This window comes from Streptomyces sp. NPDC023723, assembly GCF_040639815.1.
Lineage (GTDB): Bacteria > Actinomycetota > Actinomycetes > Streptomycetales > Streptomycetaceae > Streptomyces.
Window position 1 is genome coordinate 502,261 of the sequence record NZ_JBFAAP010000001.1, and the last position, 56,073, is coordinate 558,333.

General features: G+C 71.2%; 50 protein-coding genes, 1 tRNA gene and 3 pseudogenes (1 of these 54 only partly in view). 26 read left to right on the forward strand and 28 right to left on the reverse strand.

Going from position 1 to position 56,073, the window contains the following annotated elements; genetic code table 11:
* Nucleotides 1–96: 96 nt before the first annotated feature.
* A complete protein-coding gene (locus AB0G32_RS02400) occupies nucleotides 97–2,616 on the reverse strand; it encodes an FtsX-like permease family protein (RefSeq protein ID WP_361156946.1) in 2,520 nt (839 codons plus the stop codon).
* A gap of 97 nt (nucleotides 2,617–2,713) precedes the next feature.
* Nucleotides 2,714–3,484: an ABC transporter ATP-binding protein gene (locus AB0G32_RS02405; protein WP_361156948.1), complete on the reverse strand. Its 771-nt coding sequence runs from the start codon at nucleotides 3,482–3,484 to the stop codon at nucleotides 2,714–2,716.
* A 407-nt stretch (nucleotides 3,485–3,891) separates the two neighbouring features.
* On the opposite strand from AB0G32_RS02405, the gene AB0G32_RS02410 reads away from it, so the two are divergent.
* The 3 genes from AB0G32_RS02410 (at nucleotide 3,892) to AB0G32_RS02420 (ending at nucleotide 6,357) form a co-directional block, all read left to right on the forward strand.
* Nucleotides 3,892–3,975, forward strand: a tRNA-Leu gene (locus tag AB0G32_RS02410).
* 174 nt (nucleotides 3,976–4,149) lie between these two features.
* Entirely contained in the window at nucleotides 4,150–5,322 is a 1,173-nt protein-coding gene (locus AB0G32_RS02415) for a 4-hydroxybenzoate 3-monooxygenase (RefSeq protein WP_361156951.1), read from the forward strand.
* A gap of 147 nt (nucleotides 5,323–5,469) precedes the next feature.
* Entirely contained in the window at nucleotides 5,470–6,357 is an 888-nt protein-coding gene (locus AB0G32_RS02420) for a Bax inhibitor-1/YccA family protein (protein WP_361156954.1), read from the forward strand.
* A gap of 79 nt (nucleotides 6,358–6,436) precedes the next feature.
* On the opposite strand, the gene AB0G32_RS02425 is transcribed toward AB0G32_RS02420, so the two are convergent.
* Nucleotides 6,437–6,667 (reverse strand): DUF4287 domain-containing protein, encoded by a 231-nt coding sequence (locus AB0G32_RS02425; protein ID WP_361156956.1) that lies wholly within the window; start codon nucleotides 6,665–6,667, stop codon nucleotides 6,437–6,439.
* Between the two features lie 102 nt (nucleotides 6,668–6,769).
* Here AB0G32_RS02425 and AB0G32_RS02430 point away from each other — a divergent pair, with 102 nt between their 5' ends.
* Complete coding sequence (locus AB0G32_RS02430) at nucleotides 6,770–7,081, forward strand: hypothetical protein (protein ID WP_361156958.1); 312 nt, start codon at nucleotides 6,770–6,772, stop codon at nucleotides 7,079–7,081.
* A gap of 25 nt (nucleotides 7,082–7,106) precedes the next feature.
* On the opposite strand, the gene AB0G32_RS02435 is transcribed toward AB0G32_RS02430, so the two are convergent.
* The 3 genes from AB0G32_RS02435 to AB0G32_RS02445 all read right to left on the reverse strand — a co-directional run bounded on the left by AB0G32_RS02435 (nucleotide 7,107) and on the right by AB0G32_RS02445 (nucleotide 10,613).
* Entirely contained in the window at nucleotides 7,107–7,907 is an 801-nt protein-coding gene (locus tag AB0G32_RS02435; RefSeq protein WP_361156961.1) for a hypothetical protein, read from the reverse strand.
* A gap of 270 nt (nucleotides 7,908–8,177) precedes the next feature.
* Entirely contained in the window at nucleotides 8,178–9,398 is a 1,221-nt protein-coding gene (locus tag AB0G32_RS02440) for an acetyl-CoA C-acetyltransferase (RefSeq protein ID WP_361156963.1), read from the reverse strand.
* Nucleotides 9,399–9,587: 189 nt separating this feature from the next.
* Nucleotides 9,588–10,613 (reverse strand): SGNH/GDSL hydrolase family protein, encoded by a 1,026-nt coding sequence (locus AB0G32_RS02445; protein ID WP_361156965.1) that lies wholly within the window; start codon nucleotides 10,611–10,613, stop codon nucleotides 9,588–9,590.
* A 164-nt stretch (nucleotides 10,614–10,777) separates the two neighbouring features.
* Here AB0G32_RS02445 and AB0G32_RS02450 point away from each other — a divergent pair, with 164 nt between their 5' ends.
* Nucleotides 10,778–12,166 carry a cystathionine beta-synthase gene (locus AB0G32_RS02450; RefSeq protein ID WP_361156967.1) on the forward strand — a complete coding sequence of 463 codons (1,389 nt, stop codon included), beginning with the start codon at nucleotides 10,778–10,780 and terminating at the stop codon, nucleotides 12,164–12,166.
* A gap of 439 nt (nucleotides 12,167–12,605) precedes the next feature.
* Here AB0G32_RS02450 and AB0G32_RS02455 read toward each other — a convergent pair whose 3' ends face one another.
* Entirely contained in the window at nucleotides 12,606–13,010 is a 405-nt protein-coding gene (locus tag AB0G32_RS02455; RefSeq protein ID WP_361157166.1) for a hypothetical protein, read from the reverse strand.
* A 19-nt stretch (nucleotides 13,011–13,029) separates the two neighbouring features.
* Nucleotides 13,030–14,445, reverse strand: a complete 1,416-nt coding sequence (locus tag AB0G32_RS02460) for a cytosine permease (RefSeq protein ID WP_361156969.1) — start codon at nucleotides 14,443–14,445, stop codon at nucleotides 13,030–13,032.
* Nucleotides 14,446–14,601: 156 nt separating this feature from the next.
* On the opposite strand from AB0G32_RS02460, the gene AB0G32_RS02465 reads away from it, so the two are divergent.
* A complete protein-coding gene (locus AB0G32_RS02465; protein WP_361156972.1) occupies nucleotides 14,602–15,474 on the forward strand; it encodes a MurR/RpiR family transcriptional regulator in 873 nt (290 codons plus the stop codon).
* Nucleotides 15,475–15,576: 102 nt separating this feature from the next.
* Entirely contained in the window at nucleotides 15,577–16,161 is a 585-nt protein-coding gene (locus AB0G32_RS02470) for a hypothetical protein (protein WP_361156974.1), read from the forward strand.
* A gap of 138 nt (nucleotides 16,162–16,299) precedes the next feature.
* Here AB0G32_RS02470 and AB0G32_RS02475 read toward each other — a convergent pair whose 3' ends face one another.
* Nucleotides 16,300–17,679 (reverse strand): diaminopimelate decarboxylase, encoded by a 1,380-nt coding sequence (locus AB0G32_RS02475; RefSeq protein ID WP_361156976.1) that lies wholly within the window; start codon nucleotides 17,677–17,679, stop codon nucleotides 16,300–16,302.
* Between the two features lie 130 nt (nucleotides 17,680–17,809).
* Between AB0G32_RS02475 and hutU the strand changes: the two genes are divergently transcribed.
* The 4 genes from hutU to hutI are packed head-to-tail and all read left to right on the forward strand — an operon-like array spanning nucleotide 17,810 to nucleotide 23,356.
* Nucleotides 17,810–19,546 (forward strand): urocanate hydratase, encoded by a 1,737-nt coding sequence (hutU, locus tag AB0G32_RS02480; RefSeq protein ID WP_361156978.1) that lies wholly within the window; start codon nucleotides 17,810–17,812, stop codon nucleotides 19,544–19,546.
* Nucleotides 19,543–20,760 carry an allantoate amidohydrolase gene (locus tag AB0G32_RS02485; protein WP_361156980.1) on the forward strand — a complete coding sequence of 406 codons (1,218 nt, stop codon included), beginning with the start codon at nucleotides 19,543–19,545 and terminating at the stop codon, nucleotides 20,758–20,760. The genes hutU and AB0G32_RS02485 overlap by 4 nt, the downstream gene beginning before the upstream one ends.
* Nucleotides 20,751–22,100, forward strand: coding sequence for a formimidoylglutamate deiminase (locus AB0G32_RS02490; RefSeq protein WP_361156983.1), 1,350 nt, complete (start codon nucleotides 20,751–20,753; stop codon nucleotides 22,098–22,100). The genes AB0G32_RS02485 and AB0G32_RS02490 overlap by 10 nt, the downstream gene beginning before the upstream one ends.
* A gap of 23 nt (nucleotides 22,101–22,123) precedes the next feature.
* Entirely contained in the window at nucleotides 22,124–23,356 is a 1,233-nt protein-coding gene (gene hutI / locus AB0G32_RS02495) for an imidazolonepropionase (protein ID WP_361156986.1), read from the forward strand.
* Between the two features lie 57 nt (nucleotides 23,357–23,413).
* On the opposite strand, the gene AB0G32_RS02500 is transcribed toward hutI, so the two are convergent.
* On the reverse strand, nucleotides 23,414–24,328 hold the full coding sequence (locus AB0G32_RS02500) for an RNA polymerase sigma factor SigF (protein ID WP_361156989.1): 915 nt from the start codon (nucleotides 24,326–24,328) through the stop codon (nucleotides 23,414–23,416).
* A 253-nt stretch (nucleotides 24,329–24,581) separates the two neighbouring features.
* On the opposite strand from AB0G32_RS02500, the gene AB0G32_RS02505 reads away from it, so the two are divergent.
* Both AB0G32_RS02505 and AB0G32_RS02510 read left to right on the forward strand, forming a co-directional pair.
* Nucleotides 24,582–24,959, forward strand: a complete 378-nt coding sequence (locus tag AB0G32_RS02505) for an STAS domain-containing protein (protein WP_361156991.1) — start codon at nucleotides 24,582–24,584, stop codon at nucleotides 24,957–24,959.
* A gap of 193 nt (nucleotides 24,960–25,152) precedes the next feature.
* Nucleotides 25,153–25,698 (forward strand): ATP-binding protein, encoded by a 546-nt coding sequence (locus tag AB0G32_RS02510; RefSeq protein WP_361156993.1) that lies wholly within the window; start codon nucleotides 25,153–25,155, stop codon nucleotides 25,696–25,698.
* A gap of 1,151 nt (nucleotides 25,699–26,849) precedes the next feature.
* Here AB0G32_RS02510 and AB0G32_RS02515 read toward each other — a convergent pair.
* Nucleotides 26,850–28,346 (reverse strand): oligopeptide:H+ symporter, encoded by a 1,497-nt coding sequence (locus AB0G32_RS02515; protein WP_361156996.1) that lies wholly within the window; start codon nucleotides 28,344–28,346, stop codon nucleotides 26,850–26,852.
* Nucleotides 28,347–28,852: 506 nt separating this feature from the next.
* Between AB0G32_RS02515 and AB0G32_RS02520 the strand changes: the two genes are divergently transcribed.
* Together AB0G32_RS02520 and AB0G32_RS02525 are read left to right on the forward strand one after the other, a co-directional pair.
* Nucleotides 28,853–29,530 carry a response regulator transcription factor gene (locus AB0G32_RS02520; protein WP_361156999.1) on the forward strand — a complete coding sequence of 226 codons (678 nt, stop codon included), beginning with the start codon at nucleotides 28,853–28,855 and terminating at the stop codon, nucleotides 29,528–29,530.
* Nucleotides 29,531–29,569: 39 nt separating this feature from the next.
* A complete protein-coding gene (locus tag AB0G32_RS02525; protein ID WP_361157002.1) occupies nucleotides 29,570–30,844 on the forward strand; it encodes an ATP-binding protein in 1,275 nt (424 codons plus the stop codon).
* Nucleotides 30,845–30,854: 10 nt separating this feature from the next.
* Here AB0G32_RS02525 and AB0G32_RS02530 read toward each other — a convergent pair whose 3' ends face one another.
* A complete protein-coding gene (locus AB0G32_RS02530; RefSeq protein WP_361157168.1) occupies nucleotides 30,855–31,406 on the reverse strand; it encodes a GtrA family protein in 552 nt (183 codons plus the stop codon).
* Between the two features lie 176 nt (nucleotides 31,407–31,582).
* Here AB0G32_RS02530 and AB0G32_RS02535 point away from each other — a divergent pair, with 176 nt between their 5' ends.
* From AB0G32_RS02535 to AB0G32_RS02550, 4 genes are all read left to right on the forward strand, one after another.
* Nucleotides 31,583–32,725 (forward strand): 5-(carboxyamino)imidazole ribonucleotide synthase, encoded by a 1,143-nt coding sequence (locus AB0G32_RS02535; protein WP_361157004.1) that lies wholly within the window; start codon nucleotides 31,583–31,585, stop codon nucleotides 32,723–32,725.
* Complete coding sequence (purE, locus tag AB0G32_RS02540) at nucleotides 32,722–33,255, forward strand: 5-(carboxyamino)imidazole ribonucleotide mutase (RefSeq protein WP_361157006.1); 534 nt, start codon at nucleotides 32,722–32,724, stop codon at nucleotides 33,253–33,255. Before AB0G32_RS02535 ends, purE begins: the two co-directional genes overlap by 4 nt.
* 6 nt (nucleotides 33,256–33,261) lie before the next feature.
* The gene (locus AB0G32_RS02545; RefSeq protein WP_361157009.1) at nucleotides 33,262–34,440 is read left to right on the forward strand and encodes a dipeptidase; all 1,179 of its coding nucleotides are present in this window, start codon (nucleotides 33,262–33,264) and stop codon (nucleotides 34,438–34,440) included.
* A gap of 327 nt (nucleotides 34,441–34,767) precedes the next feature.
* Nucleotides 34,768–35,907 (forward strand): dipeptidase, encoded by a 1,140-nt coding sequence (locus AB0G32_RS02550; protein ID WP_361157011.1) that lies wholly within the window; start codon nucleotides 34,768–34,770, stop codon nucleotides 35,905–35,907.
* Nucleotides 35,908–35,919: 12 nt separating this feature from the next.
* Here the strand turns inward: AB0G32_RS02550 and AB0G32_RS02555 are convergent, their stop codons facing one another.
* From AB0G32_RS02555 to AB0G32_RS02565, 3 genes are all read right to left on the reverse strand, one after another.
* Nucleotides 35,920–36,312, reverse strand: coding sequence for a VOC family protein (locus AB0G32_RS02555; protein WP_361157013.1), 393 nt, complete (start codon nucleotides 36,310–36,312; stop codon nucleotides 35,920–35,922).
* A gap of 17 nt (nucleotides 36,313–36,329) precedes the next feature.
* Nucleotides 36,330–36,689 carry a VOC family protein gene (locus AB0G32_RS02560; protein WP_361157016.1) on the reverse strand — a complete coding sequence of 120 codons (360 nt, stop codon included), beginning with the start codon at nucleotides 36,687–36,689 and terminating at the stop codon, nucleotides 36,330–36,332.
* Nucleotides 36,690–36,911: 222 nt separating this feature from the next.
* Nucleotides 36,912–38,255, reverse strand: coding sequence for a UDP-glucose/GDP-mannose dehydrogenase family protein (locus tag AB0G32_RS02565; protein WP_361157018.1), 1,344 nt, complete (start codon nucleotides 38,253–38,255; stop codon nucleotides 36,912–36,914).
* A 187-nt stretch (nucleotides 38,256–38,442) separates the two neighbouring features.
* Here AB0G32_RS02565 and AB0G32_RS02570 point away from each other — a divergent pair, with 187 nt between their 5' ends.
* Together AB0G32_RS02570 and AB0G32_RS02575 are read left to right on the forward strand one after the other, a co-directional pair.
* Nucleotides 38,443–39,600, forward strand: a complete 1,158-nt coding sequence (locus AB0G32_RS02570; RefSeq protein WP_361157171.1) for an acyl-CoA dehydrogenase — start codon at nucleotides 38,443–38,445, stop codon at nucleotides 39,598–39,600.
* 263 nt (nucleotides 39,601–39,863) lie between these two features.
* On the forward strand, nucleotides 39,864–40,379 hold the full coding sequence (locus AB0G32_RS02575; protein WP_361157020.1) for a DUF6879 family protein: 516 nt from the start codon (nucleotides 39,864–39,866) through the stop codon (nucleotides 40,377–40,379).
* A gap of 40 nt (nucleotides 40,380–40,419) precedes the next feature.
* Here AB0G32_RS02575 and AB0G32_RS02580 read toward each other — a convergent pair whose 3' ends face one another.
* Complete coding sequence (locus tag AB0G32_RS02580) at nucleotides 40,420–40,548, reverse strand: hypothetical protein (protein ID WP_361157022.1); 129 nt, start codon at nucleotides 40,546–40,548, stop codon at nucleotides 40,420–40,422.
* Between AB0G32_RS02580 and AB0G32_RS02585 the strand changes: the two are divergent.
* A pseudogene (locus tag AB0G32_RS02585) lies at nucleotides 40,493–41,050 on the forward strand (Scr1 family TA system antitoxin-like transcriptional regulator); the annotation flags it as partial. The gene AB0G32_RS02580 and the pseudogene AB0G32_RS02585 sit on opposite strands and share 56 nt — an antisense overlap.
* 1 nt (nucleotide 41,051) lies before the next feature.
* Here AB0G32_RS02585 and AB0G32_RS02590 read toward each other — a convergent pair.
* The 3 genes and pseudogenes from AB0G32_RS02590 to AB0G32_RS02600 all read right to left on the reverse strand — a co-directional run.
* Nucleotides 41,052–41,234, reverse strand: a pseudogene (locus AB0G32_RS02590) (DUF6879 family protein); the annotation flags it as partial.
* 17 nt (nucleotides 41,235–41,251) lie between these two features.
* Nucleotides 41,252–41,434 (reverse strand): DUF397 domain-containing protein, encoded by a 183-nt coding sequence (locus AB0G32_RS02595; RefSeq protein WP_361157025.1) that lies wholly within the window; start codon nucleotides 41,432–41,434, stop codon nucleotides 41,252–41,254.
* Nucleotides 41,435–41,446: 12 nt separating this feature from the next.
* On the reverse strand, nucleotides 41,447–42,301 hold the full coding sequence (locus AB0G32_RS02600; RefSeq protein WP_361157028.1) for a helix-turn-helix transcriptional regulator: 855 nt from the start codon (nucleotides 42,299–42,301) through the stop codon (nucleotides 41,447–41,449).
* Between the two features lie 229 nt (nucleotides 42,302–42,530).
* On the opposite strand from AB0G32_RS02600, the gene AB0G32_RS02605 reads away from it, so the two are divergent.
* Entirely contained in the window at nucleotides 42,531–42,986 is a 456-nt protein-coding gene (locus tag AB0G32_RS02605) for an ATP-binding protein (RefSeq protein WP_361157030.1), read from the forward strand.
* A 52-nt stretch (nucleotides 42,987–43,038) separates the two neighbouring features.
* On the opposite strand, the gene AB0G32_RS02610 is transcribed toward AB0G32_RS02605, so the two are convergent.
* Complete coding sequence (locus tag AB0G32_RS02610) at nucleotides 43,039–43,605, reverse strand: acyl-CoA thioesterase (protein ID WP_361157032.1); 567 nt, start codon at nucleotides 43,603–43,605, stop codon at nucleotides 43,039–43,041.
* A 119-nt stretch (nucleotides 43,606–43,724) separates the two neighbouring features.
* Here AB0G32_RS02610 and AB0G32_RS02615 point away from each other — a divergent pair, with 119 nt between their 5' ends.
* On the forward strand, nucleotides 43,725–44,999 hold the full coding sequence (locus AB0G32_RS02615; protein WP_361157034.1) for an LCP family protein: 1,275 nt from the start codon (nucleotides 43,725–43,727) through the stop codon (nucleotides 44,997–44,999).
* A 10-nt stretch (nucleotides 45,000–45,009) separates the two neighbouring features.
* Here the strand turns inward: AB0G32_RS02615 and AB0G32_RS02620 are convergent, their stop codons facing one another.
* Nucleotides 45,010–46,386 carry an LCP family protein gene (locus AB0G32_RS02620; protein ID WP_361157174.1) on the reverse strand — a complete coding sequence of 459 codons (1,377 nt, stop codon included), beginning with the start codon at nucleotides 46,384–46,386 and terminating at the stop codon, nucleotides 45,010–45,012.
* 279 nt (nucleotides 46,387–46,665) lie between these two features.
* On the opposite strand from AB0G32_RS02620, the pseudogene AB0G32_RS02625 reads away from it, so the two are divergent.
* Nucleotides 46,666–47,705: pseudogene (locus AB0G32_RS02625) on the forward strand (glycosyltransferase family 2 protein).
* A 50-nt stretch (nucleotides 47,706–47,755) separates the two neighbouring features.
* Here AB0G32_RS02625 and AB0G32_RS02630 read toward each other — a convergent pair.
* From AB0G32_RS02630 to AB0G32_RS02660, 7 genes are all read right to left on the reverse strand, one after another.
* Nucleotides 47,756–48,199 carry a hypothetical protein gene (locus AB0G32_RS02630; protein WP_361157036.1) on the reverse strand — a complete coding sequence of 148 codons (444 nt, stop codon included), beginning with the start codon at nucleotides 48,197–48,199 and terminating at the stop codon, nucleotides 47,756–47,758.
* A 164-nt stretch (nucleotides 48,200–48,363) separates the two neighbouring features.
* A complete protein-coding gene (locus AB0G32_RS02635) occupies nucleotides 48,364–48,783 on the reverse strand; it encodes a spore-associated protein A (protein WP_361157038.1) in 420 nt (139 codons plus the stop codon).
* Between the two features lie 64 nt (nucleotides 48,784–48,847).
* Nucleotides 48,848–49,294, reverse strand: coding sequence for a hypothetical protein (locus AB0G32_RS02640; RefSeq protein ID WP_361157041.1), 447 nt, complete (start codon nucleotides 49,292–49,294; stop codon nucleotides 48,848–48,850).
* Nucleotides 49,295–49,318: 24 nt separating this feature from the next.
* Entirely contained in the window at nucleotides 49,319–49,762 is a 444-nt protein-coding gene (locus AB0G32_RS02645; protein ID WP_361157044.1) for a hypothetical protein, read from the reverse strand.
* 155 nt (nucleotides 49,763–49,917) lie between these two features.
* Nucleotides 49,918–51,402, reverse strand: a complete 1,485-nt coding sequence (locus tag AB0G32_RS02650; RefSeq protein ID WP_361157176.1) for an LCP family protein — start codon at nucleotides 51,400–51,402, stop codon at nucleotides 49,918–49,920.
* A gap of 195 nt (nucleotides 51,403–51,597) precedes the next feature.
* On the reverse strand, nucleotides 51,598–53,328 hold the full coding sequence (locus tag AB0G32_RS02655) for an LCP family protein (RefSeq protein WP_361157047.1): 1,731 nt from the start codon (nucleotides 53,326–53,328) through the stop codon (nucleotides 51,598–51,600).
* 227 nt (nucleotides 53,329–53,555) lie between these two features.
* On the reverse strand, nucleotides 53,556–54,908 hold the full coding sequence (locus tag AB0G32_RS02660; RefSeq protein ID WP_361157049.1) for an LCP family protein: 1,353 nt from the start codon (nucleotides 54,906–54,908) through the stop codon (nucleotides 53,556–53,558).
* A gap of 341 nt (nucleotides 54,909–55,249) precedes the next feature.
* Between AB0G32_RS02660 and AB0G32_RS02665 the strand changes: the two genes are divergently transcribed.
* Nucleotides 55,250–56,073 carry the 5' portion of a tyrosine-type recombinase/integrase gene (locus AB0G32_RS02665; RefSeq protein WP_361157052.1) on the forward strand. Its footprint extends 244 nt past the window's final position, so only the first 824 of its 1,068 coding nucleotides appear in the window; it begins with the start codon at nucleotides 55,250–55,252; its stop codon lies beyond the right edge, outside the window.

Genomic DNA, 56,073 nt, shown 5'->3' on the forward strand with positions numbered 1-56,073 from the left:
TTCCCGTTGGGGGCCCGCACCTGTACCGCCCCCCCCCGGCACTTGGCCGATGGGCCCCCTCCCCGCCCGGGGAGGGGGCCCATCGGCATCGTCCGGCTACTCCGTCTTGATGGCGGTGAGCAGGTTGAGGCGGGCCGCGCGGCGGGCCGGCCACAGGGCGGCCAGGACGCCGACCGTCGCGGCCAGCAGCAGGAAGACCGCGATCCGGCCCCACGGCAGCACCAGCTCGTAGGTGGCCAGCTCGGTGCCGACCAGCTCGCCCGCCGCCCAGCCGAAGAACACGCCCAGGCCGATGCCGAGGACCGCGCCGAACAGGGAGATGACCAGGGACTCCAGCCGGACCATCCGCTTGATGCCCTTGCGGTCCAGGCCGATCGCGCGGAGCATGCCGATCTCCTGGGAGCGCTCGAACACCGACATGGCCAGGGTGTTGACGACGCCGAGGACCGCCACGATCACCGCCATCGCCAGCAGCCCGTACAGCATGTTCAGCATCAGCGTGACCATCTGGGCGATCTCATCGGAGATGTCCTGCTTGTCCTGTACGGAGATGGCGGGGCTGTCGCCGAGCGCCGCGCGCAGGCCGTCCTTGGCCGCGTCGGACGCGCCGCCGTCCATCTTCACCAGGACCTGCATGTCGGCCGGGTCGTCGAGGTGCGGGGTCAGCGTCGGGAGGTCGACCATGATCCCGCGGAACATCTCGTTGCCCCGGTAGATCCCGGCGACCGTGAGCCGCTGCCGCTTGTCGTCGTCGTAGGTGGTGGTGAACGTGGACCCGGCGTGCCAGCCGTGCGACTTCGCGGTGTCCTCGTCCACCACGACCCGGGTGCCGCCGATCCGGAAGGCGCCGTCCGCGACCGGGAGGTCGGCCAGCTCGCCGAACGCGGTGCCGCTGACGCCGGTCAGGTACTCGTCCGCGCCGTCGATCTCGGAGTAGGAGTTGCGCATCGGACTGCTGGCGGCGACCCCGGCGGTGCCGGCCAGCTTCTCGGCGACGTCCGGGGAGAGGTAGCTGCCGTTGGCCATCGACACCACGTAGTCGGCCGCGATCGAGTCCGAGGCCATCTTGCCGATCGCCTGCTGCACGCCGGTCGCCGCCACCGTCATGCCGGTGATCAGGGTGAGCCCGATCATCAGGGCCGAGGCGGTGGCCGCCGTACGGCGCGGGTTGCGGACCGCGTTCTGCCGGGCCAGCTTGCCGGACACCCCGAAGATCCGCAGCACCGGCGCGGCGGCCGCGATCAGCGGACGGGACAGCAGCGGGGTGAGGACGAACACGCCGATGATGATCAGCGCCGCGCCGAGCCCCATCGGGGCCTGCGCGTCGCCCGCGTCGCCCATCGTGGTCGCGGCCAGCACGACGGCGACGCCCGCCGCGGTGAACAGGGCGCCGATCGTGTTCCGCAGCACCAGCGACCTGGTGGTCGGCGTGGCGTGCAGGCTGTTCATCGCCGCCACCGGCGGGATCTTCGCGGCGCGCCGGCCGGGCAGCCACGCGGCCAGCATGGTGATCAGGATGCCGACGGCGAGCGCGGCCACCACGGTGCCCGGGGAGACGATCAGCGGCCCGTCCGGGAAGTCGGCGCCGAGCGACCCCATCAGGGCCCGCAGCCCGGCGCCGATGCCGATACCGGCCAGCAGCCCGGTCACCGCGGCGACCGCGCCGACGATGAACGCCTCGAACAGCACGGACCGGGTGACCTGGCGGCGCGAGGCGCCCACCGCCCGCATCAGGGCCAGTTCCCTGGTGCGCTGGGCGACCAGCATGGTGAAGGTGTTGGCGATCAGGAACGTACCGACGAACAGCGCGATGCCCGCGGCGACCAGCAGCGTCTGCTTCAGGCTGGTCAGCGACGAGGCGATCGCCTTGGCCTGCTGGTCGGCGAGTTCCCGGCCGGTCGTCAGCTCGACGGTGTCCTTCGGCAGGCTCTTGCCGAGCGCGGCCAGCAGCGCCGACTGGCTGACACCCGCGTCCGCCTTCACCTGGATCTCGTCGTACGTGCCCGCCGTGCCGAAGAGCCGCTGCGCGGTGGCGGTGTCGAACAGGGTGAGGCTGCCGCCCGCCGCGACCGCGCCGTCGTCCGTGCGGAAGATCCCGGCGACGGTGGCGGTGAGCACCGGGCCGTCCACCGACATCCGGACCTTGTCGCCGACCCGGTACCCGGTCCGCTCGGCGGTCGCCGAGTCGATGACGACCTCGCCGGCGCCGCGCGGCGCGTGTCCCTCGGTGATCGGGTAGCGGGGGTCGTCGGTGCCCCAGTAGTTGCCGCCCCGCACCTGCCAGCCGTCGCCGACCGGGTCGCCGTTCTTGCCGGCGAGGGCGGTGAAGCCGGAGACGCTGCCGAGGGCGGAGGCCGCGCCGTCGGTGGCCGCGGCCCGCTTCAGCAGCGCCGGGGTCAGCTCGGCCGCCTTGTCGTCGTCCTTCCCCGCGGACGGTTCGACGGAGACGTCGACCTGGTCGAAGCCCTTGGCGGAGGACTTCTCGTACGCCGCGGAGACGGTGTTGGTGAAGACCAGGGTGCCCGACACGAAGGCCACGCCGAGCAGTACGGCGAGCACGGTCATCAGCAGCCTGGCCTTGTGCGCGAGGACGTTGCGCAAGGCGGTACGGAGCATGGGGGTTTCTCAGTCCAGACGTGAGGGGGACGGGATCTTTCGGTGCGCCGTGCGCCGTGCGCCGTGCGCCGGTGCGGCCGGTACGCCGGTACGGCCGTCAGCTGGTCCGGCCCTTGGCGTCGAACTGCTTCATCCGGTCCAGCACCTTGTCGGCGCTCGGCCCGTACACCTCGTCGACGATCCGCCCGTCCGCCAGGAAGACCACCCGGTCCGCGTAGGCCGCGGCGACCGGGTCGTGGGTCACCATCACCACGGTCTGCCCCAGCTCCCGCACCGAGTTGCGCAGGAAGCCCAGGACCTCGGCGCCGGACCGGGAGTCGAGGTTGCCGGTCGGCTCGTCGCCGAAGATGATCTCCGGCCGGGAGGCCAGCGCCCGGGCCACGGCGACCCGCTGCTGCTGCCCGCCGGACAGTTGCGTGGGCCGGTGCCCGAGCCGGTCCGACAGCCCCACCATCGCGATCACGGTCTCCAGCCACTGCTTGTCCGGCTTGCGGCCCGCGATGTCCATGGGCAGCGTGATGTTCTCCAGGGCGGTCAGGGTCGGCAGCAGGTTGAACGCCTGGAAGATGAACCCGATCTTGTCCCGGCGCAACTTGGTGAGCTGCTTGTCCTTGAGCGAGCCCAGCTCGGTCTCGCCGATCCGCACCGACCCCGAGGAGAAGGTGTCCAGCCCGGCGACGCAGTGCATCAGCGTGGACTTGCCGGAGCCGGACGGCCCCATGATCGCGGTGAACTCGGCCTGCCGGAAGTCGACGGAGACCCGGTCCAGGGCGACCACCTGGGTCTCGCCCTGCCCGTAGATCTTCGACAGCTCAGCCGCGCGGGCGGCCACGGCGGTCGACCGGTCGATGGACGGTGCGGTGGTCACGGAGGCGCTCCTGTGGGGACGACGACGGGGGGACCGGATGGCTCGGTGCTCGATCCTGATCCATCGTCGCGGCCGCGGACCGCCGTGTAGTCAGCCGCTGTTCCCGTTCCGGGGGGCGACTTCGGTCGGACACCGACAGCCCGTGTCATACCTGCGGATGACGCCGCACCCCGAGGCGGCGGGCCGGTCGAGAACCGGTGGAGCGACCTCGTTCGGACGGTGAAATTCCGTCATTCCGCATGCGCGGCGGACAGTCGCGCGCGAGGCTATTGGCAAGTGCGGATGGCCTGTTCGGCTGTCTGATGCCCCCTCAGGCATCAATAAAATAAGACAACATCGCCCCACCCTGCCGCTGTTCGGGGGAGCCGCCCCGATAGGGTCGATCCTCGACGCGGAGCCCACGGCCTGCCCGGATGGTGGAATGCAGACACGGCGAGCTTAAACCTCGCTGCCCCTTCGCGGGCGTGCCGGTTCGAGTCCGGCTCCGGGCACTATTTCCCTGGTGCGGCGTTCGTGAGCCGCTTGTGCCTCGCTCCGTCTTCCGTGGCGCCCACCCGTTGACATCAGTCGTCCCCCGGCGGAAACTCACTGCGATTGGTGAACAAAATTTCACCACGCGAACACGCACCGATTTCGGCAATGACGCCAATCGAAGGGAACGACCGATGCGCACCACCGTCGGCATCATCGGGGCCGGCCCGGCCGGGCTCCTGCTCGCCCGGCTGCTCCACAACGCCGGGATCGACTCGGTCGTCCTGGAGAGCCGGGACCGGGACTACGTCGAACGGCGGCAGCGGGCCGGGATCCTGGAGCAGGGCACGGTGGACGTGCTGCGCGCGGCCGGCGCGGCCGACCGCATGGACCGGGAGGGGCTGCGGCACGACGGCATCGAACTGCGGTTCGACAAGCAGCGACACCGGGTCGACTTCCCGGCGCTGACCGGCGGGCGGTCGGTCATGGTGTACGCGCAGACCGAGGTCTGCAAGGACCTCATCGCCCTCCAGCTCGTGGACGGCGGCCCGCTGCTGTTCGAGACCGAGGCGCTGGCCGTGGAGGGAGCCGGGAGCGAGCGCCCGCGGGTGCGGTTCCGGCGGGACGGGGTGGAGGACGTGCTGGAGTGCGAGTACGTCGTCGGCTGCGACGGGTTCTGGGGGGTCGCCCGCAAGGCGATACCCGAGCGAATAGCGCGCACGTTCGAGCGTACGTATCCGTTCGGCTGGCTCGGCATCCTCGCCGACGTCGCCCCCTCGCACGACGAACTGGTCTACGCCCGGCACGAGCGCGGATTCGCCCTGCTGTCCATGCGCTCCCCGTCCGTCTCCCGCCTCTACCTCCAGGTGCCCGAGGGCACGGACGCCGGGAAGTGGGCGGACGACGAGATCTGGGACGAACTGGAGCGGCGGTTCGAGACCGCCGACAACTGGCGGCTGGAGCGCGGGCCGATCACCCAGAAGTCCGTCACCCCCATGCGGTCGTACGTCCATGAGCCCATGCGGCACGGGCGCCTCTTCCTGGCCGGCGACGCCGCCCACATCGTGCCGCCGACCGGCGCCAAGGGCCTGAACCTCGCCGTCGGCGACGTCGTCACCTTCGCGCGGGCCCTCACCCACCGGCGCGCCACCGGCTCCGACGAACTGCTCGACGCCTACTCCGCCACCTGTCTGGGCCGGGTGTGGCAGGCCGAGCGGTTCTCCTACGACATGACGACGCTGCTGCACCGCGCCCCCGACGCCACCGGCTTCGACGGCCGCCTCCAGCTGGCCCGGCTGGAGCGGATCGCTGGCTCCCGGGCCGCCGAGCGGGACCTCGCCGAGGCGTACACCGGCTTCCCCTTCTGAGCGGCGGCCAGTGAGGGGAATCACCTGAACGGACAGCGTGTTCTCCCGCAGGACGAGGGAAAGATCCTCCCCAAGCACTAGGGTCATTCCTTTGCCGTTCTATTACTCTTGAGCCAAGGCCACGCACGGTGGCCATGGAGGAGTGAAATGAGGAGCAGAAACCCGGTCTTCTCGCGACGGGGGTTCAGCCGCGACAACGGCTACGCGGGCTTCAACACCGCGCCGCAGGCCGGGGGACCCGCCGTCGCCACGCAGGCCAACCCGTACGCCCAGCCGACCGGCAACCCGTACGCGCAGAACCCGTACGCCCAGACCGACCTCGGCGCTCCGCCGCAGGCACCGGCCGCCACCGGCCGGATGACCATCGACGACGTGGTCCTGCGCACCGGCTCCACGCTCGGCGTGCTCATCGTCACCGCCGCGCTCTCCTGGGCGCTGCTGCCGGTCGACGACGCCAACATCGGCAAGTCCTACGGCATCGCCATCGGCGCCGCCCTGATCGGCATGGTGCTGGCGCTGGTCCAGTCCTTCAAGCGGACGCCCACGCCGGCGCTGATCCTGGCCTACGCGGCGTTCGAGGGCGTGTTCCTCGGCGTCGTCTCCAGCGTCGTCGACAACCGCATCGCCGACGGCGCGGCCATGCAGGCGGTGATCGGCACGATGGCGACCTTCGCCGCCGTGCTGGTGGCCTACAAGGCCGGCTGGATCCGCGTCAACCGCCGCTTCGTCGGCTTCGTGCTGGCGGCCTCGCTCGGCTTCGTGGTGCTGATGATGGTGAACATGCTGTTCGCCGTGTTCGGCGGCGGTGACGGCCTCGGCTTCCGCAGCGGCGGCCTCGGCATCCTCTTCGGTGTCATCGGCGTCATCCTCGGCGCCTGCTTCCTCGCCCTGGACTTCAAGCAGGTCGAGGACGGCATCGCCTACGGCGCTCCGCGCAACGAGGCCTGGTTCGCGGCCTTCGGCCTCACCCTGACGCTGGTGTGGCTGTACTTGGAGTTCCTGCGGCTCATCGCGATCCTCAACAGCAGCGACTGACCCACGGTTGACGGAAAGGGCCCCGGACGCGCGTCGTCCGGGGCCCTTCGCCTGTGCGGGCAAGCGGGTCCAGGCCCCTTCAGAGCAGCTTGCGCGCGGCCCTTCTGAGGTCGTACTCGTGGACGATCGCCTTGGCGTGGCCGTAGGCGAGGTTGTGCTCGTGCCTCAGCCAGCTGACCTTCTCCTCGAAGCGGAAGAGGGCCGGGCCTTCCTCGACGGTGCGCAGCCAGTCGGCGACCTCACGACCGGTGCAGTGGGGGATGCGGGCGAGCAGGTTGCGATGGGTCTCCTCGGAGAGGACATGGGACATCGGCGCCTCCGGACGCAGGGGATGAAAGCCGGTCCTTCAGGTCACCGTGCCTGAGCGTTCGCCCGTTGGCAACAGTCCCGGAAGGCCGCGTACCCTCACGCCGTGGCTGATACGACACCTCTGACCGGTGCGCTGGAGCACTTCGCCGACCGGCTGCGGGCCGCCCCGCAGAGCAGGCTGCAACGGGGCGCCGCGGCCGAGGCGCTGGAGCTGGCCAGGGAGCTGTCCCGGCGGGCCCAGCTGGCCGAGGACCCGGCCGCCGAGCCCCGGGTGATGCCGGACGCCGGCATGTTCGCCGCCGCCGACCAGATCACCGTCGCCGGGCACGACCTGGCACTCGTACTGGAGAGCGAGGCGGAGGTGGCGGAGGCAGTGCGGCTGGTGGCCGAGGCGCAGAAACGCGCCGGGGTGTGAGCCCCGGCGCCAGGATCGGGATCGGCTAGAGGGACGCGATGACCCGGTCGGCCAGTACGTACACGCTCTCCTCGCCGCAGGCGAAGGTCAGCGCGTAGGCGCCGGAGACGCCGGAGCCGCCGAGCAGCACCGGGGTGTGGCCCGCGCGCAGGGCGGCGGCCAGGCGTTCCGCGGTCTCGCGGTGGCCCGGGGTCATGCACAGCGTGGTCCCGTCGGCGAAGACGTACACGTCGAGGGTGCCCAGCGGGCCCGGGCGGACGTCCGCCAGCTCGACCCGGCCGGCCGCCAGCTCCTCCAGGGCGGTGACGGTGCGCTCGTGGTCGTTGACCACGGGGGACGGGTTCGGCACGAAGTCCGGGTGCGAGGGGTGCCGGCGGCGGGCCGCGGCCAGCTCGGCGGAGTCGACCGGCTCGGCGGCCGGCTCGTCGGCGTCGGTGCCCGGTTCCGGCACCGGCTCCAGGTCGGCGAGGGCGGCCAGGTCGGCCGGGTGCGGCAGGAACGGTTCGCTGTCGGCGAGGCCCAGCAGCAGCGGGGCGTCGGAGACGTCGCGGCTCTCCTGGGCGGCCCAGAACGCGCGGGCCTCGGCCAGCTCCCGCTCGCGTTCCTCGGCCAGCGCCTCGGCGACCGCGGCGCGTATCTCGTCGGTGTCGGCCGCGGCGCGGGCGGCGGGCACCCGGCCGCGCAGGGCCGCGGCGCGGCTCTCGGCCAGTTCGGTGTGCAGGGCCGCGACCTGGCGGCGCAGCACCAGCACGCTGCGCAGGACCGCGACGCCCACGGCGCCGGTGGCTGCCGTGGTGAGCAGCAGGGCGATCGATGTGGCGCTCACTGACGTACTCCCGGTTCAAAGTCGACCCCCGACTTCCTACATCAGCTTGAAGGGCGGACTATCCCGCTGTCAGTGCGTAACGTCACGAAACGGACAGGACTTTGGGCCCCGGCGGGGCCGGTGGGGCCGGGCTGACCTGCGTAAATCTCCGGGGTGAGGGAGATAGGTCACATCCTGGGGGAGATTGGGTCACAAAACGGCCCAGAACCCTGGGGATTCCAGGGCTCCGGGCCGGGGGTGACCAGGGGTCCCCGAGACGCTACGGAGGGTTCAGCTCAGCCGCTCGACGACCATCGCCATGCCCTGGCCGCCGCCGACGCACATCGTCTCCAGGCCGAACTGCTTGTCGTGCCACTGGAGGGAGTTGATGAGCGTGGTGGTGATGCGGGCGCCGGTCATGCCGAACGGGTGGCCGACCGCGATGGCGCCGCCGTTGACGTTCAGCTTCTCCAGCGGGATGCCCAGTTCGCGGTAGGAGGGGATCACCTGGGCGGCGAACGCCTCGTTGATCTCCACCAGGTCGATGTCGCCGATGGTCAGCCCGGCGCGGCGAAGGGCCTGCCGGCTGGCCTCGACCGGGCCGAGGCCCATGATCTCGGGGGAGAGGCCGGAGACGCCGGTGGAGACGATCCGGGCCAGCGGGGTCAGGCCCAGCTCGCGGGCCTTGGTGTCGCTCATGACGACCAGGGCGGCGGCGCCGTCGTTGAGCGGGCAGCAGTTGCCGGCCGTCACCAGGCCGTCGGGGCGGAAGACGGGCTTGAGGCCCTGGACGCCCTCCAGGGTGACGCCGGCCCGGGGGCCGTCGTCCTTGCTGACGACCGTGCCGTCGGGGAGCGTGACCGGGGTGATCTCGCGCTCCCAGAAGCCGTTCTTGATGGCCTCCTCGGCGAGATTCTGCGAGCGGACGCCGAACTCGTCCATCTCCTGGCGGGTGACGCCCTTGGCGCGGGCCAGGTTCTCGGCGGTCTGGCCCATCGCGATGTACGGGTCGGGCAGCAGGCCGTCCTCGCGCGGGTCGTGCCAGTTGGTGCCCGTCTGCTGGGCGACGGCGGCGGTGCGGGCCTCGGCGTCGGCGAACAGCGGGTTGTGCGTGTCGGGCAGCCCGTCGGAGCTGCCCTTGCCGAACCGGGAGACCATCTCCACGCCGGCCGACAGGAAGACGTCGCCCTCGCCGGCCTTGATGGCGTGCAGCGCCATGCGGCTGGTCTGGAGGGAGGAGGAGCAGTACCGGGTGACGGTGCAGCCCGGCAGGTGGTCCATGCCCATCTGCACGGCGACGATCCGGCCCAGGTTGTGGCCCTGCTCGCCGCCGGGCAGGCCGCAGCCGAGCATCAGGTCGTCGATGTCCCCCGGGTCCAGCTCGGGGACCTTGGCGAGGGCGGCCTGGACGATCGTGGCGGCCAGGTCGTCGGGGCGCAGCTCCTTGAGGGAGCCCTTGCCGGCGCGGCCGATGGGGGAGCGGGCGGCAGAGACGATCACGGCTTCGGGCATCACGGCTCCAGAGGCGTCGACGTGCGGGTGGACTGGACTGAGCAGGACTGAGCAGGACTGAGGGGGAAGTTACCCGCACGTAAGGGTCAGGTCACGGGTACGGCGGTGTGACCCTGACCGCAATTTACTAAGCGCTTGCTTTTTTTGGTAGGGGTTGGGCGGGAGTCGGGCAGGGCCCGGGGGAAGCCGTCAGGACGGCTGGGCCGTGTGCTCCGGCTCCGCCTCCGACACCCGCCGCCGCCGGCGCCGCTTGAGCAGCGCCCACGGCCCGCGCGGCCCGGCCGGCATCGCCGCCGCGACCTCCGTGCCCGCCTCGTCGGCGGCCTCCGCCGCCGCCCGCGCCACCGGCAGGAAACCCTCGCGCCGCAGGGCGTCGGGACGCTCCTCCTCGGCCGGCCACAGCCCGAGCGCCGCGCACACCGTCGGCAGCACCGCCATCGCGGCGGTGGCGTAGCCGTCCGCGGACGGGTGGTAGTTGTCGGGGCCGAACATCTCCCGCGGATTGCGCGCGAACTCCGGGCCCAGCAGGTCGCCCAGCGACACCGTGCGCCCGCCCTGCTCCACCACCCCGATGGTCTGCGCCGCCGCCAGCTGCCGCGAGGTCCGCCGGGCCAGCCAGCGCAGCGGCTGCCGGACCGGCTCGATGGTGCCCAGGTCGGGACAGGTTCCGACCACCACCTCGGCGCCGGCCGTGCGCAGCCGCCGGACCGCCCCCGCCAGATGGCGCACCGAACGGGTGGCCGGCATCCGGTGCGTCACGTCATTGGCGCCGATCATGATCACGCAGACGTCCGGCAGCCGCACCGGATCGGCCAGCACCAGCGCCACCTGCCGGTCCAGGTCGTCCGAGCGGGCCCCCGGCAGCGCGGCCGAACGCAGCTCCACCGGATGCTCGGCGACCGCCGCGAGACCCGACGCCAGCAGCGCGCCCGGCGTCTGCCCGGCCCGGTGCACGCCCTGCCCGGCCGCCGTGGAGTCGCCCAGCATCACCAGCCGCAGCGGTGGCGCGCCGGACGCCGGGAAGGCCGCGCCGTACAGTCCCTCCGCGTTCGGTACCCGGGTGGGCGTACCGATGCCCACTCGTCGCCTGGCCAGCTGCACCTCCGCCAGCAGCAGACCGAGCGCCGCCGCGCCGGCCAGTCCGATGCCGCCGCCGCCGTATGCCGCGCCGGCCGCGATCCGCCGGGCCACCCTCGCCCTCGACATGCTCGTCATGCGTCGCCGCCACCTCCTCACGAGCCGTACATCCACTACTTGCCCTGTACGGACCGTCGCCCAATCTCAACGGGGAGTGAACGACCGTTCCAAAGGCGCCTCAGGCCATAGGCTGACCGGCACAACCATCACCACCAGACTTTTCGCGGCATCCGGAGACAACGGTGCAATTTCACGACTCGATGATCAGCCTCGTCGGCAACACCCCGCTGGTGCGGCTCAACAGCGTGACCAAGGGCATCAGGGCCACCGTCCTGGCCAAGGTGGAGTACTTCAATCCGGGCGGCTCGGTGAAGGACCGCATCGCCCTGCGCATGATCGAGGCCGCCGAACAGAGCGGCGAACTGCGGCCCGGCGGCACCATCGTCGAGCCGACCAGCGGCAACACCGGCGTGGGACTCGCCATCGTGGCCCAGCAGAAGGGCTACAAGTGCGTCTTCGTCTGCCCGGACAAGGTCTCGACGGACAAGATCAATGTGCTGCGCGCGTACGGCGCCGAGGTGGTCGTCTGCCCCACCGCCGTGGACCCGGAGCACCCGGACTCCTACTACAACGTCTCCGACCGGCTGGTCCGTGAGACGCCCGGCGCCTGGAAGCCCGACCAGTACTCCAACCCGCACAACCCGCTCTCCCACTACCACTCGACCGGACCCGAGCTGTGGAAGCAGACCGAGGGGCGGATCACCCACTTCGTGACCGGCGTCGGCACCGGCGGCACCATCTCCGGCACCGGCCGCTACCTCAAGGACGCCAGCGACGGCCGGGTGAAGGTCATCGGCGCCGACCCCGAGGGCTCGGTCTACTCCGGCGGCTCGGGCCGCCCGTACCTGGTCGAGGGCGTCGGCGAGGACTTCTGGCCGACCGCCTACGACCGCGAGGTGGCCGACGAGATCGTCGCCGTCTCCGACAAGGACTCCTTCCAGATGACCCGGCGCCTGGCCAAGGAGGAGGGCCTGCTGGTGGGCGGCTCCTGCGGCATGGCGGTGGTCGCCGCGCTGCGCGTGGCCGAACGGCTGACCGAGGACGACGTGGTCGTCGTGCTGCTGCCGGACAGCGGACGCGGCTACCTGTCGAAGATCTTCAACGACGAGTGGATGGCCGACTACGGCTTCCTGGAGGACTCCGGCCCGAGCGCCCGGGTCGGGGACGTGCTGAACCACAAGGAGGGCGGGTCCATCCCCTCCCTCGTCCACATGCACCCCGAGGAGACGGTCGGCGAGGCCATCGAGGTGCTGCGCGAGTACGGCGTCTCACAGATGCCGATCGTCAAGCCCGGCGCGGGACATCCGGACGTGATGGCCGCCGAGGTGGTCGGCTCGGTGGTGGAACGGGAGCTGCTGAACGCGCTGTTCGCCCAACGGGCCTCGCTGGAGGACCCGCTGGAGCGGCACATGTCGGCGCCGCTGCCGCAGGTCGGCTCCGGGGAGCCGGTCGCCGACCTGATGAGCGTGCTCGGCGCGGCCGACGCGGCGATCGTCCTGGTCGAGGGCCGGCCGACCGGGGTGGTGAGCCGGCAGGACCTGCTGGCCTTCCTGGCCGGTACGGCGAAGTAGCCGGGCTTCCTGGCCGGTAGCGGGGAAGTAGCCGGGCTTCCTGGCCGGTACGGCGAAGTAGCGGGCCGTCCCGGCCGGTACGGCGAAGCGGCGGAAAACGTGCGGTGAACGGCGGGCGGCGACGGCGAACTCGCGGTGGACCTCGGGTTTTCCAACCTTCGCCAACTGGTACGAGGGCGTCACGTTGACGCAGCACACGCTTAACACAGGTGCGGCACATTAGGGGTGTCGGCGGGAACGGGAGCGGCTCCCCGTCCCGGCCGGCACCGAACGGCGCCAAGGACCTCCGGAGCGGCTCCCGGACCTCCATGGACGCCAGGACGCGCACCGCCCGGTCCCTGACCCGGCACCGCGTCCCTCGCGGGGACCGCCGTCGTCCCGCCCCCCGGCAACGGGGGTGCGGCGGTCCCCGCGCATGATCTTTCCCCAGAGGTTCTGGTCAGTCGTCGTCACGGCGGCCGCGGAACAGCCCCGGGTTGGTCCGGGCGGCCTGGGCGACATTCACCCCGACGATGCCGGCCCAGGCGACCAGCAGCCCCGGCAGGTCGGCGACGCCCCCGCCGATCGCGGACAGCGGGACGGCCAGGACCAGCGAGACGACGCCGAAGCCGAAACGCTCGCCCCAGGAGTCGGTGACCCTCGGGGCCCGGGAGTCCCGGGCCGACACCATCTGCTGCTCGGCGAACTGCCGCCGCACCCGGCGCTCGACCGCGCCGTCGATCCGCTGGTCCACCTTCTCCAGGAACGACTCCACCAGCGCGGAGTCGTAGTCCTCGCCCAGTTCCCTGCGGGCCCGCAGGGTCGCGTCGAGTTCCTTCTTCAGGTCGGCGTCGCGCGCGTCCATTCCCGTCATGCCGTTCACGCTACGGAGCGGGGGTGCCCGTGGCACTGGGGGTAACCCCCGTCTTCGCGGTGGGGGCGCCGGGGGCAGGGGTGCGCCGGGCCAGCAGCCAGTACAGCGCCGCGGGCACCGCCAGCCCCACGATCCACGACACGTCCGCCCCGCCCAGCGGCGCGACCAGCGGGCCGGTGTAGAAGCCCGTCGCCAGGAACGGCAGCTGCGCCAGCAGGCCCACCGCGTACACCCCGAGCGCGTCCCAGCGCCAGGCCCCGTACCGGCCGCTCGCGTCGAAGAGGGCCGGGATGTCGTAACGCTCCTTGGAGATCAGGTAGTAGTCGACCAGGTTGATCGCCGACCACGGGGTGAAGAAGGTCAGCAGGAAGAGCAGGAAGTCCTTGAACGAGGTCAGGAAGCTGTCCTTGCCGGCCAGCGCGACCACCGTGCCGGCCACCATGATCAACGCGATGTACGCCGTCCGCCCGCGCCGGCTGAGCACCTGCCGCTCGCGGAAGCCGGTGACGCCGGTGACCAGCGACATGAAGCCGCCGTAGGTGTTCAGGACGTTGACGGTCAGCTTGCCGAGCGCGATCACGAAGTAGAGGAACGAGGCCACCAGACCGGTGCCGCCGAGTCCGACCACGTATCCCACCTGGCTGTCCAGGAACGCCCCGCCCGCCGTCGCCGCCGCCAGCACCCCGAACGTCATCGACCACTGCGAACCGAGCGCCGAGCCCGACAGCGTCCACCAGAACGTCGCCCGGGTGGACGTGGCACGCGGCAGATAGCGGGAGTAGTCCGCCACGTACGGGCCGAAGGCCAGCTGCCAGGAGGCCGACAGGGACATCGCCAGCAGGAACATCGGCGCCGAGAAGTGCGCGTCACCGAGCAGGGCGCCCAGGTCGGCGCGTTGCAGCAGCCGGACGCCCAGGTAGACGAAGGCGACGGCGCAGACGACGCTCGCGATGCGGCCCAGGGCGTGGATGACCCGGTAGCCGACGGCCGCCATGACCCCGGTGACCAGCGCGAAGGCGATGATGCCGGTGGTGTCGTCGGTGTGCGTCAGCGCGCCGACCGCCTGCCCGGCCAGCACCGTGCCGCTGGCGAAGAAGCCGACGTACATCACCACCACGAGCAGCAGCGGCACGACCGCGCCGCGCACCCCGAACTGGGCCCGGGACTGGATCATCTGCGGCAGCCCCAGCTTCGGGCCCTGCGCGGAGTGCAGCGCCATGACCGCGCCGCCGAGCAGGTTGCCCAGCACCAGACCGGCCAGCGACCAGACGACGTCGCCGCCGAAGACGACCGCGAGGGCGCCCGTGACGACCGCCGTGATGTGGAGGTTGGCACCGAGCCACAGGGTGAACTGGGAGAAGGCGCTGCCGTGCCGTTCGTCGTCCGGGACGACGTCGATCGAGCGCAGCTCGACGAACTGGGTCATGGGAGGTCCCGACTGTCTGTATTGGCTTATGCAGGGATGGGACTGACTGAATAGGATGGCTGAATAAGTTGTCAATGGCCCCGGGTGAAATCGGGGTAACGGCAGGTGTGACGGGCCCGGTAACCTCCCGGGACGGACTTCTGGAGGGGACACGTCATGGGTGAGCACGTCACGGGTGACCGCGACACGGGCGTGATCGACAGCCCGGCCGCGCGGTTGCAGGCGCTGTTCGAGGGGCACCGGCTGACCCCGACCCAGCGGCGCATCGCGCACAGCATGGTGCGGCGGGCCGCCGACGTGCCGTTCCTGTCCAGCGTCGAACTGGCCGAACTCGCCGGGGTCAGCCAGCCCTCCGTGACCCGCTTCGCCGTCGCCCTGGGCTTCGACGGCTACCCCGACCTGCGCCGCCATCTGCGCGAGGTCGCGCCCGCCGAGCCGGTGGCGGAGACCGGCGCGGTCAACGAGTACCAGCAGGCGGTCGAGGCCGAGATCGAGAACCTGCGCCACCTCGCCGAGGTGCTGGCCGACCCCCGGCCCGTGCGGCGTGCCGGGAACCTGCTCGCGGCCAGCCGTCCGCTGCTGGTCCTCGGGCTGCGGGCCGCCACCGCCCAGGCGCAGGGGTTCGCCTACTTCGCCGCCAAGGTCCACCCCGACGTCCGGCTGCTCGGTGAGGGCGGCACGATGGTCCGGGACCGGATCGACGGCGCCGTGCGCGCCGGGGCGAGCGCGCTGCTCTGCTTCGCGCTGCCGCGCCACCCGCGCGAGGTCGTCGACGCCCTCGGGTATGCCAAGGAGGCCGGGCTGACCGTCGTCACCGTCGCCGACTCCGCCTTCGCGCCCGTCGCCAAGGTCTCCGACCTGCTGCTGCCCGCCGCCGTCGGCACCGGGCTCGCCTTCGACACCGCCTGTGCGCCGATGCTGCTCGGCCGGGTGCTGCTGGAGGCCATGTGCGACGACCTGCCCGATGCCCAGGCGCGCTTGGAGGAGTTCGACGCCCACGCGGCGGCCCGCGGGCTGTTCGTGGAGTAGGCCCGGCGCACCGGGAGTTCTCAGACTCGTCTCACTTTGCGTCGTTAACCTGCCGTCCTCGCAGAACCTTTCGACCCCAGGCAGCAGTGACGGGAGGCAGACGTGGCGCGCGGAGGACAGGGGCTGGCCCGGGTGGCCGTCGTCGTACGGGCGGGCGCGGCGCCCATGTGGTGGCTCGGCGCGATCGCGGCGGGCATCGGGGTGCTGGTGCCGGGCGTGACCGGACGCCGGATCGGAGTCCTGGCGGGAGCGGCGCTCTTCATCGTCGCGGCGGTGGTGGTGGCGTACGTCCGCCGCAAGCGGTACACCCGGCTGGCGGGGGCGGCGGCCCGGGCCGGGAAGCACGACGTCCTCCAGGACCGGGCGGTGACCAGCCGCAACTGGCGCCGCGGGCACCGCTGGTGGCTGCTGCTCGCCTTCCTCGCCGCGCTGGGCAGCGCGTTCGCCGTCCCGGCGGCGGGTGGGATGCTGCTGGCCGGCTGCGGGGCGGGGCTGCGGCTGAAGGCGGCGTGGCTCGGCCGCCGGGAGCGGGACGGGGACGCGTTGCTGTGGGTTCGGGTGGACTGGCTCGGCCGCGGGGCGGGGTGCCCCGCGGGCAAGGCGGTCAAGGGGTACCGGGGGACCGGAGTGGCGGCGGGGGACGCGGCGCCGGGCGGTGCGCGGCGGAAGACGGCCGCTTTGGTCTGACGCCGGTGCGGGACGGCGGTAGTACCGGTGACCGGTGACCGGTGCGTTTTCGGGTGACCGGTGCGTGTTCGGGTGCGGGTGTGTCGTGGCTGGTCGCGCAGTTCCCCGCCCCCTCCCCTCCCCGCGCCCCCGAGGGCGTCACCTCGGCGGTGTCATGGCGGTGAGGGTGTCCGGGTGGGTGCCGCCCGCCTCCGTCGCGATCTCCCGCACCGACTGCGCCTCGCGGACCACCGCGAAGCGCGTGCCGGCGTCGTCCGGCGTGGGTGCGAAGCCGAACACCCCCGGTCGCGCCAGCGAGTTGTACGCGTAGTGATGGGCGAAGTAGTACGCCCCCGTGTCCAGCGCCGCCGCGTAGTCCCCCTGGTCGAGGCGCGGCAACGCCCGCCCGGTCGCCAGCAGGTCCCCCGCGAAACAGGCCGGCCCGGCCACGTCCTGCACCACCGGCGGGCCCTCCTTGGGGTGGCCCGCCCCGTCGTACGCGGCGATCCGCAGCGGCCACGCGTCCGGCGCGTACACCGTCCGCGTCGCCACCTGCACCCCCGCGTGCGTCACGGCGACCGGCCGGCCCCCGGCGCTCTTGGTGTACTCGACCCGCGCCACCACCGTCCCGTGCTTGGCCAGCAATGACCGCCCGAACTCCGTCACCAGCCCGTACCGCCCGTCGAACAGCCCCGGCACCGCCGCCCGCAGCGCCCGCGCGTACTCCCCGTAGGTCGGCGTCGTCGCCTCCGCGGCGAAGTTCACCGGCAGACCACCGCCGATGTCGACGGTGTCGACCTGCCGTCGCCCGCCGCGCGCGTTGATCTCCTCGGCCAGCGCGTGCACGGCCGCCACCCCCTCGGCCATCCGGGCCGGCGCGATGCCCTGCGACCCGGTGTGCACATGCAGCCGGGTCAGCCACGGCCGGTCCAGAAACGCCCGTACCACCCACTCCCGCGCCCCCTCGTCGCGCAGCGCCACGCCGAACTTCGAGGTCGCCGTCGCCGTGGCGAGCGCCTCGATGGAACCGCCGCCCACCTGGGGGTTGACCCGGATGCCCAGGGGCGAGGAGGTCCGCGCCGACCGGAGCAGGCCGTCGACGCGGTCCAACTCCTGCGGATTGTCCGCGTTGACGGCCACCCCCAGCGCCAGCGCCTCGCGCAGTTCCGCCACCGTCTTGGCCGGCGAGTCCAGCACCGTACGCCGCGCCGGCATCGCCGCCGCCCGCGCCAGCGCCAGTTCCCCGGGGCTCGCCACCTCCGCGCCGAGGCCCTCGTCCCGCAGCAGCGCCAGCACCGGCACCAGCGGACACGCCTTCACCGCGAAGGCGTGCAGCACCGGCGTGCCGGGCGCGGTCACCGCCGCGAACGCCGCGCGCAGCGCCGCCGCCGACTCCTGGATGCCGATGACGTCCAGCAGCGCCACCACGGGGGTGCCGGGTCCGAGCAGTCCCTGTGCCACGGCGGCCCGGACCGCCGCGTCCCGGCGCGCCGCCCGCCGCCCGCCGCCGCCGTCCCCGTCGCCCATGTGATCGGTCATACGGTCCAGCCAAACATCCGCGGGCCCGGAACGTGGTCCCAGCTGTATTGACTACTTCTATTCAGGCAGTGAAGATGTGAATAGAAGTAGTAACGGAAGGTGCTGGAGACCGGCCCCCAGGAGGCAATCCATGTCAGGACCCCGCCCCGTCCGCGCCCCGCGCGGCACGCAGCCGAGCGCTCTGGGCTGGCAGCAGGAGGCCGCCCTGCGGATGCTGCAGAACAACCTCGACCCGGAGGTCGCCGAGCACCCCGACAAGCTCGTCGTCTACGGCGGCACTGGCAAGGCGGCCCGCGACTGGCGCTCCTTCGACGCGATGGTCCGCACGCTGGAGACCCTCAAGCAGGACGAGACGATGCTGGTCCAGTCCGGCCGTCCGGTCGGCGTCATGCAGACCCACGAGTGGGCCCCGCGCGTCCTCATCGCCAACTCCAACCTGGTCGGCGACTGGGCCACCTGGGAGGAGTTCCGCCGCCTGGAGGCGCTCGGTCTGACCATGTACGGGCAGATGACGGCCGGTTCCTGGATCTACATCGGCACCCAGGGCATCCTCCAGGGCACCTACGAGACCTTCGCCGCCGTCGCCGCCAAGAAGTTCGGCTCCACGCTGGCCGGGACCATCACCCTGACCGCCGGCCTCGGCGGCATGGGCGGCGCCCAGCCGCTCGCGGTGACCATGAACGACGGCGTCGCGATCTGCGTCGACTGCGACCCCCGGGCCATCGACCGGCGCATCGAGCACCGCTACCTCGACGTGCGGGCCGACAGCCTGGAACACGCCCTGCACCTGGCCGTCGAGGCCCGTGACGCCCGCCGCCCGCTCTCCATCGGCCTGCTCGGCAACGCGGCCGAGGTCGTCCCGCGGCTCCTCGCCATGAGCGCGCCCATCGACATCGTCACCGACCAGACCTCGGCCCACGACCCCCTCGCGTACCTGCCCACCGGCATCGCCTTCGAGGACATGGCGGACGCCGCCGCCAAGGACCCGGCGGGCTTCACCACCCGCGCCCGCGAGTCCATGGCCCGGCACGTCGAGGCGATGGTCGGCTTCCAGGACGCCGGCGCCGAGGTGTTCGACTACGGCAACTCGATCCGCGGCGAGGCCCGGCTCGCCGGATACGACCGGGCCTTCGCCTTCCCCGGCTTCGTCCCCGCCTACATCCGCCCCCTGTTCTGCGAGGGCAAGGGCCCCTTCCGCTGGGCCGCCCTCTCCGGCGACCCCGCCGACATCGCCAAGACCGACAAGGCGATCCTGGAGCTGTTCCCGGAGAACGAGTCGCTGGCCCGCTGGATCAAGATGGCGGGGGAGCGGGTGCACTTCCAGGGGCTGCCCGCCCGGATCTGCTGGCTCGGCTACGGCGAGCGGGACAAGGCCGGTGAGCGGTTCAACGACATGGTCGCCAGCGGTGAGCTGGCCGCACCGGTCGTCATCGGCCGCGACCACCTCGACTGCGGCTCCGTCGCCTCCCCGTACCGGGAGACCGAGGCGATGCTCGACGGCTCCGACGCGATCGCCGACTGGCCGCTGCTCAACGCCATGGTCAACGTGGCCTCCGGCGCCTCCTGGGTCTCCATCCACCACGGCGGCGGCGTCGGCATGGGCCGCTCCATCCACGCCGGGCAGGTCACGGTCGCCGACGGCACCCCGCTCGCCGGCGAGAAGATCCGCCGGGTCCTCACCAACGACCCCGGCATGGGCGTCATCCGGCACGTGGACGCCGGGTACGACATCGCGGAGTCCGTCGCCGCGGACAAGGGCGTCCGCGTCCCCATGCGTGAGGACGGCGACACACGCGAGGAGAGCGGCAGGCGCAAGGAGAGCGGCCCGCGCGCGGAGAGCGGCACGCGCGAGGACGGCGGCGCGTGAGCTTCCACAGCATGTGGGCCGAGCTGTCGCCGGTCGGCCGCAGCTCCGCCACCGGCGGCTACCGCCGGTTCGCCTGGAGTGGCGCGGACGCCGACTGCCGGGCCTGGTTCCGGGAGCAGGCCGAGACCCGCGGGCTGGCCTACGAGACCGACCGCAACGGCAACCAGTGGGCCTGGCTCGGTGACCCGGCCGCCGGGGACGCCGTCGTCACCGGCTCCCACCTGGACTCCGTCCCCGACGGCGGCGCCTTCGACGGCCCGCTCGGCGTCGTCTCCGCGTTCGCCGCGCTGGACGAACTGCGACACCGGGGCGCGCGGTTCGCCAAGCCGCTCGGCATCGTCAACTTCGGCGACGAGGAGGGCGCCCGCTTCGGCCTGGCCTGCGTCGGCTCCCGGCTGACCGCCGGACACCTCACCGCCGAGCAGGCCCGCCGCCTGACCGACGGCGACGGGGTGACCCTCCCGAGGGCGATGGCGGCCGCCGGGTACGACCCGGACGCCATCGGCCCGGACCCGGAACGGCTCGACCGCATCGGCGCCTTCGTCGAACTCCACGTCGAACAGGGCCGCGCCCTGGACCTGTCCGGCGACCCGGTCGGCATCGCCTCCGCCATCTGGCCGCACGGCCGCTGGCGGTTCGACTTCCGCGGCGAGGCCAACCACGCCGGCACCACCCGCCTCACCGACCGGCACGACCCGATGCTGCCCTACGCCCAGACCGTGCTCGCCGCCCGTCGGGAGGCCGAGCACGCCGGTGCGGTGGCCACCTTCGGCAAGGTCGCCGTCGAACCGAACGGCGTCAACGCCGTGCCCTCCCTGGTGCGCGGCTGGCTGGACTCCCGCGCGGCGGAACCGGAGACCCTGGACGCCGTGGTCGGTGGCATCGAACGGGCGGCCCGCGCGCACGCCGAGGCACACGGCGTCGACCTCACTGTCGCCCGGGAGTCCTTCACCCCGGTCGTCGAGTTCGACCACGCCCTGCGCGACGAACTGACCCGCATCCTCGGCACCGGGACGGACCTGCGCGTCCCCGTCCTGGGCACCGGCGCCGGACACGACGCCGGAATCCTCTCCGGACGCGTCCCGACCGCCATGCTGTTCGTGCGCAACCCCACCGGCGTCTCGCACTCCCCGGCCGAGTCCGCCACCGAGGACGACTGCACGGCCGGGGTACTCGCCCTCGCCGACGTACTGGAAGGACTCGCGTGCCCGTGACCGACCCCCAGCGCACGTACTGGCTCGAACACGCCTGGCTCGGCGACCACGTCGAACCGGGCGTGGCCGTCGACGTGGCGGACGGCCGCATCCGCGCGGTCCGCACCGAGACCGACACCCCGCCGCCGGGCGCCGAGATCCTGCGCGGACTGACCCTGCCGGGACTGGCCAACGCGCACAGCCACGCCTTCCACCGCGCCCTGCGCGGCACCGTCCAGGTGGGCTCCGGCACCTTCTGGACCTGGCGCGAGGTGATGTACTCGGTCGCCGACCGCCTCACCCCGGACACCTACTACGCCCTGGCCCGGGCGGTGTACGCCGAGATGGCGCTGGCCGGCGTCAGCACCGTCGGCGAGTTCCACTACGTGCACCACGCCCCCGGCGGCACCCCCTACGCCGACCCCAACGTCATGGGCGAGGCGCTGATCGAGGCGGCCGCCGACGCCGGGGTCCGGATCACCCTCCTCGACACCTGCTATCTCTCCGCCGGCTTCGGCCGGCCGCCCACCGCGCGCCAGCTCCGCTTCTCCGACCGGACGGCCGAGGACTGGGCGGCACGCTGTTCAGTTCTCAAGGAACGGGATCACGCGCGGATCGGGGCCGCCGTGCACTCGGTACGGGCCGTGCCCGCCGAGCAGTTGGCGACCGTGGCCGGGTGGGCCGCACAGCGGCGGGCCCCGCTGCACGTCCACCTCTCCGAGCAGACCGCCGAGAACGACGCCTGCCAGGAGGCGCACGGGTGCAGCCCGGCCCGGCTGCTCGCCGACCACGGGGTGCTCGGGCCGCGCACCACCGGTGTGCACAACACCCATCTGACCGACGACGACATCGCCCTGATCGGCGGCAGCGGCACCGGCACCTGCATGTGCCCGACCACCGAACGGGACCTCGCGGACGGCATCGGCCCCGCCACCGCGCTCCAGCAGGCCGGCTCACCGCTGTCCCTCGGCTCCGACAGCCACGCCGTCATCGACCTGCTCGGCGAGGCGCGCGCGATGGAGCTGAACGAGCGGCTGCGCACCCGCACCCGGGGCCACTGGACGGTCACCGCCCTGCTGCGCGCCGCCACCGCCGACGGGCACACGGCCCTCGGCTGGGACGACACCGGCGCCATCGAGGCCGGCCTGCGCGCCGATCTGACGACCGTCGCCCTGGACTCGGTCAGGACGGCCGGGCCGCTGCCCAGGCTCGGCGCCGAGACGGCCGTATTCGCGGCGACCGCGGCGGACGTGCGGCACACCGTCGTGGACGGCCGGCACGTCGTGCGCGACGGGGCCCACACCCTCGTACCGGACGTGCCGGACGCGCTCGCGCGGGCCGTGGCGGCCCTGCGCGCCTGACCCCGCCGACCGCGAAGGACGCCATGAACAGCAGCACGAGCACCAACATCGGCACCAGCACCGGCACGAGCACCGGCACCGGCGGCACCAGTACCGTCATCACCAACATCGCCACGCTGGTCACCAACGACCCCTCCCTCCGGGACGGAAGCCCGCTCGGCCCGGTCCGGGACGCGGCTGTCGTCATCGACGGCGACCGGGTCGTGTGGACCGGTGAATCAAGCAAAGCACCCGCCACTGACAATCGGGTCGACGCGGGCGGCCGGGCGGTCCTGCCGGGCTTCGTGGACTCCCACTCGCACCTGCTGTTCGCGGGCGACCGCACCGAGGAGTTCAACGCCCGGATGTCCGGCCGCCCCTACCGCGCGGGCGGCATCCGCACCACCGTCGCCGCCACCCGCGCCGCGAGCGACGCGGAACTGGAGGCGGGCCTGATCCGTTACCTCGAAGAGGCCCTGCGCCAGGGCACCACCACCTTCGAGACCAAGTCCGGGTACGGACTGACCACCGCCGACGAGTCCCGCGCTCTCGCCGTCGCCGCCCGCCACACCGACGAGGTCACCTTCCTCGGCGCGCACATCGTCGCGCCCGAACTCGCCGACGACCCGGCCGCCTACGTGGACCTCGTCACCGGCGAGATGCTCGACGCCTGCGCCCCGTACGCCCGTTGGATCGACGTCTTCTGCGAACAGGGCGCCTTCGACGGCGACCAGGCCCGCGCGATCCTCACGGCGGGCCGGGCCAAGGGCCTGCACCCCCGCATCCACGCCAACCAGCTCTCCCACGGCCCCGGCGTCCAGCTCGCCGTCGAACTCGACGCGGCCAGCGCCGACCACTGCACCCACCTCACCGACGCCGACGTGGACGCCCTCGCGCACAGCCGTACGGTCGCCACGCTGCTGCCCGGCGCCGAGTTCTCCACCCGCGCCGCCTGGCCGGACGCGCGGCGCCTGCTCGACGCCGGAGTGACCGTCGCGCTCTCCACCGACTGCAACCCCGGCTCGTCGTTCACGTCCTCCGTCCCGTTCTGCGTCGCGCTCGCGGTACGGGACATGGGGATGACGCCGGACGAGGCCCTCTGGGCGGCCACGGCGGGCGGCGCGGCGGCCCTGCGGCGCACGGACGTCGGCCGCATCGCGCCGGGGGCGTACGCCGACCTGATCCTGCTCGATGCCCCGAGCCATGTGCACTTGGCCTACCGGCCGGGCGTCCCACTGGTCAGCGAGGTCTGGCGCAGGGGCGTACGCGTGGTGTGACGGGACAGCCCGAAGGGGCGGCCGGAGCCGCCCCTTCGCAGCACAGCCGGCCGGCCCTCACTCCTCGACCGTCAGCCCCTTGCGCAGCTTCACCAGGGTGCGGGAGAGCAGCCGGGAGACGTGCATCTGGGAGATGCCCAGTTCCTCGCCGATCTCCGACTGGGTCATGCCCGCGACGAAGCGCAGGGAGAGGATCTTCCGGTCGCGCGGCGGCAGCTCGGCGATCAGCGGCTTGAGCGACTCGACGTACTCGATCCCCTCGAGCCCGTGGTCCTCGTAACCGATCCGGTCCGCGAGCGCGCCCTCCGCGTCGTCCTCCTCCGGCTGGGCGTCCAGCGAGGCGGCCGTGTACGCGTTCGAGGCGGCCATGCCCTCGACGACCTCGTCGTTCGATATGCCGAGGCGCTCGGCCAGCTCGGCCACCGTCGGCGCGCGGTCGAGCTGCTGGGCCAGTTCGTCACCGGCCTTGGCCAGGTCCAGGCGCAGTTCCTGAAGGCGGCGCGGGACGCGCACGGACCAGGAGGTGTCGCGGAAGAACCGCTTGATCTCGCCGATGATGGTCGGCATGGCGAACGTGGGGAATTCCACCCCCCGCGACAGTTCGAAGCGGTCGATCGCCTTGATCAGGCCGATCGTGCCGACCTGGATGATGTCCTCCATCGGCTCGCTGCGCGAGCGGAAGCGGGAGGCGGCGAACTTCACCAGCGCGAGGTTGAGCTCGACGAGCGTGTTGCGTACGTACGCGTACTCGTGCGTGCCTTCCTCCAGCGACTCCAGGCGCTCGAAAAGGGTCTTGGAAAGAGCCCGGGCGTCGGCCGGGGCGACCTCGTCGTACGCGGGGATGTCCGGAAGCCCGGCGAGGGCGCCGTCGTGCTCGACGGCCCGCTCGGAGTGGTCGATGGGATCCAGATGTTCCGGAGGGGGTGTCGACGTCGCTTTCTGGGTACGCGATCCGTCGAGCCGGGGTGACATGATGTCCTCCATCGTTCTCGGCATACGGCTGCCGAAGCCAATTGCGTGCACTGCGGTGTGCGGCGCCTCCAAAGCCGGCCGTGTCCGTTGTTGTGTTCTTACTAGCCCTACCGGCTTTACCAAGCCCTCCGCAAGTGCTTTATGTGCGGGTATGTCCGTTTCTGTGCGGATGTTCGGGTGTTGAAGGCCGTAGGGAAGGCGTAGTGTTCGGGGGCGTCAGTAGGCAGCCACGACGTCGGGAGAGAGAGACGCCATGGACCGCGGGACGGTCGGCAGCACACAGTCTGGCCGGCTTCTGGTGGAGGTGCGGCAGGAAGGCCCCAGTGCCGTCGTGACTCCGGCGGGTGAGTTGGATCACCACACCGCCGATCTGTTGCGTGAGCCACTGGACGACTGCCTGGACAAGGGTTTCAGTCGCCTTGTCGTCGATTGCTCGCGCCTGGAGTTCTGCGACTCCACGGGACTCAACGTCCTGCTCGGCGCGCGGCTGAAGGCGGAGGCCGCGGGGGGTGGCGTCCATCTGGTCGGCATGCAGCCCGTGGTGGCGCGGGTCTTCGAGATCACCGGTGCGGACGCCGTCTTCACCGTTCATGACACCCTGGGGACGGCCCTGGCGGACGAGAGCGGCTGAGCCGCTCCGTGTCACCGGCGGGGCGTCTCGCGCGTCCCCTGTGACCGGTGGTTTCGCCCCTTCCTGTGTTTCCTGCCGAATACAGGGGTGTTCTGTCGGTCCGGTCGGGCAGGAGACATCCTGAACAGGTCGGCCGATCTGACTGTGTACGACGTTGAATCATGAATTGGTGAATCGGTGAGGTGAAGCGCTGATGAGCACCACCCGGCCCTACTCGCCGGGCGACCGCGGTCCGGAGCCCAGCGGCGCCTCCGGGGCGTCCGAGGGGGGCATGCCTGTGACCGGGGCGTCCGAAGGGGGCGGGGGCGCGCCGACGGCTGCGGCCACCGGCCGCCAGTCGCGCAGGCTGAGCTTCGACGGCGCCAGCGGTGTCGTACCGCTCGCCCGCGACTTCACCCGCCAGGCGTTGTACGCGTGGAACTGGTTGCCGGCCGCCTCGGCCGACCGGCGGGCCGCCGCGGAGGACGTCCTGCTGGTCGTCTCCGAACTGGTCACCAACGCCTGCCTGCACGCCGAGGGGCCGGACGAGCTGTGGATCAGCTGCGACCGCAAGGTGATCCGGCTGGAAGTCTCCGACCGGGGCACGGGCCAGCCGGCGCCCCGCACCCCGCACCGGGCCGGCCGCCCCGGCGGCCACGGCATGTTCATCGTGCAGCGGCTGTGCCTGGACTGGGGGGTCGTACGGTCCCCGGGGGTCGCGGGCAAGACGGTGTGGGCGGAACTGGCGGCACCCGCGTAGTCCTCCGGAGGTCGGCTGCGGGGTGCCCTCGGGGCGCGCGGCCGCGAGGGAGACGGCTCGTGCGGAGATCCGCCGGTACGGCGATACGGCGGTCCGCGGTGTCCGAGGCCGGTCTGTGCGGGCGGGGCTGTGCGGGTGTGCCGTCTTTTCGGGGGAACGCCGCCGCCGTCCCGGAGGCTCGCCGCCATGGCGACCCGTAGCGACCGAGCCCGAGCCGTACGGCGGGGCCGCTCCCGGGGTTGTCCCGGCCGCGACGGTTCTCGCGGGGTCCGTCCTGCCGCGATGGTCCTCCTGGCGTTCGTCCCCGCCACAGCGGTTCTCCTGGGGTTCGCCCCGCGACGACGGCTCTCCCGGAGGCCGGTCGCCTACGGGGCTTGCTCTCGCGTCCGCCCCCGGGGCCTGCCCTCGGGGCAGCCCCGTGAGCCGTCCGCGGAGTCGCTCCGGTGCCCGCGCGTACGGGGCAGCCTGCGAGCCGTCCGCAGACCGCCCGGCGCCCGTCCTCAGGGCAGCCCCGCGAGCCGTCCCAGAGCCGCCCCGGCGCCCGCTCTCAGGGCAGCCCTGTGAGCCCGTCCGTAGAGCGGTCCGCAGAGCCGTCCGCAGGGATGCCTGCGGAAGTGGCCCCACAAGACCCGGGCCCCGACCCCGGGCCCCGACCCCGGGCCCCGACCCCGGGCCCCGACCCCGGGCCCCAGACCCGGCCCGGGGCCCCCGACCCCGGACGATCGACCTCGGGCCTCGGGCCCCCGACCCCGGACGATCGACCCCGGACCACCGACCTCGGGCCTCGGGCCCCCGCCCCCGGACCCCGCGCCTCGGGCCCCCGCCCCCGGACCCCGCGCCTCGGGCCCCGGGCCCCGGACCAACGGGGACACCCCCAGGAAGCCCACCCCGAAGCGCGCCCCGCGACAGCCGTCTCTCGGTCTCGCTGTGCCGCCGCACCCTTGGGCCGGGGCCGGGGCCGGGGCCGGGTCCGGCCCCCGGGGCCCGAGCCCACAGCCCCGGCCCGCCGGCCCGCCGACCGTCCAGCGCCCCCGCCCAGCCGTCCAGCGCCCCCGCCGCCCGCCCAGCGCCCCGCGGAAAACCCCGAAGGGCCACCGCATCCCGCCAAGAGACGGACGCGATGACCCTCCGAAAAGCCGGACCGGCAGGTCTCAGTGGACGTCGCCCATCATCGTCCTGACGCGCTTGCGGTACATCCACACCGCGATGCCCGCGACCACGGCGAGCGTGGCCTCCGCGGCGACGATGCCGGTCTTGTTCAGGTCCACGCCGGCGATGGAGAGCAGCCCCGTCGTCGCGTCGCCCGCGGTGACCGCCAGGAACCAGACGCCCATCATCTGCGAGGCGTACTTCACCGGCGCCATCTTCGTCGTCACCGACAGGCCGACCGGGGAGAGCAGCAGCTCACCGCAGGTCTGCACGAAGTAGATCGCGACCAGCCACAGCGCCGCCGCCTTGTGGCCGCCGTCCGCGATCGCCAGCGGGGCCAGGAAGAGGAAGAAGGACGCGCCGACCAGCACCAGGCCGAACGAGAACTTCACGATCGTGCTGGGCTCCTTGCCGCGCCGGGCCAGCGCCAGCCACAGCGTGGCGAAGACCGGGGCCAGCGCCATGATGATGACCGGGTTGACCGACTGGTACCAGGAGACCGGGAACGACCAGCCCAGGACGCTGTTCTCGGCCGAGGAGTCGGCGAAGATCGACAGCGTCGAGCCGCCCTGGTCGTAGATCATCCAGAAGACGGCCGCGGCGACGAAGAACCAGATGTACGCGGACATCTTCGACTGCTCGGCCCGGTCCAGGGACTTGTCGCGCTTTATGCGGGTCAGCACCAGGATCGGGATGATCACGCCGAGCAGGGTCAGCGGGACCAGGATCCAGTTCAGCGTGTAGTGGCCGGAGAAGCCGACGATCGCGTAGAAGACGACCGCGACCGCGGCCCAGAACGCGGCCTTGCGCAACGTCGAGGTCTTCTCGGCGGCCGACAGCGGCTTGGGGACGACGCTGGAGTGCGCGTCGAGGTGGCGGCTGCCGATCAGGAACTGGGCGACGCCGATCGCCATGCCGACCGCGGCCAGCGCGAAGCCCAGGTGCCAGTTGACGTTCTCGCCGATGGTGCCGATGACCAGCGGCGCGACGAAGGCGCCGAGGTTGATGCCCATGTAGAAGACGGTGAAGCCACCGTCCCGGCGCGGGTCGTCGGGGCCCTTGTAGAGGTGGCCGACCATCGTGGAGATGTTGGCCTTCAGCAGACCCGAGCCGATCGCGACCAGGCCGAGACCGGCGAAGAACGTGCCGGAGGACGGCAGGGCCAGGGTGAGGTGGCCGAGCATGATGATGCCGCCGGCGATGGCGACGGTCTTGCGGGGACCCCACACGCGGTCGCCGAACCAGCCGCCCGGCATCGTGAGCAGGTACACCAGCGAGAGGTACACCGAGTAGATCGCGGTGGCGGTGCCGGCGCTCATGCCCAGGCCGCCCGGGGCCACGAGGTACAGCGGGAGCAGAGCCCTCATGCCGTAGTAGGAGAACCGCTCCCACATCTCGGTCATGAAGAGGGTGGCCAGACCCCTCGGGTGGCCGAAGAAGGTCTTCTCGGACCCGGGGGTGTCCGGGGTGACCGAGTCCTTCGTCAGGCTGGACGCCATGGTCGATCCTTGCTGGTCGGGACGCGCTCACAGAGGCGATGCGCGCCCGGTGGGGGCAGGCCGGCACCGGCGGTCGGAACCCGTCCGCCCCACGCCTACGGGGCTCTCCGCCCCGGATCACGGGACGGCGGACGGCGACCACCGGGATCCACGCCTCGGCGCGCGGCTCTGCGCTGCGAGGCCCGGCCACAGGTCATTCCTTTCGAGGCCGGCGGATGGCCGGCCCGCACACAAAAGAGACCCTCGGCGTCAAGAGCATCGAGATGCGTCAAGAGCTTGCAAGAGCCGCCGAAGGTCCCTGAGGTGCTACAGGCGTTAAACCACCATAAGGCAAAGTACTGCCCGGTATGGAAGGGTTTGAGATGCGCATCACAGGGAGTGATGGAACCGGAATACTACATTCCAGCCGTTGGCGAGGGGCCGGGCGTATCCGGCATGTCCGGAGGTAAGAGCGCCCCGCACCGATCTCACCTCGGACGTTGCCCCGGGCGGACTACCATCGGGTCATGACCCGTGTACTGCTCGCCGAGGACGACGCGTCCATCTCGGAGCCGCTGGCCCGCGCACTGCGCCGGGAAGGGTACGAGGTCGAGGTGCGTGAGGACGGACCCACGGCGCTCGACGCCGGGATGCAGGGCGGTGTGGACCTGGTCGTGCTGGACCTGGGCCTGCCCGGCATGGACGGCCTGGAGGTCGCCCGCCGGCTGCGTTCCGAGGGCCACTCGGTGCCGATCCTCATCCTGACCGCGCGCGCCGACGAGGTGGACACCGTCGTCGGTCTCGACGCGGGCGCCGACGACTACGTCACCAAGCCCTTCCGCCTCGCCGAGCTGCTCGCCCGGGTCCGGGCCCTGCTGCGGCGCGGCGCCACCGAGCCCGCGCAGCCGCCCGCCACCCACGGCGTGCGCATCGACGTGGAGTCGCACCGCGCCTGGATGGGCGAGGAGGAGCTCCAGCTCACGGCGAAGGAGTTCGACCTGCTGCGGGTGCTGGTGCGCGACGCCGGCCGGGTCGTCACCCGCGACCAGCTGATGCGCGAGGTCTGGGACACCACCTGGTGGTCCTCGACCAAGACCCTCGACATGCACATCTCCTGGCTGCGCAAGAAGCTGGGGGACGACGCGGCCAACCCGCGCTACATCGCCACCGTGCGCGGCGTCGGCTTCCGGTTCGAGAAGAACTGACCCGCGGGTACGCAGGGGAACATGGGTACGTAGGGGAACATGCGCCGCCGACTGATCCAGTCCACGCTCGCCGTGGTGCTCGTCGTGATCGCCGTCTTCGGCGTCTCCCTGGTCATCGTCGAGGCGCGGACCATCAGCTCCACCGCCCAGGAGCGGGTGGACCTGGAGGCGGCCCGGCTCGCCAGCATCGTGGACAGCCGGCTGCTGGGCACCGGCAGCGTCGACGCGGAGGTGCTGCGCCGGCAGGTCGAGGGCGACCGCTACGCCGTGATCCGGGTCCCCGGCAAGCCGCCCATCGAGGTCGGCGACGAACCGTCCGGCGAGGTCATCCGGGGCGAGGCCACCGGCGAGGAGGGCGAGACGGTCGTCGTCCAGGAGCCGCGCTCCTCGGTGACCCGGGAGGTCGGCCGGACCCTGCTGATCATCGGCCTGGTGGCGCTGCTCGCGGTGGTCGCCGCCGTGCTGCTCGCCGTCCGCCAGGCCAACCGCCTGGCCTCCCCGCTCACCGACCTCGCCGAGACCGCCGAGCGCCTCGGCTCCGGCGACCCGCGCCCCCGGCACAAGCGGTACGGCGTCCCCGAGCTGGACCGGGTGGCCGACGTGCTGGACTCCTCCGCCGAGCGCATCGCCCGGATGCTCACCGCCGAGCGGCGGCTGGCCGCCGACGCCTCCCATCAGCTGCGTACGCCGCTGACCGCGCTGTCGATGCGCCTGGAGGAGATCACCCTCACCGACGAACCGGACATCGTGAAGGAGGAGGCGACCATCGCGCTGGCCCAGGTGGAGCGGCTGACCGACGTGGTGGAGCGGCTGCTGACCAACTCCCGGGACCCGCGCAGCGGCTCCGCCGTCACCTTCGAGCTGGACGACATCATCCAGCAGCAGATCGCCGAGTGGCGCCCCGCCTACCGCAGCGAGGGCCGGGCCATCGTCTCGTCCGGCAAGCGGCACCTGACGGCCGTGGGCACCCCGGGCGCGGTCGCCCAGGTGCTGGCCGCGCTGATCGAGAACTCGCTGATGCACGGCGGCGGCACGGTCGCGCTGCGCACCCGGGTCACCGGCAACCAGGCCGTGGTGGAGGTCACCGACGAGGGGCCGGGCGTCCCCGCCGACCTGGGGGCGCGGATCTTCGAGCGCACCATCAGCGGCCGCAACTCCACCGGCATCGGGCTGGCCGTCGCCCGCGACCTCGCCGAGGCGGACGGCGGACGGCTGGAGCTGCTCCAGTCCAACCCGCCGGTCTTCGGACTCTTCCTGTCCCGCACCCAGCCGCCGAAGACGGACCCGACGGAGGCGGACCGGACGGTCCGGTGAGGGACGGGGCTCAGCGGGAGCGGCCCGGCGCCGGGACCGCCGTCGGGCTCTCGTGCTCCAGGAACGATTCGGCACGGGCGACGGCGTCCCGGGCGGGCAGCGCCTTGAAGACCCAGGAGCGGTAGGACCAGAAGCGGAACAGCGTGGCCACACCGATGCCGACGAACTTGAAGACGTTGCTCTGCAGCGGGCTGTCCCAGCCGAAGCCGTACGTCGCCGTGTAGAGCACGCCGTTCTCGATCACCAGGCCGATCGCGCTGAACAGCAGGAACAGCGACATCTCCTTGGTGCGGCCGCTCTTGTCGCGGTCCCGGTAGGTGAAGTACCGGAAGCCCACGTAGTTGAAGACGATGGAGACGACGGTGGCGATGATGCTGGCCCGCACCACCTGGAGGTCGGTCGTGTGCCGCATCAGGTTGAAGACCAGCAGGTTGACCAGGACCCCGGCGCCGCCGACCGCGCCGAACTTCAGCACTTCCCGGACCATGCCTTCGAGCCGCTGCCGCAGCGCGCCGCGGGCCCCGGGGGGCGCCTTTCGAGGCGCCGAGGAACCATGTCCCATGGTCGTGCAGGCCCCCGCTCGGTCGGTTCGCGTCAACCCGGCCATGCTAACCACCCGACCGCGTCAATTTCCTGTGGACGGCGGGAGCGGGCCCCGGGGAGCCGGGTTCCGCCCGCTGAAACCCGCTGAAACGGCCGGGAAGCGTCCTCCGCGCGGGCTGCCGATACGCTAGGGGGGTGACGTTCCCGGTAGTCGGCATGGTCGGCGGGGGGCAGCTCGCTCGTATGACACACGAGGCGGGCATCCCGCTCGGCATCAGGTTCAAGCTCCTCAGTGACACTCCCCAGGACTCCGCGGCCCAGGTGGTGAGCGAGGTCGTCGTCGGCGACCATCGCGACCTGGACACGCTCCGTGAGTTCGCCCGTGGCTGTGACGTGATCACCTTCGATCACGAGCACGTGCCCACCGAGCACCTCCGGGCCCTGGAGGCGGACGGCATCCCCGTCCGCCCCGGTCCGGACGCGCTGGTGCACGCCCAGGACAAGGGCGTGATGCGGGCGAGGCTCACGGAGATCGGCGTGCCCTGCCCGCGGCACCGGATCGTGCGCGATCCGGCCGACGTGGCGGCGTTCGCCGCCGAGGGCGGGGGAGGTTTTCCGGTCGTCCTCAAGACCGTCCGCGGCGGATACGACGGCAAGGGCGTGTGGGTGGTGGACTCGGCGGCGGAGGCCGCCGAGCCGTTCCGCGCCGGGGTGCCGGTGCTCGCCGAGGAGAAGGTCGACTTCGTCCGCGAGCTGGCCGCCAACGTCGTACGGTCCCCGCACGGCCAGGCCGTCGCCTACCCGGTGGTCGAATCGCGGCAGGTGGGCGGCGTCTGCGACACGGTGATCGCGCCCGCGCCCGGCCTGGATGAGGACCTGGCCCTGCGGGCCGAGGAGATGGCCCTGTCCATCGCCAAGGAACTCGGCGTGGTCGGTCACCTGGCCGTCGAGCTGTTCCAGACCCGCGACGGCCGCATCCTGGTCAACGAGCTGGCGATGCGCCCGCACAACTCCGGCCACTGGTCGATGGACGGCGCGATCACCAGCCAGTTCGCCAACCACGTCCGCGCCGTCCTGGACCTGCCGCTGGGCGACCCGCGCCCGCGCGCGCCCTGGACGGTCATGGTCAACGTCCTCGGCGGCGACTACCCGGACATGTACTCCGCGTACCTGCACTGCATGGCCCGCGACCCCCAGCTGAAGATCCACATGTACGGCAAGGACGTGAAGCCCGGCCGCAAGGTGGGACACGTCAACACCTACGGCGACGACCTGGACGACGTACTGGAACGCGCCCGGCACGCTGCCGGTTACCTGAGAGGGACGATCACCGAATGAGCCCCGCCGCCAGCCCCGTCGTCGGCATCGTCATGGGGTCGGACTCCGACTGGCCCGTCATGGAGGCCGCCGCCAAGGCCCTGGACGAGTTCGAGATCGCCCACGAGGTCGACGTCGTCTCCGCGCACCGGATGCCCCACGAGATGATCGCGTACGGCGAGCAGGCCGCCGGCCGGGGGCTCAAGGTGATCATCGCGGGCGCGGGCGGCGCCGCCCACCTGCCCGGCATGCTCGCCTCCGTCACCCCGCTGCCGGTCATCGGCGTCCCCGTGCCGCTGAAGTACCTCGACGGCATGGACTCGCTGCTGTCCATCGTGCAGATGCCCGCCGGGGTGCCGGTCGCCACCGTCTCGGTCGGCGGCGCCCGCAACGCCGGACTGCTCGCCGCCCGCATCCTCGCCGCGCACGACGAGGAGCTGCTCGGCCGGATGCGGGAGTTCCAGCAGGAGCTGAACGACCAGGCCACCGAGAAGGGCAAGCGGCTGCGCACCAAGGTGCAGGGATCGGCTTCCTTCGGTTTCGGGAAGTAGGCCCCCATGACCTCACTGGAGACAGCCCGGGAACTGCTGCGCGAGTTCCCCGTCGTCGACGGCCACAACGACCTGCCCTGGGCACTGCGCGAGCAGGTCCGCTACGACCTCGACGCCCGGGACATCGCCGCCGATCAGTCCGCCCACCTGCACACCGACCTGGCCCGGCTGCGGGCCGGCGGGGTCGGCGCGCAGTACTGGTCGGTGTACGTCCGCTCCGACCTGCCCGGCGCGCTCACCGCGACGCTGGAGCAGATCGACTGCGTGACGCAGCTCATCGACCGCCATCCGGGGGAACTGCGGGCCGCGCTGACCGCCGCCGACCTGGCGGCCGCGCGGGCCGAGGGCCGGATCGCGTCGCTGATGGGCGCGGAGGGCGGCCACTCGATCGAGAACTCCCTCGGCGCGCTGCGCGGGCTGTACGCGCTCGGCGTGCGGTACCTGACGCTCACCCACAACGACAACGTGGCCTGGGCGGACTCCGCGACCGACGCGCCCGGCGTCGGCGGGCTGTCGGCGTTCGGCCGTGAGGTCGTGCGCGAGATGAACCGCGAGGGCATGCTGGTCGACCTCTCGCACGTGGCGGCGACGACCATGCGGGACGCGCTGGACACCTCGACCGCGCCGGTGATCTTCTCGCACTCCTCCGCGCGGGCCGTCTGCGACCACCCCCGCAACATCCCCGACGACGTGCTGGAGCGGCTGCCCGCCAACGGCGGCGTGGCGATGGTGACGTTCGTGCCGAAGTTCGTGCTCCAGGCCGCCGTGGACTGGACCGCCGAGGCCGACGCGAACATGCGCGCGCACGGCTTCCACCCCCTGGACTCCGGCCCGGACGCGATGAAGGTGCACCGCGTCTTCGAGCAGAGCCGGCCGCGCCCGGTCGCCACCGTCGGCACGGTCGCCGACCACCTCGACCACATGCGCGAGGTGGCCGGCGTGGACCACCTCGGCATCGGTGGCGACTACGACGGCACGCCGTTCACCCCGGACGGCCTGGACGACGTCGCCGGCTACCCGAACCTCATCGCGGAGCTGCTCGACCGCGGCTGGTCCAAGGCCGACCTGGCCAAGCTGACCTGGAAGAACGCGGTCCGGGTACTGGGCGCGGCGGAGGACGTGGCCCGCTCGCTGCAGGCCACCCGCGGCCCGTCCAACGCGACGCTGGCGGACCTGGACGGCTGACGGGGCGCCGCGCGCCGGGGCGGGGGCGGGGGATCGGTGCGGCCGGTCTTCCCGCCCCCCGGTACATCCGGTCTTCCCGCCCCCCGGTACATCCGGTCTTCCCGCCCCCCGGTACATCCGGTCGTCCCGAACCCCGGTACATCCGGTCGTCCCGACCCCCGGTACATCCGGTCGTCCAGCCGGGACGCCTCCGACCAGGTGACCGGCGCGGCCCGGGACCGCTCACCGGCACTGACCGGCGTACCCCCTGACGGCCCACCCACCAGGAAGCCCGTCACGCTCCGTGCGACGGTGTCGGTATCGCACGACGACCGTACGGAGCCCGCCATGGCAGACCTCCAGGACGACCTGCACCCGAGCACCGAGGCCGGCGAGCTCGACGACCTGCCCGCGTCCTTCCCCGCCGCAGTGGCCGAAGTCCTCGCCCCGGAGCCCTACACCCCCGTCTCCGACCCGGACGACGCACCACTGGAGCGGGCGCACGCCGTACTGGCCGCGCATCCCGTGGCCGACGGGTACAGCGGGCTGCCCTGGGCGCTGAAGCACCTGCCCTGGTACGACCTGGAGATCGGTGAGAGCGCCGTCGACACCGACGTGCCCCGGCTGCGCGCGGGCCGGGTCGGCGCGCTGTTCGCCGCCCTGCACCTGCCCGAGGCCATCGACGGCGACCGGGCCGTCGGCGCCACGATGGAGCAGCTCGACCTGGTCAAGACGGTCGTCCGGGAGCACCCCGAGGGGCTGCGCCTGGCCTACGACGCGGGGGAGGCCATCGACGCCCGCAACTGCGGCCGGGTCGCCGTGCTGCCCGGTCCCGCCGGGGCCGCCGCCGTCGGGAACTCGCTCGGCATCCTGCGCTCGCTGCACCTGCTCGGCCTGCGGGTGCTCACCCTGACCGGCGTCACCTGGGCGGGCGGGACGGGGCTGACCCGGTTCGGCGAGGAGGTGGTCCGCGAGATGAACCGGCTCGGCGTCGTCGCCGACCTCTCCGGCGCCTCCCCGGGGACCTTCCGCCGTACCTTCGCCGTCTCCAAGGCGCCCGCGCTGTGCACCCGCTCCGCCGCCCGCGCGCTGCGCCCGCACCCCGCCAACCTGCCCGACGACCTGCTGGCCGAGCTGGGCGCGGCCGGCGGCCTGTGCCTGGTGCCGCTGACCGCCGAGCAGACCGGCCCCACCGTCCGCGACGTCGCCGACCATCTGGACCACGTCCGCGAGGTGGCCGGACCCGGGGGCGTCGGCCTGTCCGGCACGTACGACACCGGCACCGCCCACCCGCAGGAGCTGGGCGACGCCTCCTGCTACCCCCGGCTTGTCGCCGAGCTGCTGCGACGCGGCTGGGACGAGGCCGACGTGGCACTGCTGACCTGGGGCAACGTCCAACGGGTGCTGCGCGGGGCGGCGTTCACCGCCCGCGCGTTCCAGGCCCGGCGACAGCCGTCGACGGCGACCATCGCCGACCTCGACGGCTGACGCCGGTACGCCTCAGAGGTGTTCGAGCCGGCAGAGGCAGAACGGGTGCCCCGCCGGGCCGGCGTACACCACGAAGTCCTTCTTCTCCCGGTCCTCCGCGTCCAGCACCCGGGCGCCCAGCGCCAGCACCTTCTCCTGCGCGGCGTCCATCTCCGCCCACGTCGCCCCGCCGTCGAAGTCGAGATGGAACTGCTGGGCGTTGCGGTCCGAGCGCGGCCACTCCGGAGGGGTCAGGTCCGGCGCCCGCTGGAAGGAGACGCGGGGCCCACCGGGCACCTGGAGGACCACCCAGTCGGGGTCGTCCGCCACCGGAGTGCCGCCCGCGACCCCCGCGTAGAAGCGGGCCAGCTCAAGGGGGTCGGGACAGTCGACGACGACGGAACGGAAACGAGCTACGGGTGCCATACGGGCGACCTCCCAGGTCAGTTCGCGCAGAGGCAGAACGGGTGCCCGGCCGGGTCCGCGTAAACCCGGAAGGACCGGGCGCGGTCCGCCGCGTCCAGCGGCTTCGCGCCCAGCGCGAGGACGGCCTGCTCGGCCGCGTCCAGGTCGGGCACGACCAGGTCGAGGTGGACCTGCTGCGAGTGGTCGGGCGCGGGCCACTTCGGCGGTACGAACCCGGGGGCGGCCTGGAAGGCCAGCTGCTGCCCGCCCGGCAGCTTCAGGTCGACCCACTCGCCCTGGTCCTCGACGGTCCCGCCGAGCACCTCGGCGTAGAAACCGGCCAGGGCGGGCGGATCAGGGCAGTCCAGGACGACGACGCCCAGTTCGGCGACGGCCATGACTTCCTCCTTGAAGTCCGTAACCAGTAGTCCGTAACCAGTAGGTCCGTTACCGGTAGAGGGAGAGTACCGACGTGGAGACGGGCGCGGACACGCTGGGCGCACCGGAGGGCCACGCGGTGATCCCGCTGGGGAAACTGCTGACCCAAGGGCCGCTGGTGGTGACGGTCGACGCCGCCGACCGCTCGGCCGCGCTCGCGCCCGCCCGCCCCGGATCCCTCACTACGCGGTCGGCCGGCCCATCGCCCGGTACGTCCAGCCGGCCCGCCGCCACGCCTGCGGGTCCAGGGCGTTGCGCCCGTCCAGGATCACCCGGGCGCCCGCCACCTCGCCGAGCGCCTCGGCGTCCAGCTCGCGGAACTCCCGCCACTCCGTCAGGTGCAGCACCACGTCCGCGCCGCGCACCGCGTCCGTTGCCGACTCGGCGTAGCCGAGGGTCGGGAAGAGCCGCCGGGCGTTCGCCATGCCCTTGGGGTCGTAGACCGTGACCTGGCCGCCCTGGAGGTGGATCTGCCCGGCGACGTTGAGCGCGGGGGAGTCCCGTACGTCGTCGGAGTCCGGCTTGAAGGTGGCGCCGAGGACCGCGACCCGCTTGCCGAGGAACGGGCCGCCGCCCAGCGCCTGACGGGTCAGCTCGACCATCCGGCCGCGCTGGCGCATGTTGATGGAGTCGATCTCGCGCAGGAAGGTCAGCGCCTGGTCGGCGCCCAGTTCACCGGCGCGGGCCATGAACGCCCGGATGTCCTTGGGCAGGCACCCGCCGCCGAACCCGATCCCGGCCCGCAGGAACTTCTTCCCGATCCGGTCGTCGTAGCCGATCGCCTCGGCCAGCTTGGCCACGTCGCCGTCGGCGGCCTCGCACACCTCAGCCATCGCGTTGATGAAGGAGATCTTCGTGGCCAGGAAGGAGTTCGCGGACGTCTTCACCAGCTCGGCGGTCGGGAAGTCGGTCACCACGAACGGCGTCCCCTCACCGACCGGCGTGGCGTACACCTCCCGCAGCAGTTTCTCGGCCCGCTCGCCGCGCACGCCGACCACGATCCGGTCCGGGTGCAGGGTGTCCTGGACGGCGAAGCCCTCGCGCAGGAACTCCGGGTTCCAGGCCAGCTCGGCGTCCCCGCCCGCCGGGGCGTGCTCGACCAGGTAGGCGGCCAGCCGGTCGGCCGACCCGACCGGCACCGTCGACTTGCCGACCACCAGCGCGGACTCGCGCAGATGCGGCGCGAGCGAGGCCAGCGCCGCATCCACGTAGCTCATGTCGCAGGCATACTCGCCGTGCTTCTGCGGGGTGTTCACGCACAGGAAGTGCACGTCGCCGAAGGCCGCGACCTCCGCGAAGTCGGTGGTGAAGCGCAGTCGGCCGGTGGACCCGTCGATCCCGGCGACATGCTTGCGCAGCAGTTCCTCCAGCCCCGGCTCGTACATCGGGACCTCGCCGCGCCGCAGCATCTCGATCTTCTCCGGCACCACGTCCAGACCCAGCACCTCGAAGCCCAGCTCGGCCATGGCCGCCGCGTGCGTCGCGCCGAGATAGCCGGTACCGATCACGGTGATCTTGAGGGCCATGGATGCTCCAGGGGTGTACGGCGACGGTGCGGGAGCGAGCATAACCGGGGGCATGGTCCGCGCCTCGGACGGGCAGCCTGCGGCTGTCGTCAAGCTCACCTACCCACCCGCGCCGACCCGGTTCTAAAATCTGGGTTACTTAACAGTAGTTAGCGTCATGACCGCATCGTTCTGGAGCGTGAAGACCTTGGCCGGATCGGCTGACTTCGACCTGTACCGCCCGTCGGAGGAGCACGACATGCTCCGCGACGCCGTCCGCGCCCTGGCCGAGGCGAAGATCGCGCCGCACGCCGCCGCAGTGGACGAGGAGGCCCGCTTCCCGCGCGAGGCGCTGGCCGCCCTGACCGCGAACGACCTGCACGCGGTGCACGTCCCGGAGACCTACGGCGGCGCGGGCGCCGACGCGCTCGCCACCGTGATCGTCATCGAGGAGGTGGCCCGCGTCTGCGCGTCCTCCTCCCTGATCCCGGCGGTGAACAAGCTGGGCTCGCTCCCGGTGATCCTCTCCGGCTCGGAGGAGCTGAAGAAGAAGTACCTGTCCCCGCTGGCCAAGGGCGACGCGATGTTCTCGTACTGCCTCTCCGAGCCGGACGCGGGCTCGGACGCGGCCGGTATGAAGACGAAGGCGGTCCGCGACGGCGACGACTGGGTGCTCAACGGCGTGAAGCGCTGGATCACCAACGCCGGCGAGTCCGAGTACTACACGGTCATGGCCGTCACCGACCCGGCCAAGCGCTCCAAGGGCATCTCCGCCTTCGTCGTCGAGAAGTCCGACGCGGGCGTCTCCTTCGGCGCCCCGGAGAAGAAGCTCGGCATCAAGGGCTCCCCGACCCGCGAGGTCTACCTGGACAACGTCCGCGTCCCCGCCGACCGCATGATCGGCGCGGAGGGCACCGGCTTCGCCACGGCCATGAAGACCCTGGACCACACCCGCATCACCATCGCCGCCCAGGCCCTCGGCATCGCCCAGGGCGCCCTGGACTACGCCAAGGGCTACGTCCAGGAGCGCAAGCAGTTCGGCAAGCCGATCGCCGACTTCCAGGGCATCCAGTTCATGCTCGCCGACATGGCCATGAAGATCGAGGCGGCCCGCCAGCTGACGTACGCGGCTGCCGCGAAGTCCGAGCGCGGGGACCGTGACCTCACCTTCCAGGGCGCGGCAGCCAAGTGCTTCGCCTCGGACGTGGCGATGGAGGTCACCACGGACGCGGTGCAGCTGCTCGGCGGATACGGCTACACCCGTGACTACCCGGTGGAGCGGATGATGCGGGACGCGAAGATCACCCAGATTTACGAGGGCACGAACCAAGTTCAGCGGATCGTGATGGCCAGGAACCTCCCCTGAGGACCTGACAACGGAAACGAGCCCCGGCCGGCCCGGGCAGCGTCAGCTGCGGGGGCCGGGGCTGCCGGGGCTTCTTCGCCGCGTCGACTACGCGACTGGGCAGGCCGGTGCCGCGTTCCCACGATGCGGCGAGCAGGTCACCACGGCCAGGGACAGATACGCAGGACGTTCCAAAAGCAGTCCGGCGAACGGTTCGGTACCAGACAGTGAGGCGGTCGTCAGGATTCCGGCCCGGATGATCCCGATGATCAGGGAGGCGTGTGATGCCGTCGAGCGTGCCCAGCTTCGCTGAGCTGCTTGGCCAGTGCGAGCGATCCGCCGTTCACCTGGAACTCCGTGATTCATATGCCTCCACCGATCGGTTCGAGGCGTGGAAGCGGGATGAGCGGATCGATTGGGAGGACCGCGCGTCCTGGTGGCACCCCTACGACCAGTTGATCACGGACACCGTGGCCCGGGGCGTGGCGATCCGCCGGGCCCGGGTGGTCTCCGAGCCGGTGTCGGACTACATCCGCTGGGAGTACTACGTCACCCGCGCCAATGTCACGGCGGGCGAGGAAGTGCCGTGGTTGCCGCGGCGGCGGGCTACGAGTATCGCTCTGCCGGGCAATGACTTCTGGCTCTTCGACGGCACCCTGCTCCGAGTGCACCACTTCTCAGGTGATGGAGTGGTGGTGGAGGACGAGATCACGGTTGACCCGGAAGCCGTGAAACTGTGCTCCGCCGCCTTCGAAGCGGTCTGGGAGCGAGCGATCCCGCACCACCTGTACGAAATTTGATGAAAGCCGGCTCCATGTCCCCAAACCCCTCCTCGCGCGTTCAGAAGGCCCGTGAGGAACTGGCCGGGCGTCTGCGTGAGATCAGGAAGGACGCGGGGATCAGCGGGCGGGAGCTGGCTGTCAGGTGCGGCTGGTCGGAGTCGAAGTCCTCCCGGATCGAGAATGCCAAGACTCCTCCGTCAGACGCGGACATCAAAGCGTGGTGTCGAGCCTGCGGCGCTGATGGCCAGGCCCCCGACCTGATCGCTGCCAACAGACAGTCCGCAGATGCCCATGTGCAGTGGAGACGACTCCAGCGAAGCGGCCTCCGCCGGTTGCAGGAGTCCACCGGAGACCTGTACCAACAAACAAAGATTTTCAGGGTCTACGTCTCCGATGTGATTCCCGGTCTCCTCCAGGCACCCGGATACGCCGCTGCCCCCTGCTGTCGTCCATCGCAGAATTCCGAGGGACCCCGGACGATGTGACTGATGCTGTTGCGGCCCGTATGAGACGTAACGAGGTGCTGAGAAGTGGCACACGCCGGTTTTCATTCGTACTGGAGGAGTCGGTGTGGGGTGATGGAACTTCCGAACGTCGCTGTGAGGCTCATCCCGTTTTCAGCGCAACGAACCGTTTGGCCCATGTCAACGTTCACGATCTTCGACGACAGCAGGGTGCACGCGGATACGTCGGGCGCGACAGAATGTGTACCCGATGGACTCGTTTTCCGGCTCCGGTGTGCGAGCGAAGTTCTTCCACCCACCCGGCGTTGTAGTCACTCGGCTGTGGCTGCCCAGCCAGGAAGGCGTGATACGCGTCGACGTTCCCGGAGCTTGTCACGGATGGCCTTCTGTAGGAGAGCGGGGGAGTCAGGCAGTACGAGACTCTGCTCAATGGCTCTTCTTCATTGCGTGCGAGAGGAAGGCGGCCCAGGCGGCAGGGGGGAAGGCGAGGATTGCGGGCGCGGGCTTTTTGGAGTCGCGGACCAGGATCGCGGTCGGCACACTGGCTGTCTCTACGCAGTTCGAACTGTCACCGCTGTACGTGGACTTCCGCCATTGAAGGTTTTTCACGATCAGCCTCTCTCACATCTCCCGGATGAGGTTCTGGATGGCGTCCCGCGATTCGGCGGGGTCGAGGGCGCAGGACTCCATGTGATCCAGCACGGCACGGTACTTGCTCAACTGCGCGTCTGCGTCAAGAAATCCGCAGCCCCCGTGGTGGGTGTCCAGTTGCACGGTGTCGAGTTGGGGTACGGCCCCCTCGACGTAGTCGAAGGACTGTCCCGTGCTGGGGTAGCGCTCCGCCCCGAAGGGAATGACCCGCAGCGTGACGTGCGGCAGTTCGCTCATCTCCAGCAGATGGGTGAGCTGGCCTCGCGCGACGGCGGGGCCGCCGAAGCCCATGCGGAGAGCCGACTCGTGAATGATCGCCGAGTACGGAGTCGGGGCGTCCCGGTGAAGGATGCCCTGGCGCTTGATGCGATGGGTGAGGCGATGCTCGATCTCGTACTGCCGCATGGCCGGGACCACTGCGCGGAACAGCGCGCGGGCGTGGTCGGTGGTCTGGAGGAGTGCGGGAATGTGTATCGCGAGGGCTACGCGCAGCGCGGTGGCGTGGTGCTCCAGTTCGGCCAGGTCGACCAGGGCCGCGGGCAGGTGCTCGCGGTACTCCTCCCACCAGCCACGAATTCGACGCCCGGTCATCGCGGCCAAGGCGGTGATCAGGACATCGTCGGCACAGTCGTAGGCGGAAGCCATCGCCCGGACACGGTCGGCGCTGAGAGGGCTGCGTCCGGTCTCGATCATGCTCACCCGCCCCTGGTTGACGCCCAGGTGAGAGGCGGCCTGCGTGACGGTGAACCCGGCGCGGTCCCGCAATTTGCGCAGTTCAGTGCCCAGGCGCCGCTGGCGCAGGGTGGGGTTGCTGACGGGTGGCACGACACCTCTCCTCGGACCGCTGTGCGGGTGCACTTGTAACCCACACGAGGTAATAGCTGGTACATCTCCTTGATGTGGGAGATGAATCTCCCAAGAGGTTCTACGGTGATACCCGTACCGCCCAACTTCCCCGCCCCCCAAGCCGGAAGCGCACCTCGCACCAGGCACTGCCACCGCGCTCGGCACGGTCGTCGGGCGTGCCGTATCCCCTTTCTCCCCGGAGGTCTCCATGGGCACCGTATCCCCGTCCGACACCTGGGCGTACGCCCTCCGCCTGCCGCACGACCCCAGAGCCGCACGCGTCGCACGGGTGACCGTACGGGCCGCCCTCGCGGGACACGGGCAACGCGAACTGCTGGACGACGTCGAGCTGTTGACGTCCGAACTGGTGACCAATGCCTACCGGCACACGCGCGGGCCGTGCTCGCTACGGCTCAGCGCGTTGGGGGACGGGCGGCTGCGGGTGGGGGTGTGGGACAGCCACCCGTACGTGCCCGCGCCGTTCGCCGCCCCGTCCGGCGGCCGGATCGGAACCGCACCGCTCGGCGCGCGCGGCGGGCGCGGGCTGCACCTCGTACAGGAGTACGCCGAGACGTGGGGCGGTTGGACGCTCGGGGAGGGGCTGCTCGGGCGCGGGGCGGGGAAGCTGCTCTGGTTCGAGGTGAGAGGGCCTGACCCTCGGTAGGGGAGGGCGCGACCCCCGTTCTGGAGGGCCGCTGAGCCGTACAGCCGGTCCGCTAGTCCGCGAACCCCTCCGCCACCCGCCGCTCCCGCAGTTCCATGATCGCGCGGCGGCGGGCCAGCCGGTGGGTGCGGCGGATCTGGGCCTCCTGGTGGCGGCGCCGGTCGCGCTCGGTCTCCGGCAGCACCGGCGGTACCGCGCGCGGCTTGCCGTCCGCGTCCACCGCGGCGAAGACCAGGTAGGCCGAGCCGACCTGGGTGGGCGGCGCCGACTCGTTCCAGCGCTCCGCCAGGACCCGCACCCCGACCTCCATCGACGTCCGGCCGGTCCAGTTGACCTGTGCTTTCACATGGACCAGGTCGCCGACGCGGACGGGTTCGAGGAACGCCATCTCGTCCATGGAGGCGGTGACGGCGGGGCCGCCCGAGTGGCGTCCGGCGACGGCGCCCGCCGCGTCGTCCACCAGCTTCATGATCACGCCGCCGTGCACCGTGCCCAGCAGATTGGTGTCGTTGTGGGTCATGATGTGGCTCAGGGTGGTGCGGGAGGCCGAGGTCGGCTTGCCCGGGATCTGCGGAGCCGCCGGGTCCTCGGCCGGAGCCTGTGGTGCCTGGTCTGTCATGACCTCCACCTTAAGCGGGGGCGACACGGGTGTGATGTGTGTCAGCTTGGCAACAGCGCTGCCCTGATTTTCCGACGACCCTTGTATAGGGCACAGCCAAGACCGGCACACTGGTCCGCATGAGCGATTGGCCCGAGGGAAGGCCCGGCGACAACGGCGGCCGGTACGGACGCGGCAGCGCGAGCGCGCAGCCCGAGAGCGCCCGCGTGATGCGGCAGGTCCGGCGCGGCCAGACGCCGCCGCCCGGCCCGGGGGCGCCGCCGTACGGCGCCGGGGTGCCGCAGCAGCCGACGTACGTCGACGGCGGCGGGCACGGCGGGTACGACAGCGGCTACAACACCGGCCAGGTCTACGGCAGCCCCGGCGGCCAGGGCCCGGCCGGCCCCGGTCCCGGCGGTCCGGGGCGCCCCGCGCCGAACTGGGGCCGCCGGATCAAGTGGACGGCGATCACCGTGGCGACCGTGCTCGTCGTCACGTTCGTCGGCACGTACTTCTGGGCCGACTCCAAGCTCAACCGCGACGTCGACCTGTCCAAGGTGATCGACCGGCCGGACGCGGGCGAGGGCACCAACTACCTGATCGTCGGCTCCGACAGCCGCGCGGGCATGACCGACGCGGAGAAGAAGGAGCTGCACACCGGCTCCGCCGAGGGCAAGCGCACCGACTCGATGATGATCCTGCACACCGGCGACAACGGCTCCACGCTGGTCTCCCTGCCCCGGGACTCGGACGTCGAGATCCCCACCTACAAGGGGTCCGAGTCCGGCAAGACCTACCAGGGCACCGGCCGGCACGTGAAGCTGAACGCCGCCTACGCCGAGGACGGCCCCGAGCTGCTGGTGCGCACCGTCGAGTACAACACCGGCCTGCGCATCGACCACTACGTCGAGATCGGCTTCGGCGGCTTCGCCAACATCGTGGACGCGGTCGGCGGCGTCACCATCGACATCCCGCAGGACATCAAGGACACCAAGTCCGGCGCGGACTTCAAGAAGGGCGAGCAGACCCTGAACGGCGAGGAGGCCCTCGCCTTCGTCCGCACCCGGTACGCGCTGGCCGGCTCCGACCTGGACCGCACCAAGAACCAGCAGAAGTTCCTGTCCGCCCTGGCCAGTCAGGTGGCGACCCCGTCGACCGTGCTGAACCCGTTCAAGCTCTACCCGACCATGGGCGCCGGCCTGGACTCGCTCGTCGTCGACAAGGACATGGGCCTGTTCGACCTGGCCAGCATGTTCTGGGCGATGAAGGGCGTCAGCGGCGGCGACGGCACCTCCATGAACATGCCGATCGCGGGGAACACCTCGAACGGCAATCTCCAGTGGGACAGCGCCAAGGTCAAGACGCTGGTGGACGAGCTGAAGAACGACGAGAAGGTCACCGTCTCCGGCAACTGAGCCGCCGGTCTCAGGTCCGCTTCCCGCACACCACCTCGTCGCCCCGGACCACGGCCCCCGTCTGTCGCGGGGGCTGTTCCGGCCGCACCTCGCGGACCTCCTCGAAGTCGGCGCCCGCGATCACCTTCAGCGTGCCGCCCTGCCCCGGGACCGCCCGCAGTTCACTGCCGGGCAGCGCGGCGGCCAGCGACTTCGCCGAGTTGTCCCAGCGCGGGTCGTAGGCGACGACGGTACGTTCCACGTCCGGCGCCGGTGCGTTCACCGGGGCGCCGGTGGTGCGGAACCCGGTGGCCCGCAGCGCCTTGTCGACGCGCTTGCCGAGCCCGGCGGTGCGGGTGCCGTTGGCGACCTGGACCCGGATCTGCCGGGGATCGACCGGGACCCGTACCACCCCGGTCCTCGGGGCAGGCCGGTGCGCGGCCAGCGGCTGGTCCTCGCGCAGCGCCGCGAACAGCTGCCCGGCCGCCGCGTCGTCCCACTTCAGGGTGGAGCCGACGCCCTTCACGGCGTACCCCTCCGCCTGCACGGGGACGGTGGTGAACTCGGACGACGACGGGGAGAAGTCGCGCATCGCGCGGCCCAGGGCGAGCAGCTCGTCGGTGCCGAAGCCCCGGTCGGCGCGGACCGAACCCAGTACCGCCTTCGTCACGTCCCGGAACTTCATCGGGTTCAGCAGGATGCCCGACGAGGTGGCCCGGTCGATGGTGGCCGCCATGAACCGCTGCTGGCGCTGCATCCTGCTCAGGTCGGACGCGCCGTCCAGATGGCGGGAGCGGACGTACTGGAGGGCCTGGCCGCCCTTCAGGGTGTGCGTGCCGGCCGGCAGGTCCAGGCCGGTGTAGCGGTCCTTGAGCGGCTGGACGGTACAGATCTGGACGCCGCCGAGGACGTCGACCGTCTTCATGAAGCTGGTGAAGTCGACCTCCAGGTAGTGGTCGATCTTCACCTTGGTCATCGCCTCGACGGTCCGCACGGTCAGCTGCGGGCCGCCCTCCGCGTACGCCGCGTTCAGCTTCAGCGGATGCCCCTTGTGCCGCTCGCCGGTGGTGCGGTCGGTGTGCGCCGGGGTGACGGCGTAGGAGTCGCGCGGCAGGCTGACCACGCTGGCCCGGTCCCGGTCCGCCGAGATGTGCACGATCATCATCGTGTCGGTGCAGTGGCAGGGCGCGCCGCCCAGCCGGTACGCGCGGCGCTCTTGCTCGGAGATCCGGTCCCGGCCGTCGGTGCCGACCAGCAGCACGTTCATGCCGTGCCCGGCCCGCGGCCGGTTCTTCATGTCCTTGAAGGCGTCGACCCGGGTGAGGTCGGAGTCCAGACCGGTCAGCACCGCGTGCCCGATCCCGGCCGAGGCCAGCACCACCACCGACAGCGCGGACGACATCCGCACGGCCCAGCGCGGCCCGCGCCGCCGCGCGGACGCGCGCCGGGCGGGACGCGCCCGCCGGTGCCGCGGCGGCGCGGCCGGGACCCTGGGGGCGGGGGAGCGGGGCGGCGTGGGCAAGGGGACACCTCCGCGAGGACAGACCCTGGTGTGCCGGAACGGTGTGCCGGAGTGGGGTACCGGTCGTGTGATCCTGAGCACCGTAGGCCGATACGATCTGCGGACCGGGGCAGCGGCCCCCGCGGCGCGCACCCGGGTCCCCCGTTCGCGGTAACGGGAGCCGTGCTGAACGCCCGGTCCGACGTGCGGCTCCCCGCGGTGTCCGTGATCATGCCCGTCCGCAACGAGGAACGTCATCTGCGCGGCGCCGTGCAGGCCATCCGCGCCCGGGAGTGTCCCGGCGGGATGGAGGTCGTGCTCGCCGCCGTCGGTCCGTATGCGGACCGGACCGAGGAGATCGCCGCCGAGCTGGTCCGTGAGGACCCCCGCGTCCATGGGGTGCCACACCCGACCGGTCGCACCCCCGCCGCGCCGAACGCCGCGATCAAGGCGTCCCGGCACCCGGTGGTGGTCCGCGTCGACGGCCACGGCACGCTCTCGCCCGGCTGCATCGCCACGGCCGTACGGCTCCCGGAGGAGACCGGCGCGCGGAACGTCGGCGGCATCATGCACGCCGAGGGCGAGACCGACTGGGAGCACGCGGTGGCCGCCGCGATGACTCGAAGACCGGCGTCGGCGGCGCGGCCTTCCACAGCGGCGGAGCGGCCGCCCCGGCCGAGACCGTCTGCCTCGGCGTCTTCCGCCGCGAGGTGCCGGAGCGGCAGGGCGGCTGCAGCGAGGAGTTCGTCCGTGCCCAGGACTGGGAGCTGAACCTCCGCATTCGCGAGGCCGGCGGCCTGATCTGGTTCTCGCCCGAGCTGAGGGTCTCCTACCGGCCCCGGCCGAGCATGAAGGCACTGGTCAAGCAGTACAAGGAGTACGGCCGCTGGCGGCACGTCGTGGCCCGCTACCACTCCGGCTCCATCAACCTGCGCTACCTCGCCCCGCCCACCGCAGTGTGCGCGATAGCCGCCGGGATCGCGGTGAGCGCGGTGCTCATCCCGTGGGACTTCGTGATCCCGGGCGGCTATCTGGCCGCGATCGTCGCCGGGTCGCTGCCCGCCGGGAAGGGGCTGCCTCTCAAGGCCCGGCTCCGGATCCCGCTGGCGCTCGCGACCATGCACATGTCCTGGGGCTGGAACTTTCTGACCAGCCCGAAGTCGCTGGCCCGCAGGGTGATCCCGTCGCGGCGGGCGGCGGTGCCCGTCATGGACGGTTCGCACTGAGCAGGCCTCGGGCCCGCCCATGGGCTGCGGGCGGGCCCGAGGCGCGGTTGTCAGCCGCAGTGGAAGTAGCCGCTGCTCGGCACGTGGTCCTGGATGATGTTGTTGCCGCTGAGGTTCCACACGTCGGTCTCCACAGCGATGCAGCGGTTCGCGCCGTAGAACGTGTAGTTCGCGTAGTAAAGGTAGGAACCGTCGTCCTCACCGACGTAGCCGGTCGCGTCGGTCCAGGCCTGGACGGCGATCCGTGACGAGACGCCGTAGTACGAGCCTCTCTTCACGGCCGTGACGCAGTTGTAGGTGCCGTCCCAGAACAGGTAGGTCGTGGCGTACGTGGTGCCGTTGTAGACGTTGTTCCAGCTGTCGATCTGGGAGCCGTTGCACCCGTAAGTGGCGGCGCTGGCCGCCGGCGCCGTGGCCAGCGACAGCCCGGTGACTCCCGACAGCAGCAGGGCGGTGGAAACGGCGAACCTGGCGACTTTGCCCCGGAACTTCATGGCGTGCCCTTTCATCAGTCGGGTCAGGCGGTCTGCGGGCGGTGATCCTCGCGGATCACCGAGACTGATCTCGTCCGCGGACGACTGGACCAATCGAAGTGACGTGCTCATGGCAAAGATGGAGTGATGGACGGCCTGAGGCCGAAGCCTGGTGTCCGGTTTGATCAGCCGCAGTGGACGCCGTAGTCGACCTGGACGTAGTTCGACGCCGCAGCGCCACCCCAGTCGATGCAGGAGCTCGCCGCGTAGACGTAGACGGGGCCGGCGTAATAACTGAAGGTGCCGTAGTCCGTCTCGCTGGCCTTCCACACGGTGTCAGTCCGGTGCAGCCGCAGCCGGGCGTCCAGGACCATGGGCGTTCCCGGCGTGTCACTGACGGTGACGACACAGTTGTAGCCGGTGGAGCCGTTGTATGTGAGGTAGGCGGTGCCGTCGCCCACATCCTTGGAGTCGATGACGCTGTAGCCCGATCCGCAGGCACTGTTGTAGGAAGCCGCCTCGGCGGTACCGGCCGTCAGGGCCATTCCCGCGGTGGTGAGGCCGAGCAGTGCCGCCGCGGAGGTGAGTCGCCTGGAAATGCGCACGTGTGAACTCCTGTCAGAGGATCGGATACGCCGTGCCGGGAGTCCGGGCCGGCCGTTGCGGGCGTCAGCCGCAGTGGAAGTAGCCGCCGGCGGGGACCCGGTCCTGCACCGTGTTCACGCCGTTGGTGTTCCACATGTCCAACTCCCAGGCCACGCAATAGCCCTTGCCGTACAGGGAGACGGGGCCGGCGTAGTAGGAGAAGTTCCCGGAGTCGCCCTGCTGGGCGTCCGAGCGCATCAGAACGAGCGCCATCCGGGTGCTCACGCCGTAGTACGAGCCGGTCTTATTGGCTATGACGCAGTTGTACGTACCGTCCCAGTAGAGGTAGGACGTCGCCACATGGGCGCCGGTCAGATAGTCGTAGTGCTTCACCGAGTCGACGACGGTCCCGGCGCAGCCCGAGGCGGCGGACGCCGCAGGCGCGGTGGCGAGGGGGCCGACCACGGCGACGCCGAGCAGCACGGCAGCGCTTGCCAGCCAGCGGGTGAGGGTGAACTTGAGGCCCTTCATGTCATCCTCCTCAGGATCGTCGGGTCAGCCGCAGTGGAAGTAGCCGCTGTACGGCACGTGGTCTTGGATGAAGTTGTTGCCGCTGAAGTTCCACATGTCCGTCTCCACCGCGATGCAGCGGTTTTTGCCGTAGAACTTGTAGTTGGCGTAGTAGAGGTACGTGCCGTCGTCCTGACCGACGTAGCCGTCCACGTCGGTGTAGCCCTCCACGCGGATGCGCGAGGCCGTGCCGTAGTAGCTGCCGCGCTTCACGGCGGCGACGCAGTTGTAGGTGCCGTCCCAGAACAGGTAGGTCGTGGCGTACGTGGTGCCGTTGTAGACGTTGTTCCAGCTGTCGATCTGTGAACCGTCGCAGCCGTAGGTGGCGGCGCTCGCGGCGGGCGCGGTGACGAGCGAGTAGCCGGCGATGGTCGACAGCATGAGTCCCAGGGACGCGGCGACGCGGCCGGCCTTGGTCCTGAACTTCATCGTGTCCTCCTGGAGCGTTCCGGTGCGTGTGCCGAATGACCCGGAGCCGTCCAAGAGATTGACATGATCTCGGCAGATTTTAGATCTTGCACGAGGAGACTGGCTGAAAGGGACGCCACAATGGCCGATGCACGCATCATCGGCCGTGGTCGCACCTACCAGGTGTAGTCAGGGTTCACCGTCATACAGGCCGAGGTGTCCGAGCCGTTGAGCGTGTCGGCCGACTCGGGGACGCTGTCGTCGTCCTGGGCGGTGTACTTGGTGCCGCTCCGCCAGTCGGCACCGACCACTAGTGTGACCCCGGACACATCGGTCGACTGCTGTACCGAGCGCGCGGGTATGCCCACAGCTGCGGCGACGCGCTCGGCGTCCGCCTTCAGGTCCGCACTCGGGTAGCGGACGAGGGTCTCGTCCTCGCTGAGTGTGGCCGAGGGATCCGTCGCCGCTTGGGTGAACCCCTTCCCGACCAGCAACTCGGCGATCGCTGAAGCTCGTTCGCTGACCGGTGCCTCAGTGTCGGTGCTGGTGCCGTTCTGCACCAGCACCGAAATCTCGCCGTCGGCGGCGGCCGGGCCGGAGGGAGACGGTGACCCGGTGTCCTGTTCCTCGCCCTTGTCACCGCTGTCCGCCTCCAGGGACGTGTCCTCGCGGATGAGGCGGAACAGCTGCTCGGAGTCTCCCGGTTTGGGCAGCACCCGATTGCCGTCCGACGCGTAGACCCAGGGCATCGTCGTCATGGTGATGTGCTCCGGCGAAACCTTCCTCAGCTCCAGGCTGAGGTCGTACAGTTCCTTCACCGAGCCCAGGCCCTCGTCCACCGTGAGCGTCTCGGTTGCCGTCTCCGCGAGCTTGCGCAGTTTGTTCGGGCTGCTCAGCGTGGCGTTGTCACGCAGTTGCCGGACCATCGCGTTCATGTACTGGTGCTGCGCCTTGGCACGCGCAATATCGGTGTTGTCCTCGAACCCGTACCGGGTGCGCAGCCATTGCAGGGCCTGTTCACCCTGGACGTACGTCGTCCCCTTCTCCAGCTTCAGTCCCGAGCCGTGACCGTCGGAGGTGTACGAGTAGATGTTGTCGTTGACGCAGACCGGTACGCCGCCGATCGCGTCAGCCATCGACACGACCCCGGCGAAGTCGACCATGACGAAGTGATCGATGTGGATGCCGGTCAGCTTCTCCCAGGTCGCCACCGTGCAGCCGGGGCCGCCGCGGCCCAGCGAGTCGTTGGTCATCCGCAGGGACGTGGTCGCCGGGTAGACCGTGCCGTCGTCCGGGTCCGTGCACTTGGGAAACTGCAGCAGAGTGTCACGCGGCATGCTGACGACGGACATGTCGCTGCGGTCGGCCGAGAGGTGGACCAGCATCTGGACGTCCGCGCGCGGCGCGGTGTTGAACGTCTCCTTGGCGCCGCCGAGTTCCTGGTTCTCCGCGTTGTCCCGCGCGTCGGAACCGATCACCAGGATGTTCAACGGTGTTTGACCCGCGGCGTTGGCCTGCGACTTGGCCGGCCGGTCCTTCATGTCCCCGAGGCTCAGCTCGTCCTTCTTGATGTTGCCGTTGAGGTGCCGGTAGTAGAGGTAACCGGCACCTGCGGTGCCCAGTACCAGTACGGACAGCAGGGCCGCCGACCAGCGCAGCATCCGCCGTCCGCCACGGCTGCGCCGGGAGGGCTCACGCGACGGTACGGACGGCGGCGCCGTCTCCACGGACGGAGCGTCCCCCCGCACACTGTTGTGCGTCATATTGTCCCCACTGTCCCCACCCTCACACATCGAACGGGCCTGCCGTACGTCCGGTAAGACGCACGACAGGCCCATCAGGCTGTCCTCAAAGACTCAACTCGCGCACTCGACCTTGTCCGCGGTGGACTGCGGTACGTCCGCCTTCGCGGAGGAAGCGTTCAGCTTCACGCCGGCACCCTTGTAGTCCGGCCCCAGGGTCAGGGTCATCGTCGGCAGTCCCTGGGAGTTGGTCACGCTCTCGCCCGGCTTCATCTGAGAGCCGGACAGGCCCATGATGTCGGCCAGCCTGCGTGCCTGGTCCGCCTGGTCGGGGTCGTACTCGAGGGTCGTCTTCGACACGTCCGCGGAGGCGTCGCCGCCGTTCTCGGACTTGGTCACGCCCGCGTCGTTCTGCAGCCAGTTGAGTGTCGCCTGGGCGGCCCCGTCGGTGGCGCCGCCGTTGAGGACCCGCACCCGCACCTCGGAGGCGTCGGCCTTGGTGCCCTTGAGCCGGTTGGCGATGGCAGCCTTCTCCTTCTTCTCCTTCGCCTCGACCTCGGTGAAAGAGACGTCCTGCTTGATCATGGAGAAGACCTGCGGGGCCTGTGACTCCTCAAGAACGACCGTCTTCTTGACGACGGTTTCCGCCGGGTTGTCCTTCACCGGAACCGTCAGGAAGGTGATGTTCTTCGTCGGTACCTTCTTCAGCTCCAGGGCGACATCCTTGAGGGTGCTGACCTTGCCGATGCCGGTGTCCACGGTCAGCGCCTTGGTCGCCGCCTCGGCCAGTTTCAACAGCTTCGACGGGCTGGTCAACGTGTCGCTGGAGGCCATCTTGCGCATCAGGGAACTCAGGAACTGCTGCTGTGCCTTGATGCGGTCCAGGTCGCTCTCGTTGCCGAAGGCGTGCCGCGTGCGGACGAAGGCCAGTGCCTGCTCACCTTCAATGGTGTGCTTGCCTGCGGACAGTTTGAGCTTGGAGTCCGGGTCGTCGACGTCGTGCGCCAGACAGACCTCGACTCCGCCGACCGCCGTGGTGAGCGTCTTGACCGCGTTGAAGTCCGCCATCATGAAGTGGTCGACCGGGATGCCGGTGACCGCCTCGACGGTCCGCATCGTGCAGCCCGGGTCACGTCCGTCCTGTCCGAGGCTGACGTTGAAACGTTGATTCGATGTGCCGGGGATGACCTCTTCGGTACCGTCGGACTGCTGCGTCGGACAGTCCGGGATGTCGACGACCAGGTCCCGCGGGATGCTCAGCGCGGTGGCGTTGGTCCGGTCCTTGGAGACGTGCAGCAGGATGTTGGTGTCGGCGTGGCCGACGCTCCCCGAGTCACCGTAGCCGTCGTTGCCGTCACCGGTGCGTTTGTCGGTGCCGATGATGAGGATGTTGAAGGCCTCGTCCTTGCTGAAGCCGTTCTTGGCCGCGCTGCCGACGTCGGTCGTGGTGACGTTGCCTTCGAGGTGCTTGAGGTACCAGTAACCGGTCGAACCGATGGCGACCAGGAGGAAAGCCATCGTGCCGCCGGTCCACATCAGGACTCTCTTGCCCTTCCCCCTCTTCTTCGCGGGCCGCCGCCCTCGTCGCCCCGACGGTGCCTCCTCCGGGGCCCCGCGTCGTCGGCGCGGGGGTGGGATGTCTCCCGCCGAGGGGGCAGGGGAGGGCGCCGGTGCCCGGTCGGGCGTGGTCCCCGGTCTGCCGGGATCAGCTCTGCGTGGCCCGGGAACGGTCGACTGCGGAGCGGAATGAGTCAGTCGCAGTTCGTATTCGCCAGTGGCCGGGTTGAGCACCCACTGGTCTGCGGGGTCGACGTTGTCCGCCCGCCCACGGTTTTGCGCGTCCACGGTTGTCCGAATCCTCCGTCGGGGCACGCGGCGCCTTCCCCTCAAGGCGCCCGGGTCTCAGTCTCCCGGTGTACGACCCGTCGAACGCCTCGCGGCCGGGGTCACCGGACGGTTCACACTATCCGGCCTCTTCGAGGTTGAGCGACGCCAGTGACGAGACCCACGTCCCTACAAGCGGGCAATCCGCCCGAATTCGCGAACACAAGTCCGCTGCTTTGGCGTTCGCTTTACTCGCAGAGTTCCTCGGCGGCGGTATTTCCGCGATACGTCGGCGTCGGGGACGGGTTGCCGATGGGGCTGCTGACGGGCTGCCCTGGTAGCGGCCGGTCACCCTCGCTCTGCGCACCGTGACCGAATAGGATGGCGTCTTCGTAATGAGTGCCGCTTTCTGATGCCGGTTCTGCTCCCGGCGCTCCTCCCGGAGTGCGGGGCCGGGTCTTCCATGTGACGGTGACCGGCTCGTCGGTCCGCAGCCGGGTGAAGAGTTCCTGTGCCGCCGGCTCCACGAGTTGGTCGCGATTGGGGTTCTGGTCCCACGACCGGCGGGGCACCGTCAGAAATTGCACCCGTTCCGTGGGGATGTCGCGCAGCCCGCGCACGAGTTCGTACAAACCGCGCAGATTCGCCAGCTCCGGGTCGGTGGTGAGGGCGGACGTGGCCGCGTTCAGCACCGGATACAGCTTCACCGGATTCAGCAGGACCCGATTGCTCTGCACCTTGTTGACGAGCGCGCCGAGGAACCGCTGCTGCCGCTCCATCCGGTCCGTGTCGCTGCCGTTCCCGAGCGACTTGCGGGCCCGGACGTAACCGAGCGCCTGCTCGCCGCTGAGCGTCACCCGGCCCGCGGGCAGCCGCAGCCGGGCCGCCTTGTCGGTGACCGGCGCGCGCAGGCACATCTCGACGCCGTCGACCGCGTCCACCATCTCCTTGAAACCGTGGAAGTCGACGACCACGTGATGGTCGATCCGGACGTGCGTCAGCTTCTCCACGGTCCGGATCGAGCAGGCCGAACCACCCACCTCGAAGGCGTAGTTGAACTGCGCGAAGGCCGGCGCGGACCGGGACCCGTCCGGCCGGCGGCAGCCGGGCACGTCGACCATCAGGTCGCGGGGCAGGGAGACGGCGGTGGCGCTGCGCCGGCCCGCCGACAGGTGCAGCAGCATCGCGGTGTCCGACCGCTCGGTGCCCGGATCGCGCCCGTAGCGCGCGTTGTCCTTGCCGGACCGCGAGTCCGAGCCGATCAGCAGGATGTTCTGCGCGCCGCGCACCAGCGAGGTGGGGCGCTCCTTCTCGTACCGGGCCAGTTCGGCGGCGGCCGCCTCGTCGGGCGTGATGTTGCCGTTCAGCTTCGTGTACACGGTCCAGCCGATGCCCGCGGCGCCGGTCAGCGCGAGGACCGTGCCGAGCGCCGACCAGCGCAGCCACCGGCGCCGGCGGCGGCGCCGCAGCCCGCTCCCGGTCGCGGACGCCCCCGCGCCCGGCCCGCGGACGCCGTCGCCGTCCTCGGGGCCCCGTGCGGTGTCGGTCACCTCTGGCCACCCCTCCTGCCCCTGCTTGCCGACGGCTGTTCCTACGACCATGGCCCGGATGCGGGGCGGGAGGGGGGTGGGGGTGCGCCGAACGGGGGAGGCCCTGTTCTCGTATAGCTACGACGAACGGACATGTAGCGCTACGTGATGCTCGGGGCCTGGCCGGCGTGAGGGCCGGTGGCACAGCGGTTGGCGGTAGCGGCCATCCCGCTTCCCTGTCGGTTTATCGAACTACCGGCCGCTCACGGCCCGCCAGGGTGGTGTCGCAGTAAATGCCGGATTTACTGCGGCAGGCCCCCTATCGCGATCTTCGCGACCTGCGGCGGACTCTCCGGCCGCCGCAGGCGAGGTGTACGCATTTACTGCGGCAGTGCCGGAAGGGCGGGACGGACGTGACGATCGAACCGGTGACCGAACTCGGGAACGGGGGCGCGTTGCGTGTGCCGCGCGCCCGGGTGATGCCCCTCTCCGCCCCGCCCTCGTCATACACCGCGGCGGTCGAGCGGTACCTCACCGGCGCGGGCATCGCGAAGTCCTCCGCGCGGATCTACCGGATCTCGCTGACGACGTGGGGGTGGATGCTCGCCGGCGAACCGGCGCCGACCGGACCCGCCCGCCGGGGCGCGAAGCCGCCCGTCTTCCCCGTCACCGCGATCGACGACCCGGCCCTGCCGGAGACTCTCGCCGAGCTGGCGGCGGCGCGGGCGGACGAGATGGACGCCGACACCGTCAACCGGGAACTGTCCATCGCCCGCAAGGCGATCGGATGGTGGCAGCGCCAGGGCTGGATCGTCAGCGACCCGACGATCGGCATCGAGCGGCGGCCGGCACCGCCCGACCGCACCAAGGCCCTCGCGGAGAACCAGATCGCCGCCCTGTGGCGGCTGGACGTCGCCCTGCGGGAGAAGACGTTCTGGAAGATGCTCTACGAGTCCGCCGCACGAGCCGACGAGGTGCTGTGTCTGAACGTGGAAGACCTGTACCCGCAGGACAAGCGCGGCAAGATCACCGCCAAGGGCGGGGCGGTCGAGTGGATCCACTGGCAGTCTGGCACCGCCCAGCTCCTGCCCCGCCTCATCGCCCACCGCACCCGCGGGCCACTGTTTCTCACCGGCTGCAAGGCCCCCGCCGGAACGCCGACACTCGACGTATGCGAGGAGACCGGCCGGGCCCGGCTCTCTTACCGCCGGGCCGAGGAGATCTTCGAGGAGAACAC

Excerpts from the sequence above, each read along its gene's own strand:
- AB0G32_RS02420 (WP_361156954.1), top strand. The coding sequence starts at position 5,470 with ATGAGGAGCAGAAACCCGGTCTTCTCGCGACGGGGGTTCAGCCGCGAC.
- AB0G32_RS02605 (WP_361157030.1), top strand. The coding sequence starts at position 42,531 with ATGGGCACCGTATCCCCGTCCGACACCTGGGCGTACGCCCTCCGCCTG.
- AB0G32_RS02510 (WP_361156993.1), top strand. The coding sequence starts at position 25,153 with ATGAGCACCACCCGGCCCTACTCGCCGGGCGACCGCGGTCCGGAGCCC.
- AB0G32_RS02650 (WP_361157176.1), bottom strand. The coding sequence starts at position 51,402 with ATGCTGCGCTGGTCGGCGGCCCTGCTGTCCGTACTGGTACTGGGCACC.
- AB0G32_RS02425 (WP_361156956.1), bottom strand. The coding sequence starts at position 6,667 with ATGTCCCATGTCCTCTCCGAGGAGACCCATCGCAACCTGCTCGCCCGC.
- AB0G32_RS02515 (WP_361156996.1), bottom strand. The coding sequence starts at position 28,346 with ATGGCGTCCAGCCTGACGAAGGACTCGGTCACCCCGGACACCCCCGGG.
- AB0G32_RS02400 (WP_361156946.1), bottom strand. The coding sequence starts at position 2,616 with ATGCTCCGTACCGCCTTGCGCAACGTCCTCGCGCACAAGGCCAGGCTG.
- AB0G32_RS02565 (WP_361157018.1), bottom strand. The coding sequence starts at position 38,255 with ATGGCCCTCAAGATCACCGTGATCGGTACCGGCTATCTCGGCGCGACG.
- AB0G32_RS02615 (WP_361157034.1), top strand. The coding sequence starts at position 43,725 with ATGAGCGATTGGCCCGAGGGAAGGCCCGGCGACAACGGCGGCCGGTAC.
- AB0G32_RS02550 (WP_361157011.1), top strand. The coding sequence starts at position 34,768 with ATGGCAGACCTCCAGGACGACCTGCACCCGAGCACCGAGGCCGGCGAG.
- AB0G32_RS02500 (WP_361156989.1), bottom strand. The coding sequence starts at position 24,328 with ATGTCACCCCGGCTCGACGGATCGCGTACCCAGAAAGCGACGTCGACA.
- AB0G32_RS02505 (WP_361156991.1), top strand. The coding sequence starts at position 24,582 with ATGGACCGCGGGACGGTCGGCAGCACACAGTCTGGCCGGCTTCTGGTG.
- AB0G32_RS02575 (WP_361157020.1), top strand. The coding sequence starts at position 39,864 with ATGCCGTCGAGCGTGCCCAGCTTCGCTGAGCTGCTTGGCCAGTGCGAG.
- AB0G32_RS02520 (WP_361156999.1), top strand. The coding sequence starts at position 28,853 with ATGACCCGTGTACTGCTCGCCGAGGACGACGCGTCCATCTCGGAGCCG.
- AB0G32_RS02610 (WP_361157032.1), bottom strand. The coding sequence starts at position 43,605 with ATGACAGACCAGGCACCACAGGCTCCGGCCGAGGACCCGGCGGCTCCG.
- hutU (WP_361156978.1), top strand. The coding sequence starts at position 17,810 with ATGTCAGGACCCCGCCCCGTCCGCGCCCCGCGCGGCACGCAGCCGAGC.
- AB0G32_RS02445 (WP_361156965.1), bottom strand. The coding sequence starts at position 10,613 with ATGACGAGCATGTCGAGGGCGAGGGTGGCCCGGCGGATCGCGGCCGGC.
- AB0G32_RS02475 (WP_361156976.1), bottom strand. The coding sequence starts at position 17,679 with ATGACCGATCACATGGGCGACGGGGACGGCGGCGGCGGGCGGCGGGCG.
- AB0G32_RS02455 (WP_361157166.1), bottom strand. The coding sequence starts at position 13,010 with ATGGACGCGCGCGACGCCGACCTGAAGAAGGAACTCGACGCGACCCTG.
- AB0G32_RS02465 (WP_361156972.1), top strand. The coding sequence starts at position 14,602 with ATGGGTGAGCACGTCACGGGTGACCGCGACACGGGCGTGATCGACAGC.
- AB0G32_RS02440 (WP_361156963.1), bottom strand. The coding sequence starts at position 9,398 with ATGCCCGAAGCCGTGATCGTCTCTGCCGCCCGCTCCCCCATCGGCCGC.
- hutI (WP_361156986.1), top strand. The coding sequence starts at position 22,124 with ATGAACAGCAGCACGAGCACCAACATCGGCACCAGCACCGGCACGAGC.
- AB0G32_RS02630 (WP_361157036.1), bottom strand. The coding sequence starts at position 48,199 with ATGAAGTTCCGGGGCAAAGTCGCCAGGTTCGCCGTTTCCACCGCCCTG.
- AB0G32_RS02525 (WP_361157002.1), top strand. The coding sequence starts at position 29,570 with ATGCGCCGCCGACTGATCCAGTCCACGCTCGCCGTGGTGCTCGTCGTG.
- AB0G32_RS02555 (WP_361157013.1), bottom strand. The coding sequence starts at position 36,312 with ATGGCACCCGTAGCTCGTTTCCGTTCCGTCGTCGTCGACTGTCCCGAC.
- AB0G32_RS02460 (WP_361156969.1), bottom strand. The coding sequence starts at position 14,445 with ATGACCCAGTTCGTCGAGCTGCGCTCGATCGACGTCGTCCCGGACGAC.
- AB0G32_RS02660 (WP_361157049.1), bottom strand. The coding sequence starts at position 54,908 with ATGGTCGTAGGAACAGCCGTCGGCAAGCAGGGGCAGGAGGGGTGGCCA.
- AB0G32_RS02415 (WP_361156951.1), top strand. The coding sequence starts at position 4,150 with ATGCGCACCACCGTCGGCATCATCGGGGCCGGCCCGGCCGGGCTCCTG.
- AB0G32_RS02560 (WP_361157016.1), bottom strand. The coding sequence starts at position 36,689 with ATGGCCGTCGCCGAACTGGGCGTCGTCGTCCTGGACTGCCCTGATCCG.
- purE (WP_361157006.1), top strand. The coding sequence starts at position 32,722 with ATGAGCCCCGCCGCCAGCCCCGTCGTCGGCATCGTCATGGGGTCGGAC.
- AB0G32_RS02645 (WP_361157044.1), bottom strand. The coding sequence starts at position 49,762 with ATGAAGTTCAGGACCAAGGCCGGCCGCGTCGCCGCGTCCCTGGGACTC.
- AB0G32_RS02545 (WP_361157009.1), top strand. The coding sequence starts at position 33,262 with ATGACCTCACTGGAGACAGCCCGGGAACTGCTGCGCGAGTTCCCCGTC.
- AB0G32_RS02530 (WP_361157168.1), bottom strand. The coding sequence starts at position 31,406 with ATGGGACATGGTTCCTCGGCGCCTCGAAAGGCGCCCCCCGGGGCCCGC.
- AB0G32_RS02640 (WP_361157041.1), bottom strand. The coding sequence starts at position 49,294 with ATGAAGGGCCTCAAGTTCACCCTCACCCGCTGGCTGGCAAGCGCTGCC.